General features: G+C 65.2%; 53 protein-coding genes (1 of these 53 only partly in view). 24 read left to right on the top strand and 29 right to left on the bottom strand.

The genetic code is table 11. The annotated features are described in order from the left end of the window. The 4 genes from A3736_RS10705 to A3736_RS10690 all read left to right on the top strand — a co-directional run. A protein-coding gene (locus tag A3736_RS10705; RefSeq protein ID WP_067682797.1) for a YqiJ family protein crosses the window boundary here: on the top strand, positions 1–545 show its 3' portion. The gene continues 100 nt to the left of window position 1, outside the view; 545 of the gene's 645 nt are visible here — the last part of the coding sequence; its start codon lies beyond the left edge, outside the window; its stop codon occupies positions 543–545. Between the two features lie 49 nt (positions 546–594). Then, positions 595–2,352 (top strand): flotillin family protein, encoded by a 1,758-nt coding sequence (locus tag A3736_RS10700; protein ID WP_369815444.1) that lies wholly within the window; start codon positions 595–597, stop codon positions 2,350–2,352. A gap of 117 nt (positions 2,353–2,469) precedes the next feature. Next, positions 2,470–3,753 (top strand): UDP-N-acetylglucosamine 1-carboxyvinyltransferase, encoded by a 1,284-nt coding sequence (murA, locus tag A3736_RS10695; protein WP_067682795.1) that lies wholly within the window; start codon positions 2,470–2,472, stop codon positions 3,751–3,753. 69 nt (positions 3,754–3,822) lie between these two features. Beyond that, positions 3,823–4,050: a hypothetical protein gene (locus A3736_RS10690; RefSeq protein WP_067682793.1), complete on the top strand. Its 228-nt coding sequence runs from the start codon at positions 3,823–3,825 to the stop codon at positions 4,048–4,050. Positions 4,051–4,108: 58 nt separating this feature from the next. Here A3736_RS10690 and A3736_RS10685 read toward each other — a convergent pair whose 3' ends face one another. Further along, positions 4,109–4,891, bottom strand: coding sequence for an alpha/beta hydrolase (locus tag A3736_RS10685; protein ID WP_067682791.1), 783 nt, complete (start codon positions 4,889–4,891; stop codon positions 4,109–4,111). Further along, complete coding sequence (locus tag A3736_RS10680; RefSeq protein WP_067682789.1) at positions 4,888–5,172, bottom strand: ribbon-helix-helix domain-containing protein; 285 nt, start codon at positions 5,170–5,172, stop codon at positions 4,888–4,890. Before A3736_RS10680 ends, A3736_RS10685 begins: the two co-directional genes overlap by 4 nt. A 44-nt stretch (positions 5,173–5,216) precedes the next feature. Between A3736_RS10680 and A3736_RS10675 the strand changes: the two genes are divergently transcribed. After that, a complete protein-coding gene (locus A3736_RS10675) occupies positions 5,217–6,008 on the top strand; it encodes a DUF4019 domain-containing protein (RefSeq protein ID WP_233999353.1) in 792 nt (263 codons plus the stop codon). On the opposite strand, the gene fumC is transcribed toward A3736_RS10675, so the two are convergent. Continuing rightward, entirely contained in the window at positions 6,009–7,406 is a 1,398-nt protein-coding gene (gene fumC / locus A3736_RS10670) for a class II fumarate hydratase (protein WP_067682787.1), read from the bottom strand. A gap of 179 nt (positions 7,407–7,585) precedes the next feature. Here fumC and A3736_RS10665 point away from each other — a divergent pair, with 179 nt between their 5' ends. Next, positions 7,586–8,566: an endonuclease/exonuclease/phosphatase family protein gene (locus tag A3736_RS10665; RefSeq protein ID WP_067682785.1), complete on the top strand. Its 981-nt coding sequence runs from the start codon at positions 7,586–7,588 to the stop codon at positions 8,564–8,566. A 131-nt stretch (positions 8,567–8,697) separates the two neighbouring features. On the opposite strand, the gene phbB is transcribed toward A3736_RS10665, so the two are convergent. Together phbB and A3736_RS10655 are read right to left on the bottom strand one after the other, a co-directional pair. Next, positions 8,698–9,420: an acetoacetyl-CoA reductase gene (phbB, locus tag A3736_RS10660; protein ID WP_067682782.1), complete on the bottom strand. Its 723-nt coding sequence runs from the start codon at positions 9,418–9,420 to the stop codon at positions 8,698–8,700. A gap of 173 nt (positions 9,421–9,593) precedes the next feature. Beyond that, complete coding sequence (locus A3736_RS10655) at positions 9,594–10,376, bottom strand: hypothetical protein (protein WP_082851441.1); 783 nt, start codon at positions 10,374–10,376, stop codon at positions 9,594–9,596. A 435-nt stretch (positions 10,377–10,811) separates the two neighbouring features. Between A3736_RS10655 and A3736_RS10650 the strand changes: the two genes are divergently transcribed. From A3736_RS10650 to A3736_RS10635, 4 genes are read left to right on the top strand one after another with little or no spacing between them, the layout of a single operon-like run. After that, positions 10,812–11,264: a DUF3576 domain-containing protein gene (locus tag A3736_RS10650; protein ID WP_067682779.1), complete on the top strand. Its 453-nt coding sequence runs from the start codon at positions 10,812–10,814 to the stop codon at positions 11,262–11,264. 31 nt (positions 11,265–11,295) lie between these two features. After that, entirely contained in the window at positions 11,296–13,836 is a 2,541-nt protein-coding gene (gene leuS / locus A3736_RS10645) for a leucine--tRNA ligase (RefSeq protein WP_067682776.1), read from the top strand. Continuing rightward, positions 13,836–14,339 carry an LPS assembly lipoprotein LptE gene (gene lptE / locus A3736_RS10640; RefSeq protein WP_067682773.1) on the top strand — a complete coding sequence of 168 codons (504 nt, stop codon included), beginning with the start codon at positions 13,836–13,838 and terminating at the stop codon, positions 14,337–14,339. Before leuS ends, lptE begins: the two co-directional genes overlap by 1 nt. Next, positions 14,336–15,373 carry a DNA polymerase III subunit delta gene (locus tag A3736_RS10635; protein WP_067682770.1) on the top strand — a complete coding sequence of 346 codons (1,038 nt, stop codon included), beginning with the start codon at positions 14,336–14,338 and terminating at the stop codon, positions 15,371–15,373. The genes lptE and A3736_RS10635 overlap by 4 nt, the downstream gene beginning before the upstream one ends. Before the next feature lie 4 nt (positions 15,374–15,377). Here the strand turns inward: A3736_RS10635 and A3736_RS10630 are convergent, their stop codons facing one another. The 3 genes from A3736_RS10630 to A3736_RS10620 are packed head-to-tail and all read right to left on the bottom strand — an operon-like array spanning position 15,378 to position 17,267. Continuing rightward, positions 15,378–15,953, bottom strand: a complete 576-nt coding sequence (locus A3736_RS10630; protein ID WP_067682767.1) for an LptA/OstA family protein — start codon at positions 15,951–15,953, stop codon at positions 15,378–15,380. 2 nt (positions 15,954–15,955) lie between these two features. Then, a complete protein-coding gene (locus A3736_RS10625) occupies positions 15,956–16,636 on the bottom strand; it encodes an LPS export ABC transporter periplasmic protein LptC (protein ID WP_067682764.1) in 681 nt (226 codons plus the stop codon). Positions 16,637–16,643: 7 nt separating this feature from the next. Continuing rightward, positions 16,644–17,267, bottom strand: coding sequence for a ribonuclease D (locus A3736_RS10620; protein WP_067682761.1), 624 nt, complete (start codon positions 17,265–17,267; stop codon positions 16,644–16,646). Between the two features lie 79 nt (positions 17,268–17,346). On the opposite strand from A3736_RS10620, the gene A3736_RS10615 reads away from it, so the two are divergent. After that, complete coding sequence (locus tag A3736_RS10615) at positions 17,347–18,027, top strand: uracil-DNA glycosylase (RefSeq protein ID WP_067682865.1); 681 nt, start codon at positions 17,347–17,349, stop codon at positions 18,025–18,027. Here the strand turns inward: A3736_RS10615 and A3736_RS10610 are convergent, their stop codons facing one another. The 5 genes from A3736_RS10610 to A3736_RS10590 form a co-directional block, all read right to left on the bottom strand. Beyond that, positions 18,028–18,411 carry a hypothetical protein gene (locus tag A3736_RS10610; protein ID WP_067682759.1) on the bottom strand — a complete coding sequence of 128 codons (384 nt, stop codon included), beginning with the start codon at positions 18,409–18,411 and terminating at the stop codon, positions 18,028–18,030. 107 nt (positions 18,412–18,518) lie between these two features. Next, complete coding sequence (locus A3736_RS10605) at positions 18,519–19,955, bottom strand: glutamate synthase subunit beta (RefSeq protein ID WP_067682757.1); 1,437 nt, start codon at positions 19,953–19,955, stop codon at positions 18,519–18,521. Then, a complete protein-coding gene (gene gltB, locus A3736_RS10600; protein ID WP_067682863.1) occupies positions 19,955–24,601 on the bottom strand; it encodes a glutamate synthase large subunit in 4,647 nt (1,548 codons plus the stop codon). Before gltB ends, A3736_RS10605 begins: the two co-directional genes overlap by 1 nt. Before the next feature lie 230 nt (positions 24,602–24,831). Continuing rightward, positions 24,832–25,956, bottom strand: a complete 1,125-nt coding sequence (locus tag A3736_RS10595; RefSeq protein WP_067682754.1) for a hypothetical protein — start codon at positions 25,954–25,956, stop codon at positions 24,832–24,834. Positions 25,957–25,975: 19 nt separating this feature from the next. Then, positions 25,976–27,205: a TIGR04063 family PEP-CTERM/XrtA system glycosyltransferase gene (locus tag A3736_RS10590; protein WP_067682753.1), complete on the bottom strand. Its 1,230-nt coding sequence runs from the start codon at positions 27,203–27,205 to the stop codon at positions 25,976–25,978. Positions 27,206–27,293: 88 nt separating this feature from the next. Between A3736_RS10590 and A3736_RS10585 the strand changes: the two genes are divergently transcribed. The 4 genes from A3736_RS10585 (at position 27,294) to A3736_RS10570 (ending at position 30,720) form a co-directional block, all read left to right on the top strand. Beyond that, the gene (locus A3736_RS10585) at positions 27,294–27,473 is read left to right on the top strand and encodes a hypothetical protein (protein ID WP_067682747.1); all 180 of its coding nucleotides are present in this window, start codon (positions 27,294–27,296) and stop codon (positions 27,471–27,473) included. After that, positions 27,470–28,876: a DUF5935 domain-containing protein gene (locus tag A3736_RS10580; protein ID WP_067682744.1), complete on the top strand. Its 1,407-nt coding sequence runs from the start codon at positions 27,470–27,472 to the stop codon at positions 28,874–28,876. Before A3736_RS10585 ends, A3736_RS10580 begins: the two co-directional genes overlap by 4 nt. Before the next feature lie 97 nt (positions 28,877–28,973). Beyond that, positions 28,974–29,423 carry a MaoC family dehydratase gene (locus A3736_RS10575; protein WP_067682741.1) on the top strand — a complete coding sequence of 150 codons (450 nt, stop codon included), beginning with the start codon at positions 28,974–28,976 and terminating at the stop codon, positions 29,421–29,423. A 118-nt stretch (positions 29,424–29,541) separates the two neighbouring features. Further along, positions 29,542–30,720 (top strand): acetyl-CoA C-acyltransferase, encoded by a 1,179-nt coding sequence (locus A3736_RS10570; protein WP_067682738.1) that lies wholly within the window; start codon positions 29,542–29,544, stop codon positions 30,718–30,720. A gap of 558 nt (positions 30,721–31,278) precedes the next feature. On the opposite strand, the gene A3736_RS10560 is transcribed toward A3736_RS10570, so the two are convergent. Then, positions 31,279–32,499 carry a polyhydroxyalkanoate depolymerase gene (locus A3736_RS10560; RefSeq protein ID WP_067682732.1) on the bottom strand — a complete coding sequence of 407 codons (1,221 nt, stop codon included), beginning with the start codon at positions 32,497–32,499 and terminating at the stop codon, positions 31,279–31,281. A 165-nt stretch (positions 32,500–32,664) separates the two neighbouring features. Here A3736_RS10560 and A3736_RS10555 point away from each other — a divergent pair, with 165 nt between their 5' ends. The 5 genes from A3736_RS10555 (at position 32,665) to A3736_RS10535 (ending at position 38,459) form a co-directional block, all read left to right on the top strand. Next, positions 32,665–34,512 carry an ABC transporter transmembrane domain-containing protein gene (locus A3736_RS10555; RefSeq protein WP_067682729.1) on the top strand — a complete coding sequence of 616 codons (1,848 nt, stop codon included), beginning with the start codon at positions 32,665–32,667 and terminating at the stop codon, positions 34,510–34,512. Positions 34,513–34,670: 158 nt separating this feature from the next. Further along, positions 34,671–36,851 carry a M13 family metallopeptidase gene (locus tag A3736_RS10550; protein WP_067682727.1) on the top strand — a complete coding sequence of 727 codons (2,181 nt, stop codon included), beginning with the start codon at positions 34,671–34,673 and terminating at the stop codon, positions 36,849–36,851. A gap of 77 nt (positions 36,852–36,928) precedes the next feature. Next, positions 36,929–37,738 carry an undecaprenyl-diphosphate phosphatase gene (locus tag A3736_RS10545; protein WP_067682724.1) on the top strand — a complete coding sequence of 270 codons (810 nt, stop codon included), beginning with the start codon at positions 36,929–36,931 and terminating at the stop codon, positions 37,736–37,738. A gap of 148 nt (positions 37,739–37,886) precedes the next feature. Further along, positions 37,887–38,141 carry a GlsB/YeaQ/YmgE family stress response membrane protein gene (locus A3736_RS10540; protein WP_067682722.1) on the top strand — a complete coding sequence of 85 codons (255 nt, stop codon included), beginning with the start codon at positions 37,887–37,889 and terminating at the stop codon, positions 38,139–38,141. A gap of 75 nt (positions 38,142–38,216) precedes the next feature. Continuing rightward, positions 38,217–38,459, top strand: a complete 243-nt coding sequence (locus A3736_RS10535) for a hypothetical protein (RefSeq protein ID WP_067682720.1) — start codon at positions 38,217–38,219, stop codon at positions 38,457–38,459. 323 nt (positions 38,460–38,782) lie between these two features. On the opposite strand, the gene phhA is transcribed toward A3736_RS10535, so the two are convergent. From phhA to A3736_RS10510, 5 genes are read right to left on the bottom strand one after another with little or no spacing between them, the layout of a single operon-like run. Continuing rightward, on the bottom strand, positions 38,783–39,724 hold the full coding sequence (phhA, locus tag A3736_RS10530) for a phenylalanine 4-monooxygenase (RefSeq protein ID WP_067682717.1): 942 nt from the start codon (positions 39,722–39,724) through the stop codon (positions 38,783–38,785). A 44-nt stretch (positions 39,725–39,768) separates the two neighbouring features. After that, on the bottom strand, positions 39,769–40,623 hold the full coding sequence (locus A3736_RS10525; protein WP_067682714.1) for a MaoC family dehydratase N-terminal domain-containing protein: 855 nt from the start codon (positions 40,621–40,623) through the stop codon (positions 39,769–39,771). Positions 40,624–40,637: 14 nt separating this feature from the next. After that, positions 40,638–41,840, bottom strand: coding sequence for an acyl-CoA dehydrogenase family protein (locus A3736_RS10520; protein WP_067682712.1), 1,203 nt, complete (start codon positions 41,838–41,840; stop codon positions 40,638–40,640). Between the two features lie 2 nt (positions 41,841–41,842). Then, the gene (locus tag A3736_RS17130; protein ID WP_067682708.1) at positions 41,843–42,136 is read right to left on the bottom strand and encodes a hypothetical protein; all 294 of its coding nucleotides are present in this window, start codon (positions 42,134–42,136) and stop codon (positions 41,843–41,845) included. A gap of 4 nt (positions 42,137–42,140) precedes the next feature. Then, the gene (locus A3736_RS10510; protein WP_067682861.1) at positions 42,141–42,482 is read right to left on the bottom strand and encodes a hypothetical protein; all 342 of its coding nucleotides are present in this window, start codon (positions 42,480–42,482) and stop codon (positions 42,141–42,143) included. Positions 42,483–42,637: 155 nt separating this feature from the next. Between A3736_RS10510 and recQ the strand changes: the two genes are divergently transcribed. Further along, on the top strand, positions 42,638–44,461 hold the full coding sequence (gene recQ, locus A3736_RS10505; RefSeq protein WP_082851440.1) for a DNA helicase RecQ: 1,824 nt from the start codon (positions 42,638–42,640) through the stop codon (positions 44,459–44,461). A gap of 64 nt (positions 44,462–44,525) precedes the next feature. Next, entirely contained in the window at positions 44,526–45,461 is a 936-nt protein-coding gene (locus tag A3736_RS10500; RefSeq protein WP_067682705.1) for a hypothetical protein, read from the top strand. A 7-nt stretch (positions 45,462–45,468) separates the two neighbouring features. Here the strand turns inward: A3736_RS10500 and ribA are convergent, their stop codons facing one another. Together ribA and xth are read right to left on the bottom strand one after the other, a co-directional pair. Further along, the gene (ribA, locus tag A3736_RS10495; RefSeq protein ID WP_082851439.1) at positions 45,469–46,587 is read right to left on the bottom strand and encodes a GTP cyclohydrolase II; all 1,119 of its coding nucleotides are present in this window, start codon (positions 46,585–46,587) and stop codon (positions 45,469–45,471) included. Beyond that, on the bottom strand, positions 46,536–47,345 hold the full coding sequence (gene xth / locus A3736_RS10490) for an exodeoxyribonuclease III (protein ID WP_067682703.1): 810 nt from the start codon (positions 47,343–47,345) through the stop codon (positions 46,536–46,538). Before xth ends, ribA begins: the two co-directional genes overlap by 52 nt. Before the next feature lie 103 nt (positions 47,346–47,448). Between xth and A3736_RS10485 the strand changes: the two genes are divergently transcribed. Further along, the gene (locus A3736_RS10485) at positions 47,449–48,882 is read left to right on the top strand and encodes an alkaline phosphatase (protein WP_067682700.1); all 1,434 of its coding nucleotides are present in this window, start codon (positions 47,449–47,451) and stop codon (positions 48,880–48,882) included. 218 nt (positions 48,883–49,100) lie between these two features. Here the strand turns inward: A3736_RS10485 and A3736_RS10480 are convergent, their stop codons facing one another. The 5 genes from A3736_RS10480 to pabB form a co-directional block, all read right to left on the bottom strand. Further along, the gene (locus A3736_RS10480) at positions 49,101–49,760 is read right to left on the bottom strand and encodes an outer membrane lipoprotein carrier protein LolA (RefSeq protein WP_067682855.1); all 660 of its coding nucleotides are present in this window, start codon (positions 49,758–49,760) and stop codon (positions 49,101–49,103) included. A gap of 74 nt (positions 49,761–49,834) precedes the next feature. After that, entirely contained in the window at positions 49,835–50,002 is a 168-nt protein-coding gene (gene rpmG, locus A3736_RS10475; protein WP_067682697.1) for a 50S ribosomal protein L33, read from the bottom strand. A gap of 149 nt (positions 50,003–50,151) precedes the next feature. Then, positions 50,152–50,556 (bottom strand): alternative ribosome rescue aminoacyl-tRNA hydrolase ArfB, encoded by a 405-nt coding sequence (gene arfB, locus A3736_RS10470; RefSeq protein WP_067682694.1) that lies wholly within the window; start codon positions 50,554–50,556, stop codon positions 50,152–50,154. Further along, positions 50,556–51,227, bottom strand: coding sequence for an RluA family pseudouridine synthase (locus A3736_RS10465; protein WP_067682691.1), 672 nt, complete (start codon positions 51,225–51,227; stop codon positions 50,556–50,558). Before A3736_RS10465 ends, arfB begins: the two co-directional genes overlap by 1 nt. Further along, entirely contained in the window at positions 51,224–53,065 is a 1,842-nt protein-coding gene (gene pabB, locus A3736_RS10460) for an aminodeoxychorismate synthase component I (protein ID WP_067682853.1), read from the bottom strand. The genes A3736_RS10465 and pabB overlap by 4 nt, the downstream gene beginning before the upstream one ends. Positions 53,066–53,143: 78 nt before the next feature. Here pabB and A3736_RS10455 point away from each other — a divergent pair, with 78 nt between their 5' ends. Then, positions 53,144–54,670, top strand: a complete 1,527-nt coding sequence (locus A3736_RS10455; protein WP_067682688.1) for a helicase HerA-like domain-containing protein — start codon at positions 53,144–53,146, stop codon at positions 54,668–54,670. A gap of 43 nt (positions 54,671–54,713) precedes the next feature. On the opposite strand, the gene A3736_RS10450 is transcribed toward A3736_RS10455, so the two are convergent. The 3 genes from A3736_RS10450 to A3736_RS10440 form a co-directional block, all read right to left on the bottom strand. After that, positions 54,714–55,418 (bottom strand): hypothetical protein, encoded by a 705-nt coding sequence (locus A3736_RS10450; RefSeq protein WP_067682685.1) that lies wholly within the window; start codon positions 55,416–55,418, stop codon positions 54,714–54,716. A gap of 60 nt (positions 55,419–55,478) precedes the next feature. Beyond that, positions 55,479–55,871 (bottom strand): VOC family protein, encoded by a 393-nt coding sequence (locus tag A3736_RS10445; protein WP_067682678.1) that lies wholly within the window; start codon positions 55,869–55,871, stop codon positions 55,479–55,481. A gap of 74 nt (positions 55,872–55,945) precedes the next feature. Further along, on the bottom strand, positions 55,946–56,709 hold a 764-nt coding region (locus A3736_RS10440), incomplete at its 5' end, for a M24 family metallopeptidase (protein ID WP_156502083.1).

Raw genomic sequence — 56,709 nt, 5'->3', positions numbered from 1 at the left:
TGGACGCCGATCTGGATGTCGATCCCGATATCGGGGCGGATGCCGATGCTTCGCTCCAGCCGGGAATGGTGGAAGGGCTGCTCACTCTGCTCGGAATGGGGCGCGTGCCGTTGACGATCTGGCTCGCGCTGTTCCTGCTGATGTTCGCAGGCATCGGTCTCAGCGTGCAGGAATTGGCGACAAGCCTGACCGGCGCGCCGCTGTATTCCTGGCTCGCGGCGCTGATCGCGGGGGCTGCGGCGGTGCCGGTAACGGGCGTGCTCGCCCGCCCGCTGGGCGCGATCCTGCCCAAGGACCACACCACCGTCGTGAGCACGCAAAGCCTGATCGGCCGCCGCGCGACGATCACCGATGGCGTCGCGCGCACCGGTTCGCCCGCGCGGGCCCGCGTGCGCGATGTTCACGGCCAGGCCCATTACGTGATGGTGGAGCCGCACGAGCAATCGAGCGAACTGCATTCGGGGGACGAAGTCCTGCTGGTGCGCCGCGAGAAGGACCAATTCTACGCGACCGCGCTGGCCGAGCGGCGCCTGTCGCCAAACTGATTATGATTAGGGGGTATTGATGGAAGACCTGTTCGGAACGTCCTTGGTAATGCTGGTCGGAGGCGTGATCTTCGCGCTGATCGTGATCACGTTCCTGCTCAAAATGTATCGCCGCGCCTCGAAGGAAATCGCCTTCGTGCGCACCGGCGTGGGCGGCGAGAAAGTGGTGATGAACGGCGGCGCGCTGGTCCTGCCGGTGTTCCACGAAACCATGCCGGTCAACATGAACACGCTGGTCCTCAGCGTGGTGCGCCGCGATGGCGAGGCATTGATCACGCTCGATCGCCTCAGGATCGACGTGAAGGCGGAATTCTACGTTCGCGTGAAGCCCGATAGCGAAGCGATCGCCATGGCCGCGCAGACGCTCGGCCAGCGCACCATGCAGCCGGAAATGCTCAAGGATCTGGTCGAGGGCAAATTCGTCGACGCGCTGCGTTCGGTCGCGGCGGGCATGACGATGAACGAGCTGCACGAACAGCGCGCCGATTTCGTCCAGAAGGTGCAGCAGGTCAGCTCCAACGATCTCGCCATGAACGGGCTGGAACTGGAATCGGTCTCGCTGACCGGGCTCGACCAGACCTCGATCGAACACTTCAACGCCAACAACGCCTTCGACGCCGAAGGTCTCACTAAGCTGACCGAGCAGATCGAGGCGCGCAAGAAGCTGCGCAACGACATCGAGCAGGACACGCGCGTCCAGATGGAGACCAAGAACCTGGAGGCCGCGCAGAAGAGCTTCGAGATCAGCCGCGATACCGAATACGCCCGGCTGGAGCAGGAGCGCGAGGTTGAAGTGCGCCGCGCCGCCCAGTCCTCCGAAATCGCCCGCACCCAGGCCGAGCGCACCCGCGAAGCCGATGCGGCACGGATCGAGGCCAAGAAGCAGGTCGACGCGCAGCAGATCGAGGCCGACCGCCTGGTCGAGGAAGCCCGCATCGACCAGCAGCGCGCGCTAGAAATCGCGCGGCAGGAACAGCAGATCGCGGTCCAGAACAAGAGCCGCGAGGAAAGCCAGGCCAAGGCCGATGCGGACGAGGCGCGCGCCAAGGCCGTCGCTGCTGAAGAGCAGGTCGCCACCAGCCGCGAGACCGAAATCGCCGAGCGTCAGAAGCGCATCGAGCTGATCGAAGCCTCGAAGCAGGCCGAACGCGATGCGATCAAGATCCGCGTCGATGCCGAGGCGGAAAAGGATGCGGCCCAGAACCGCGCCGAGGCCGCGCGCCGCGAAGCCGAGGGCGAGGCCGAGGCCGAAAAGCTGCGCGCGGAAGCCGCGCGTGTGCGCTTCGAAGTCGAAGCTGCGGGCCAGCGCGCCATCAACGAGGCGGCCAACATCCTCTCGATGGAGCAGATCAGCCTGCAGACCAAGCTGGCGCTGCTCAAAGTCCTGCCCGACGTCATCCGCGAAAGCGCCAAGCCGATGGAAGCGATCGATTCGATCAAGATCGTCCAGGTCGACGGGCTGACGAATGGCGGCGGAAAGGGCTCTGCGGGCGCGACCAATGGCGGTGGAAGCGGCAATCTTGCCACCGATGCGGTCAGCGCCGCACTGGCCTATCGGGCGCAGGCGCCGGTGCTCGACGGGCTGATGAAGGAACTGGGCCTAGACGGGTCGAACCTGTCCGGCCTCGTCAAGGGCGCGGCCTTCGACGAGGATGCCGAGCCGGACTCGGCCCCGCAGGCGAGCGGCCACGCCGCGCCAAAGGATGCGAAGGCTCTGGTCGCAAGCCAGCGCGCCAATGGCTCGGATGGGCAAGCCGACAAGGCCGGTAAGTCGGAAGGCGAGGATCGCGAGCCCGCCGACGCCTGACCTCGTCAACAAGGGCAGAGGGGAGCGCGATTTCGGTCGCGCTTCCCGGCCCTTGCTGCCCGCCCCTCTTATCGGCCGCGCCTTGCCTGCGCAGGCGAATGCGGTAAACGCTCCATCATGGACAAGCTCATTATTCGCGGCGGCAATCGCCTTGCCGGCACCATGCCGATTTCCGGCGCCAAGAATTCCGCCCTCACGCTGCTGCCCTGCGCGCTGCTGACCGAAGAGCCGGTGACGCTGCGCAATCTGCCGCGGCTCGCCGATATCGACGGGTTCCAGCATCTGATGACGCAATTCGGCGTCAGCCACACGATCCCCGGCAAACGCCCGGAAGAATTCGGGCGCGTGGTCACGCTGGAAGCCATGCGGATCACGTCGAACGTCGCGCCCTACGAACTGGTCAGGAAGATGCGCGCCTCGATCCTGGTGCTGGGTCCGCTGCTGGGCCGCACGGGCGAGGCGACCGTTTCGCTCCCCGGCGGCTGCGCCATCGGCAATCGCCCGATCGACCTGCATCTGAAGGCGCTGGAAGCGTTCGGCGCGCAGATCGAGCTGGCGGCAGGCTATGTGAAGGCGTCGGCGCCCGATGGGGGCCTGCCGGGCGGCGATTTCGATTTCCCGGTGGTTTCGGTCGGCGCGACGGAGAACGCGCTGATGGCGGCGGTGCTGGCGAACGGGACCAGCCGCCTGTTCAACGCCGCGCGCGAGCCGGAGATCGTGGACCTCTGCAATCTCTTGGTCGCGATGGGCGCGGAGATCGAAGGGATCGGCACGTCCGATCTGACGATCCACGGCGTCAAAAAGCTGAACGGCGCGACCTACAAGGTGATGGCCGACCGGATCGAGGCGGGCTCCTATGCCTGCGCCGCCGCTATCACCGGCGGCGACGTGACGCTGGACGGTGCCAATGCCAGCGAGATGCAGGCGACGCTCCATGCGCTGCGCAATATCGGTGTCGAGGTCGAAGAGGTGAAGGGCGGCATCCGCGTATCGGCGGACGGGCCATTGAAGGCCACGAACCTTTCCACCGCACCCTATCCGGGCCTTGCCACCGACATGCAGGCGCAGCTGATGAGCCTTCTGTGCAAGGCGGAAGGGACCAGCGTCCTCAAGGAAACGATCTTCGAGAACCGCTACATGCACGTTCCCGAACTGACGCGGATGGGCGCGGATATCGAGACCGAGGGCCGCACCGCGATCGTACGCGGCGTCGACCGGTTGACGGGGGCCGAAGTGATGGCGACCGATCTGCGCGCTTCGATGAGCCTGATCATCGCCGCTCTGGCTGCCGAGGGTGAGACGACGGTGCGCCGGATCTATCACCTCGACCGGGGATACGAGCGGCTGGAGGAGAAACTCTCGCTTGTCGGCGCGGATATCGAACGGGTCGGCGACGAATAGCGTTTAAGGTCAGGACCTTTTTGCTCGTTGGCCCGTTATTATGGCGACACGAAACGAAAGGGATTTCCCATGCTTCTCAAGCTCGCAGCACTCGGTGCCGCCGGATACGCCGGCTACAAATATTACGAAAAGAACCGTGCCGACAATAACGGCGTGGCCTTTGCCAGCGGCCAGCCCGACGGCGCATTCCGCGATGCCGGTTCCGCCGCGACCCGCACGCCCGGCGACGCGATGAGCCGGACCGACGAAGCGCTCGACGAAACCTATCCGGCGAGCGACGCGACCGCGAAATACTGACGGTTCGACGTCATTTCGACGAAATATCGGGCGGCGCTGCGGCGTCGCCCTTTTCGTATCAGCTTTCGGGAAGCCCGTTTTCCCATGCCTGCCAGATGCGATCCGCAATCTTCGCCAGATCGACCTGATGGCCTGCGCCGGTCAAGCGCACGAGAGTGGCGTAGGAAGCAGCCTCCGCCAGTTCCTCACCAGCGGCGAGCGCGACGACTCGGTCCTCGGTCCCGTGCAGGAGGAGGACCGGAACGCTGACGCGCCGGATCGCCGCGACATTGTCGTACCGGTCGGGCAGGATTCCGCGCGCGATGCTCGGCGCTTGATCCGCCAGCCGCGCGAACGTCCCGAGCGTCGCCACGCCCGCGACCTCGTGCCGCGCCGCCATTTCCAGCGCCACCGCCCCGCCGAGCGAATGGCCGAACAGATAGATATCGGCACCGGGAGCCAGTTCGCGCGCTTTCGCCATCCAGGCCTCCGCATCGGCGAACAGGCCGTCCTCGGACGGCGCGCCGGGATTGTCGCCATAGCCGCGATAGGAGGCGACGAGCACACCATGCCCGCCTTTCCTGAGCGGCTCTGCCCGCGCGGCGCCGACGAACTGATTGTAGCCGTTGCCGTGGAAGTAGACGACCAGCGTGTCGTTGCCTGCCTTGGCGGGCCAGTAATAGCCTGCGAGATCCAGCCCGTCGGCCGTGCGCGCGTTCACGTCCTGCGGTGCCTCGCCCGTGAATTGCACTGGCGTCTCGGCAAGAGCGGCGGGTTGATAGATGCGGTCGCGGATCGTCCCCGCGCATCCGGACAGTGCGAGCGCGGCACTCGCTAAGAAGACAGCAACCGGAATTCTCATCCTTCGATCTCCCCGATCGCACCGCTGAAATCCGCTTCGCTCGATGAACCGGCGATGATCCGCGCCACCAGCCAGACGCGCAGCGCGCCCGCGAGGCCCGGCGGGGTTTGGGCCTGGATCCGCTCGGCATCGATGCGCGCGACCAGAGCGGCGAGAGCCACGCCTTCATCCTTTGCCGCGCGCTTCAGCAGGTCCCAGAATATCGGCTCGAGGCTGATCGAGGTGCGGTGCCCGTGGATCGCCAACGAGCGTTTGACGGGCGGATGATAGGGAATGTCCATCGCCCCATCCTAACCGGCGGTGGCATGGCGCACATACCAATTTTTTGGGGTGGCGGCGCCTGCCCGCGCGGGCCTATCCCGAACCGATGAGCGAGGATGCGACCGATGCGCTGACGCCGAAGGAGAAGGAGACGCTGCGGCTTATCCTGCGCGGGCACGATGCGAAATCCTCGGCCCGCGCGCTCGACCTTTCGGTGCATACGGTGAACGGGCGGCTCCGCGATGCGCGGCGCAAGCTGGGCGTCACCAGCAGCAAGGAAGCCGCGCGGCTTCTGCTCGCCGACGAAGGCCCCGAATTTCTTGCAGGCGAGAGTTTGGGGGATGCTTCGGCAGGCGGGGCGGGAGCAGGAACCGATGCATCGAACGGCGCCCGCCCCGGACGCCGACGCATAATCGGAGGCCTAGTCGCCATGTCAGCTTTCATCGCTCTTGCCGCCCTTGCCCTCGCCGGGTCCGGGATCACCCATGACCCAACCCCTCCCGACAGCTCTGCTGAGAAGGTCGCCCTCGACCATGCGACCGAAGCCGCGGCGCGCGAATTTCTCGCCGATGTCGATGCCTATGACTGGGAGGCGAGCTACGCGGCGACCGGGTCGCAGTTCCGCAGCCGAAACACGCTCAAGATATGGAGCGATGCGTCCGATCAGGTCCGCGTCCCGCTCGGTGCTGTCTCCTCACGCGAAGCGACGGGCTATCAGGAGGTCTATGCGCCGCCGAACGGCTATCGCGTGGTCACATTCCGGACCGATTTCAGCGGCAAGCCCGACGCGGTCGAGACGGTCACGCTGGAGCACGAAGGCGGCGCGTGGCGTGTGGTCTCCTACATTATCGAGTGATCAGTCGCGATCCGGCCCGAGCATCGTTTTGGGCCGGACAATCCTGTCGTACTCGTCTTCGCTGACCTTGCCGCTGGCGATCGCCGCTTCGCGCAGGGTCTGATCGCTTTCGTGGGCGCTCTTGGCGATCTTGGCTGCCGCATCGTAGCCGATTTCGGGCGCCAGCGCCGTCACCAGCATCAGCGAATTTTCGACTCCGCGCGCGATGTTATCCTCGCGCGGTTCCAGCCCGGCGAGCAGATTGCGGGTGAAGCTGTCGCTCGCATCGGCGAGCAGGCGCACGCTCTGCAGGAACACATGGGCCATCAGCGGGCGATAGGTGTTGAGTTCGAACTGCCCCTGGCTCGCGGCGAAAGACAGCGTCGCCTGATTGCCGTGGACCTGCACGCAGACCTGCGTCAGCGCTTCGGCCTGGGTGGGATTGACCTTGCCCGGCATGATCGAACTGCCCGGCTCGTTGGCGGGCAGGGCCAGCTCGCCAAGACCCGAACGCGGGCCGGAGCCCAACAGGCGGATGTCGTTGGCGATCTTGTAGAGGCTCATCGCCACCGCCTCGATCGCGCCGTGCAGGAACAGCAGCGCGTCCTGCCCCGAAAGCGCGGCGAATTTGTTGGGCGCGGTTTCGAAAGGAAGCTCGGTCAGTTCCGCAATCTCCTGTGCGATCCCTTCCGCAAAGCCCTTCGTCGCGTTGAGGCCGGTGCCCACAGCCGTACCGCCCTGGGCGAGGCGATGGATGCCCGGCAGAGCCAGCTCGATCCGCGCGATTCCGTCTTCGACCAGCGCGGCATAGCCTGAAAATTCCTGGCCCAGAGTCAGAGGCGTCGCGTCCTGTGTGTGGGTGCGTCCGATCTTGACGATATCATCCCACTTGCTCGCCTTCCCGGCGAGGTCGGCATGGAGGGCGCGCAGTGCGGGCAGCAATTTTGCATCGACCATCCGTGCCGCCGCGATGTGGAGCGCGGTGGGGAAGGTGTCGTTGGAGGACTGGCCCATATTGACGTGGTCGTTGGGATGGACCGGCACCTTGTCACCGCGTGTGCCGTCCAGCGCCTCGCTGGCGACATTCGCGATCACCTCGTTGGCGTTCATGTTCGACTGCGTGCCCGATCCGGTCTGCCAGACGGAGAGCGGAAACTCCGCGTCCAGTTCGCCTGCCGCGACGGCCTCCGCCGCATCCTCGATAGCGTTGGCGAGCACGGCATCCAGCACGCCGAGCTTGCGATTGGTCCGCGCCGCCGCCTGTTTGACGATGCCGAGCGCGTGAACGATTTCGGCGGGCATCTTTTCTTCGCCGATCGCGAAGTTCTGAAGGCTGCGCTGCGTCTGCGCGCCCCACAGGCGCTCGGCAGGCACTTCGATTGCGCCCATGCTGTCGGTTTCGGTGCGGGTCTCGGTCATTCGGGCGATCCTTTTCGTCGTGATTCATGACACCAACGACGCGTGCGCCCGGACGGTCCTGAATTCACGGCGATGGACCGTTCGGGCGTGTCTCGTTAGGGAGCCCTAGTCATTAGGGGGACGCAGACATCCGTAAGATCGATACCGGAGCGAAAATCGCCATCGGGTTCGCCGCAATCATGCTGGCGCTCGCGCTGGTATCCTTGTGGCCGACCAATCGCGGGATCGTGCGCATGCTTGACTTCGTGCGCGAGCCTGCGATCTATCTTGCGGCCCTTCTGGGCGTGCTGGCCGCGCTGTTCGCCGGGCGGGGCAAATGGATTGCGGTGGGACTGTTCGCAGCCAGCGCAGTCATCAATCTGGCGCGTATGTGGCCCTATACGGCGCTTGCCTCCACGCAGGTGCCGCTGCCGGACGAGGTGAGCGGGATGAGTTGCGCCGAGGTTCTTTCTTTCAATGTCCTTCAGTCGAACGAGGACTATGCGCGCACCGCCTCGCTGATCGAGCGAACCCGGCCCGATATCCTGTTGCTGATGGAAACGAATGGCGACTGGCTGCGTGCGCTCGAACCGCAGCTGGCGCGCTATGGCTATCGCCTGGCCCGGCCGCTTGAGAACACCTACGGGATGATTTTCGCCACCAATCTGGAGGTCGAGCGGGCGCGGATGGTGGCGAACACCTCCAGCAACACGCCTACGCTCTACGCCACTTTGCGGATGGGAGATGGAGCGCGCTTCGAACTGGTCGGCCTGCATCCACGCCCGCCGCGTCCCGGCGAGAACACCCAGCAGCGCGATGCCAATATCGCCCGCGCCGGCGCGAAGACGCCAGACGGGATCGGCAACGTGCTCGCGATCGGCGATTTCAACGACGTTCCCTGGTCGCGTACGACCGAACGGTTTCGCGAGGAAGGCAACTTCCTCGACCCGCGTGCGGGGCGCGGCAGCTTTGCAAGCTTTCCGGCGGATTACGCCTGGCTGGGATGGCCGCTCGACCAGATCATGGTGAAGGACGGCGTGAAGGTGGAGCGGCTGGAGATCGGCGAGGATGTCGGATCGGATCATTTGCCGCTCATGGCGCGAGTCTGCGTCGATCCGATGGCGCCCGATTCGGACATGCCGGAGCGGGCGGGGGGCGGTCCGGGGACCACGGAGCGATAGGGCGACGGCGAAGCCGCCGCCCTGACGTCAGACCGGCTCGACGGGCCAGGCCCGCCGACCGGCTGGCCGAGCCGATGGCTGGCGCCGGTGGCGCCAGCGGCGAGCAGGGCGGGCCTGCTCGCCTGCCATCGTCAATACATATGCTGGCCGCCGTTTATGCTCATGGTCGATCCGGTGACGAAGCCCGCTTCCTCGCTGCACAGGAAGCTCACGCCGCGCGCGATTTCGCTCGCTTGGCCGAGGCGGCCGACCGGGATCTTGGCGACGATCTTTTCCAGCACCGGTTCGGGCACGGCGGCGACCATGTCTGTGTCGATATAGCCGGGCGCGATCGCGTTGACGGTGATCTTGTAGCGCGCGCCTTCCTGCGCGAGCGCCTTGGTGAAGCCGTGAATGCCGGATTTGGCCGCAGCGTAGTTCACCTGGCCGTATTGTCCGGCCTGGCCGTTGATCGAGCCGATATTAACGATCCGGCCCCAGCCACGCTCCTTCATCCCTTCGAAGGTCGCCTTGGCGAGGTTGAAGCAGCCGCCGAGATTGATGCGCATCACATCCTGCCAGTCCTCGTAGGTCATTTTCAGCAGCGTGCCGTCGCGCGTGATGCCGGCATTGTTGACCACCGCGTCGATCGGGCCGACTTCGCTTTCGATCTGCTTGCAGCCTTCGATCACCGCCTCGTGATCGCCCACGTCGAAGCGATAGGCCTTGATCCCGGTCTCGTCGGTAAAGCGTTGCGCGGCTTCTGAATTGCCTGCGTAATTGGCGACGACGGTGAAGCCGTCCTCGCGAAGATGCTCGCAGATCGCCTTGCCGATGCCGCGCGTTCCGCCCGTTACAATGGCCACTCTTCCCATTCGCGCTCTCCCTTGCTGTACGAGGCCGTCGGCCTTGCATTTCCGTAGCGTCAGGAAGACCTTAGGCGCAGGCGCGCGCACGTCACAACCGGGATTGTCGCGCGGAGCCGGATAAATACGTATTTCGAAAAATTAGCGGCCCAAATCGCGGACCGGACGCAAGAAGCGTCAGGTCAGAAACGCAGCTGCGTCCCGACGTAAACCGCCTGGCTGTCTTCGACACCGTCGGTCAGCGGAGTGAGGCGGTCGCTTTCCTGCGAAAGGCGGACGCCTGCGGTCACGTTGAGATTGCCGACCACCCGATAGGCACCGCCCACATCGACGCTCCGCCCGCTGCGCGATCCCGATGCGCGCGGCACCGGGCCGCTGGGCTGCGCCGATTCGAGCGCAACGCGCGGCTGGAAGCGGTCGGGCTTGTCCTTGCCGCCGGATTCAAGCGAGAACCGCTCGAGATCGGGCATGGTCAGGTCGCGAACGCCGACAGGCAGATCGACCGGCTTCGGCTGAGCGAAGCCCTGATACCCGCGCGCAATGCCGAGATTGTAGCGAGTAGGTTCTACCGCGACGGATCCGATGCCGCTGCCCATACCGATGCCCGCCTCGCTCACGCGCTCCAGCGGCTTGCGCACCGAAATGGCGCGGGCGGTCGCATCGTCGACGCGCACTGCCACGGTCAGAGTGCGATCCTTGCGAGCCGGGCGGGCGGCGGGCGTGAACCGCAAAGCATCGACACCGATGGTGGACGCGACTTCGCGAACCAGACCCGGATCGAGTCGTGCGGGCGTGAAAGGCAGGAATTCGAGCGATTCGTCGGAGAGGGACGCGCTGTGCGCCACAGACGCCTGGCCGACGGCGAGCGCGGCAGCGGCGGGGAGCGCGAGACCGAGTCCTGCGGCCACGAGCACAGCGGGACCGAAACGTCCCTTGCCGGTGCTGCCATGCCGCTTGCTCGTCACGGTTCTTCTCTCCACCCCGATGGCCCCGTTACCCGAATTTGATCCGCCATCGGCGAAATTTCAGGCACCATTGGCTTAGACGCCGGGAGGGCTGAACGGTTCCTTAAAAACCCTTGCCCGGCAATCCTTTGCGACTCGTTGGATAGGAAGCCCCGTCGCACACCGCCAGCCGAATCCTTTAACGGCAGCTACATGGCGCCCAAGGTGTTGCGTGGGTTCAACAGGTCGCAGCGGACCGGTGCCGGAAAACGGATAGGAATTGCGAGTCGTTCGGAAGTTGCCGGGCAGCGAAATTCACAATCGGTTCACGGCGATACGGGTCATGAAAGCATGCCTGCGCTCAACGATGCGTGCGCCCCAAAGCTTGCTCCCCTCGCCACCCCGGCTATAGAGCCCGGGTCTCAAAAGCGTCCGACCGACAGACCAAGGATCAGCATGACCCGTCCCTTCGCCTCTCCCCGCATTCTCGCCCGCGCCGCTCTGCTGCTGGGCACCACCGCGGCGCTCGCCGCCTGCGGCGGACGTGACCGTCCGGTCGCCGATCTCGCCGCGGCGCAGGTCAACACCATCGGGGTGAACAGCTATCTGTGGCGCGCCGCGCTCGAAACGGTGAGCTTCGCGCCGCTGCTCCAGGCGGACAGCGCGGGCGGCGTGATCGTGACCGACTGGTATGCCAATCCGTCCAATCCCGGCGAGCGGGTCAAGATGACCGTCACCATCCTCGACACCGATCTGCGCGCCGATGCGCTGCGCGTCGCCGCCAGCCGCCAGGTCGCACAGGGCAATAGCTGGGTCGATGCGCCGGTTCAGGCCGCCACGGTCCAGAAGCTGGAAGACATCATCCTGACGAAGGCGCGCGAATTCCGCCGCCAGACGATCGCCGGCTGAAACCTCGCACTAGAACTCGCAGGGGCACGCGATGAACGATACGGGCACCGGGCAGGGGCATACGGCGCCCTTCGATCCCGCGCAGGCTGATACCAAGTGGCAGGCCGCATGGGACGAGGCGCAAACCTTCCGCGCCGACAGTAATAGCGACAAGCCGAAGAGCTATGTGCTCGAGATGTTCCCCTATCCCAGCGGGCGCATTCATATCGGCCATGTCCGCAATTACACGATGGGCGACGTGCTCGCGCGCTACAAGAAGGCGACCGGGCACGAAGTGTTGCATCCGATGGGCTGGGACGCGTTCGGTATGCCGGCGGAAAACGCCGCGATGGAAAAGGGCGTCCATCCCGGCGGCTGGACCCGCGACAATATCGAACACATGAAGGCGCAGCTGAAGCGCCTCGGCTTCGCCCTCGACTGGAGTCGTGAGCTGGCGACCTGCGAGCCCGACTATTACGGCCACGAGCAGGCGCTGTTCATCGACCTGTACGAAGCGGGCCTCGTCTATCGTAAGGAGAGCGAGGTCAATTGGGACCCGGTCGATATGACCGTGCTCGCCAACGAACAAGTGATCGACGGCAAGGGCTGGCGCAGCGGCGCGGAAGTCGAGAAACGCAAATTGTCGCAGTGGTTCCTGAAGATCACCGACTTCGCCGAGGAATTGCTCGAAGGGCTGGAGGGTCTCGAAAACTGGCCCGACAAGGTGCGGCTGATGCAGGAAAACTGGATCGGCAAGTCGCAGGGGCTGGAATTCAGTTTCGACCTTTCGGACGGTGGCAGGCTGGCGGTCTATTCGACCCGACCTGATACTATCTTCGGCGCGAGCTTCGTCGCCGTCGCCGCCGATCACCCGGTGGCCCAGGCGCTCGACACTGACGCGGCGCGCGATTTCATCGCTCTGTGCAAGAAGGGCGGGACGACCGCGGCGGAGCTGGAGACGGCGGAAAAGCTCGGCTTCGATACGGGCCTCACCGCGAAACACCCGTTCACCGGCGCGGACCTGCCCGTCTATATCGCGAATTTCGTGCTGATGGGATACGGCACCGGCGCGGTGATGGGCGTGCCCGGCCACGACCAGCGTGACTTCGAATTCGCCACCAAATACGATCTCCCGATCCCGCGCGTCGTCGCGGCGAGTGCCGCCGAGGCCGACAAGACGTTCGAGGGCGAGGCGGAAAGCGGAGAGGGCGTAATCGTCAATTCCGACTTCCTCGACGGAATGAGCGTGGAGGATGCCAAGCGCGAAATCATCTCGCGGATCGAGCAACAGGGTCGCGGCGAGGGCAAGACCGTCTGGCGCCTGCGCGACTGGGGCGTTTCGCGCCAGCGCTATTGGGGGACGCCGATCCCCTTCATCCATTGCGGTGCGTGCGGCGTCGTTCCGGCGCCGAAGTCCAGCCTGCCGATCGTTCTGCCAGAGGATGTCGATTTTCAGACGCCCGGCAATCCGCTCGAACGGCACGAAAGCTGGAAGCATGTCGATTGCCCCGGATGCGGCGGCAAGGCCGTACGCGAGACCGACACGCTCGACACGTTCGTCGATTCGAGCTGGTATTTCCTGCGCTTCGCCAGTCAGCCCACGGATAAGCCGTTCGACCGCGACGAGATCGCCAAATGGCTGCCGGTCGAACAATATATCGGCGGGATCGAGCACGCGATCCTGCACCTGCTCTACGCCCGCTTCTGGACGCGTGCGCTCAATCGCATCGGCTTGATCGACGTGACCGAGCCCTTCGCTTCGCTGTTCACGCAAGGGATGGTGACGCACGAGACGTATGAGCGCGCGGACGAGAAGGGGCGCGTCCTCTATTTCGCGCCCGACGAAGTGGAGCGCCGCACCGACACCGCGATATTGAAGGCCGACGGATCGCCGCTTGCGCTCGGCCGCGTTATCAAGATGTCGAAGTCGAAGAAAAACGTCGTCGATCCCGATACGATCGTCGATCGCTACGGCGCGGATGCGGTGCGCTGGTTCATGCTCAGCGACAGCCCGCCCGAGCGCGATCTGCCATGGTCGGAAGCGGGGATCGAAGGCTGCTCGCGCTTCGTCCACCGCCTGTGGCGCCTGTTCGGTCAGTTCGACGGGGCAGCGAGTGGCGTGGACAAGCCGCTCGACCGCAAGACGCACCAAACGATCGCAGCGGTGGCATCGGACGTCGAATCGCTCGGCTTCAACAAGGCGGTGGCGCGGATCTACGAATTGACCGGCGCGGTGGAGAAGGCCGCACCCTCGGCAAGTCGCAGCGCCGCGATCCGCACGCTGGTGCAATTGGTCGCGCCGATGATGCCGCATCTGGCGGAAGAGGCGTGGGCGGCGCTGGGCGAAAGCGGTCTCGTCGCCGATGCCGCCTGGCCCACGGTCGATCCCGCTCTGCTGGTCGAGGACGAAGTCACCATCGCGGTCCAGCACATGGGCAAATTGCGCGACACGCTGACCGCGCCCAAGGGTGCGTCGAAGGACGATCTCGAAAAGCTGGCGCTGGCGAGCGAGAAGGTCCAGCGCTCGATCGATGGGGCGGCGATCCGCAAAGTGATTGTGGTGCCCGACAGACTGGTGAATATCGTCACCTGATGCGCGCGCTCTTCGCCTCTTTTGCCTTGGTGGCTCTGTCCGCATGTGGCCTCCAGCCGATGTATGCGGGTGGGGGCAATGGCGCGGTGGCAAGGGGCCTGTCGGCGGTGGAGGTCCCCGCGATCCCCGGTCGTGCAGGCTGGCTGGTGCGCAACGAACTGGTCGACAGGTTTGGCGCGGCGAGCGATGCGGCGGCACGCTATCGCCTAGACGTGCGGCTGGACGACCAGCTCGAAGGCCTCGGCATTCTGGGCGACGACACGGTTTCGCGCGAGCGTCGGACTCTGCGGGCGCGTTACCAATTGGTCGATATCGCCAGCGGAGAAATCCTGCTCGACGCGACGGCGGGCAGCGATGCGGGGATCGACGTGGTGTCGAGCGAATATGCCGTGATCGCGGCGGAACAGACCGCGCTCGAAAACCTCTCGCGCGAGGTCGCGGACCGGATCGTCACGCGCGTCGCCCTGCGATTGCGCGAAGGAACCACGCGAGCGGGCGAGTGAAGCTCACTCAGAAGGATTTCGCCGCCAAGGCACCGGGTGCGGCGCGCACCGCCGGTATCTTCTTTTTCTGCGGACAGGACGAGGCGGGCGCTTCGGCGGCGGCCCAGGCCTTGATCGGAATGCTGCCGGAAGCGGGCGAGCGAGTGGAAATGGCGGGCGCGCAATTGCGTGCCGATCCCGCGCTGCTGGGGGACGAGGCGCGTTCCAACTCGCTGTTCGGCGACACCCGCCATATCTATGCGCGCGTTACCGGGGACGAAGCGCATGACGCGCTCAAGCTTCTGACCGAAACGGGCGATATGGGCGCGGGCGAGGCCTGCCCGGTCGTCGTCGTCGCGACTTCCGCCACCGACAAGTCGCGCACCGCCAAGCTGCTGGAAAAGCGCAAGGATGCGGTGGTGGCGATGTTCTATCCCCCCAATCTGGAAAGCGTCACCGATCAGGTCCGCGCGATGGGCGATGCGGCGGGCGTGACTCTGTCGGGCCCGCTGGCCCAGCGGATCGCGCGCGCCGCTGCCCTCGACGTGCGGCTGGCGCAGTCGGAAGTGACCAAGCTCGCTCTCTATCTCGATGCCGCGCCGCAGGCTCCGCGCCAGGCGAGCGCGGAGGATCTCGACGCGATCGGCGCAAGCAGCGAAGAGGACGGGTTCATGCCGCTCGTCAACGCAGTGCTGTCGGGCGAACAGGCGAAACTGGCGGGCGAGCTGAAGCGGATGCGCGAAGTGTCGCTCAATCCCGTCGGCCTGCTACTCGCCTTCGAACGCCGCGCGGCGCAACTCGCCAAGATCGCCGCCCGCCTCGGCCCACGCCAGAATCTCGACGAGCTCAATCGGGGCGAGAAGGCCTCGCTCGGCATCTTCTTCAAGGAAGAACGCGATATCCGCACCCAGCTCGCTTACTGGCGGGGCGCGCGGCTCGACAGGCTGACGACGCGGCTGGTGGAATTGCACCGCGAGCTTCTGGCGAACAGTCAGGCGGCGGAACTGCTGCTGTCGCAGGCGCTGGCAGGAATGGCGCGCCGAGGGCGGCGCTGACGCCTCAATTATCCGGGACCGAGAACGTCCCCGTCACGCGTCCGCCTGAATTGGTCGTGGTGGTCCCATCCGCGCCGCTCACGCTGGAAGAGCCGCTGGCCGATCCGTCGACGCTCGACACGCCGCTTCTCAAGTCGATCACCAGTCTTCCGCCGTTAAGCGTGTCGCTGCCGCGATTGAGGCGGACGTTTCCGGCCATGGTGATGATCCGGCGGTTGAAATCGTAGACTGCGTTGTCGCCCCTTGCGCGCTCATTGCCGCGCGTCACTACCACGCCGCCAGTCGCCATGATCCGCTGGATGCTGAGCGAGCCTGCGTCCGAATAATTCACCAGCGTGCGCGCCGCGGTCAGCCGCAATCCGGCCTGCTCGATCACCACATTGCCCGACAGGACCACGCGGTTCTGCCGATCCTGCAATTCGATCCGGTTGGCGGCATAATCGACCGGCGCGTTGGAATTGTGGCCTGCGATCGCCTGCGCGTTCGTCTGGATGCCCGCCATCAGTGCGATCGTGGCGGCGAAACCGCCCAGCGCCCAGCGGGCGGCAGTCGTGGAGAGCGAAGTGGTCTTGGTCGTCATCGTCACGGCATCCTCAATCGGCCGGGTATCATGCGCAGCCGGGCATTCCCTTGGAGCGCGACGGTGCGCGCGTCGAGATCGGCTTCGAGCTGGTCGGCGGAAAAGGTCCCAGCCGGAATAGCGCCGGACACACCGCCGGTGCCCACCACTGTCTTGCTGGTCAGGCTGATGAGCACGTCGCGCAGCAGCATCGAATAGCCATCCGCCGCCGTCATCCGCACGGCTCCCGGCACGCGCATCGCGGCGGCATCGATATCGTAGGCCCCGCCGGGTGCCAGCAATTGGGCGGGCCCTTCGCTCAGCAGGATGCGCGCGCGCATATCGTCCATCCGCACGATCCCCTCCAGGCTCGATCGCTGCACCGCCTCGCCCGCCGTCAGCGAGAAGGGGCGGCCCGTATCGTCCTGTCCGCGATAAAGCGCATTGTCGACGCGCAGCCGCTCGTCGATCACGGCGACCTTGTTGCGATCGAGCAGGAAGCTGATTTCGCCCCGCGGGCTCAGCGGCGTTACCACCATCAACGCCGCCACCACGCCGACGCCCATGGGCAGAGCCTTGGCAAGGAAGCTGACCAGCCGGTCGTGCCGTCCACCGGGCGCGGCGAACCGCTGGCGGCGGCTGCGTCGCTCGGCCGCCTGTTCGGTTTCGATCCGCCGCTTGCCCGTGGCTTCTATGCTCGCCATCGCACGCCTATGCGGAGGCGTGGCTGAATATGTCGTGATCGGGCCAGCCGGCAAGGTCGAGGCGCGCACGCGCGGGCAGGAAGTCGAAGCAGGCCTGCGCCAGTTCCATGCGTCCTTCGCGCTTCAGCCGCTTTTCCAGCTCGTCCTTCAGCCGGTGGAGATAGCGCACGTCGGACGCGGCGTAATCGCGCTGCGCATCGCTGAGGACAGGGCCGCCCCAGTCCGAGCTCTGCTGATGCTTGGACAGGTTCTCGCCCAGCAATTCCTCGACGAGGTTCTTGAGGCCGTGGCGATCGGTATAGGTCCGCACCAGCTTGCTGGCGATCTTCGTGCAGAACACAGGCGCGGCAGTGACCCCGAGATAATGTTCGATCGCGGCGAGATCGAAGCGCGCGAAGTGGTAGAGCTTCAACCGGTCCGGATCACTCAGCACGGCGGCCAGATTGGGCGCCTCGTATTCGCTGTCGGGATTGAAGCGGACGAGATGCTCGTCCCCGCCGCCATCGCTGATCTGCACCACGCACAGGCGATCGCGCGGGGTTATAAGCCCCATCGTCTCGGTATCGACGGCGATCGGTCCATCCGCAAGCACGCCTGCGGGCAAGTCTTCTTCGTGAAAATATACGGCCATGCCTCGCGCCTTAGGCGCATCGGGGATTGAGGGAAAGAGGCGCTGGATAGGGTGGCGCATGGGGCGTATCGGCAGGGCCATGTCCGATACCGTTCCCGCAAGCTGGCGGCCCGCACTCGATCCCGTTCTGGCGCGCGAGGAGGCGCGCATGCTGGGCGGATGGTTGCGGGCCGAGGAAGAGGCGGGCAAGACCGTCTATCCCCCGCGCGGCATGCGCTTACGCGCGCTCAAGCTGACACCGCTCGACCAAGTCAAAATCGTGATCCTGGGTCAGGATCCCTATCACGGGCCGGGCCAGGCGATGGGGCTGAGTTTTTCCGTGCCCGAAGGCGAGAAAATCCCGCCGAGCCTGCGCAATATCTATAAGGAGCTGGAAAGCGATCTCGGCATCGCGCAGCCCGCGCATGGCGATCTCACCGCATGGGCGAAGCAGGGGGTGCTGCTGCTCAACACCTCGCTGACCGTGGAGGCGGGACAGGCGGGCAGCCATGCGGGGCGCGGCTGGGAAGCAATAACCGACGCCTGTGTGGCGGCAGTCGCGGCGCGCGACGAACCGAGCGTCTTCATCCTGTGGGGCGCGCACGCCCAGAAGAAACTGACGACGATTCCCGACATTGCGGCCTCGCGCCATCTCGTGATCGCGAGCCCTCATCCCAGCCCGCTTTCCGCGCGGCGCGGCTTCTTCGGCTCACACCCCTTCAGCCGCGCGAACGCGTTTCTGGAAGAAAGCGGGCGCGGTGCGGTGGATTGGCGGGTGTAATCAGCTTGTAGCGGGTATCACCATCCCGCTGGCGTCGCGAAGCACCAGCGTGCGACCGGAACCGGGCGTGCCATAGGGACGCGTATACGCCCGCAGCGACACGGCGTCCCCGGCCTGAAGGCGCTTCTCGATACACCCGAAGCGCCAGCTATCGCCGTCGAATGCCACGGCGAAGGCACGGTGCGTCGTGCGCGCAGGGTCGAGCGCTATCCGATCGATATCGGACGGACAGATGCGGAGCGTCTGTTCTTCGGCAGACGTGTTGGCGATCTCGAAATTCCACTCCTCGTAGGAAGGCCGCCTGTAGTCCGCTTCGACCTTGTCGAAAGTGGCGGAGAAGGGCGAGGAGGCAGAAACGGCGGCAGCGGCGAGAAGCGAAAGCATCGTGGTTCTCTTGTTCTACTGCAAATGCAGTACACAATCAAACGCGAATAGGAGTCTATGCGCTCACCACATCGGTTTCGGACATTTTTAAATGGCGATCACGCCAATTACCGCGGCAGCTCCGTCACTCCCATCAGCGCTTCGTCCACCGCGCGGGCGCATTGGCGGCCTTCACGGATGGCCCAGACGACGAGGCTCTGGCCCCGGCGCATATCGCCGCAGGCATAGACGCCGTCTTCGCTGGTGGCGTAGCGATCGGTATCGGCCTTCACATTGCCGCGTTCGCACAATTCCACACCCGCCCGGTCGAGCAGACCGCGCCGCTTGGGGCCGGTAAAGCCCATGGCGAGGAGGATGAGGTCCGCCTTCAGCGTGAATTCGCTTCCCGGTACTTCCTCGAAGGAGCGCCCGTCCCATTCGATCCGCACGCATTCGAGGCCCGTGACATCGCCATTCTCGCCCACCACGCGCTTGGTCAGCACCGCCCAGTCGCGTTCCGCGCCTTCCTCGTGGCTGGACGAGGTGCGCAGCTTCAGCGGCCAGTGCGGCCAGGTCATCGCCTTGTCCTCCTTTTCAGGAGGCTTGGGCATGATTTCGAGCTGGGTAACGCTCGCCGCGCCCTGGCGGTTGGACGTACCGACACAGTCGCTGCCGGTATCGCCGCCGCCGATCACGATGACGTGCTTGCCCTTGGCCGACAGCGTCCCGCGCGGCGCGGCGCGCACTTCGTCGTCGCCCGCATTGCGCTTGTTCTGCTGGGTGAGGAATTCCATCGCCAGGCGCACGCCCGACAATTCCGCGCCGGGAATGTCGAGCCGCCGGGGCTCTTCCGCTCCGCCCGAAAGCACCACCGCGTCGAAATTGTCGCGCAGCGCCTGGAAGCTGACCTCCACGCCCACTTCGGCGCTGGTGCGGAACTGGACGCCTTCGGCCTCCATCTGAACCGCGCGGCGGTTGATGAGGTGCTTCTCCATCTTGAAGTCGGGAATCCCGTAGCGAAGCAATCCGCCGATCCGGTCGCTCTTCTCGAACACCGTCACTGCGTGGCCCGCGCGGGCCAGTTGTTGCGCACAGGCGAGGCCCGCCGGGCCGCTACCCACCACCGCGACCGACTTGCCGGTGTGTTTTTCCGGCACTTGCGGTTCGACCCAGCCTTCCTTCCAGCCGCGATCCACGATGGCGCATTCGATCGACTTGATCGTCACCGGCTCGTCCACGATGTTGAGCGTGCAGGCCGCCTCGCACGGGGCGGGGCAGATGCGGCCGGTGAATTCGGGGAAATTGTTGGTGGAATGGAGGACGGCGAGCGCGTTCTTCCAGTCGTCTTCGTAGACGAGATGGTTCCAGTCCGGGATGATGTTGTTCACGGGACAGCCGTTGTGACAATACGGAATGCCGCAATTCATGCACCGGGCCGCCTGCTTCTTGAGCGCGCCCTCGGAATGCGGAATCGTGAATTCCTTGTAATGCGTCAGCCGCTCCTGCGGATCGGCATAGGTGCGCTCCTCGCGCTCGTATTCGAGGAAGCCGGTTTCCTTGCCCATTATTCCGCCGCCTCCATCGCAGCCTGTTCGCGTTCGTCTTCCAGCGCCTTCAGCGCCCTGGCATAATCGCGCGGCATCACTTTCTTGAACTTGGAAAGCGCCGCGTCCCAATCTTCCAGCAGGCTTTTCGCCAGTCTGGATCCGGTGTGCAATTGATGCCGCTCCACCAGCACGCGCAGCCGCTCCGCATCGTGGTAGAGCGGATCGCCCATCCCGTTATTCTCGACCGAAAGGCCGCGTTGCTGCGGCTCGCCCCAGCTCTTTTCGGCGCCTTCGGCTTCGTCCTTCGACACGGCGAAGACATCGACCTGCGCCGGATTGACGCGCTGTTCGAACGTGCCGTCGGGATCGTAGACATAGGCGATCCCGCCGCTCATACCCGCGCCGAAATTGCGGCCCGTCTTGCCGAGCACGCAGACCACGCCGCCGGTCATATATTCGCACGGATGGTCGCCCGTGCCTTCGACGACTGCGACCGCGCCCGAATTCCGGACTGCGAAGCGCTCACCCGCGACGCCGGCGAAATACGCCTCGCCCGCGATCGCGCCGTAAAGGACGGTGTTGCCGACGATGATGTTCTCGTCTGCCGTGCGGGGCGCGGTTTCGGGCGGACGCACCGCGATGCGGCCCCCCGACAATCCCTTGCCGACATAGTCGTTGGCATCGCCCGTCAGATCGAGCGTGACGCCGTGGGCCAGCCATGCGCCGAAGCTTTGCCCGGCAACGCCGGTAAACGCGATGCGGACGGTTTCGGGCGGCAGGCCCGCATGGCCGTGCGCTTCCGCGATCCGGCCCGACAGCATCGCGCCGGTCGTCCGGTTGACGTTGCGAATCGGTCGTTCGAGCGTGACCGGCGTGCGGTTCTCGATCGCGTCCCGGCAGGCGTCGATCAGATCGTTGTCGAGCGCGGCGCCGAGGCCGTGATCCTGCGTCAGCGTGTGGCGCAAGGGCACGCCCTGGGCGACCTTGGGCTGAGCAAGCAGGCGCGATAGGTCGATCCCGCGCGCCTTCCAGTGGCGATGGACGCGGGCCGTATCCAGCCGGTCCACGCGGCCCACCATCTCCTCGACGGTGCGGAAGCCCATCTCGGCCATGATCGCCCGCAATTCCTCGGCGACGAAGAAGAAGTAATTGATGACGTGTTCGGGCGTGCCGGTGAAGCGCTTGCGCAGTTCCGGATCCTGCGTCGCCACGCCCACCGGGCAGGTGTTGAGGTGGCATTTGCGCATCATGATGCAGCCCGCCGCGATCAGCGGGGCGGTGGCGAAGCCGAACTCGTCCGCGCCCAGCAGCGCCCCGATCGCGACGTCGCGCCCGGTGCGGAGCCCGCCATCGACCTGCACCGCGATGCGGCTGCGCAGATCGTTGAGCATCAGCGTCTGCTGCGTTTCGGCAAGGCCGATTTCCCACGGCGAGCCCGCATGGGTCAGCGAGGTCAGCGGCGAAGCGCCTGTGCCGCCCTCGTAACCCGAGATCGTGACATGGTCGGCCTTGCACTTAGACACGCCCGCCGCGACCGTGCCGACGCCGACTTCGCTGACGAGCTTCACGGAAATGCGCGCCTTGGGCTGGACGTTCTTCAGATCGTGGATCAGCTGGGCCAAATCCTCGATCGAATAGATGTCGTGGTGCGGCGGCGGCGAGATCAGGGCGACGCCGGGCGTGGCATGGCGGACCTTGCCGATCACCTTGTCGACCTTGTGGCCGGGCAATTGCCCGCCTTCGCCGGGTTTGGCACCCTGCGCCATCTTGATCTGGATATCGTCCGAATTGACGAGATATTCGGTGGTGACGCCGAAGCGGCCGCTGGCGACCTGTTTGATCCGGCTGCGCATCGAATCGCCATTGTCCATCGCGGTGAAGCGATCGGGCTCCTCGCCCCCTTCGCCGGTGTTGGAGCGACCGCCGATGCGGTTCATCGCGATGGCGAGCGTGGTGTGCGCCTCGCGGCTGATGGAGCCGTAGCTCATCGCCCCGGTGCTGAAGCGTTTGACGATCTCGGCGGCGGGTTCGACCTCGTCCAGGGGGATCGGCTGGTCCGCCGGTTTCAGCTCCATCAGCCCGCGAATGGTCAGCAGGCGTTCGGACTGTTCGTTGATCGCCTTGGCATAGGCGGCGTAATTGTCGGGCTTGTCGCCCCGCACCGCGTGCTGGAGATTGGCGACGGATTCGGGCGTCCAGGCGTGATCCTCGCCGCGCAGGCGATACTGGTAGATGCCGCCGACATCGAGCATGCCTTCGTAAAGCGGGCTGTCGCCATAGGCCTGGCCGTGGCGCAGCACCGCTTCTTCCGCGATCTCGGCAAGCCCCGCGCCGCCGATCGTGGTGGCGGTGCCGGTGAAGAAATCGTCGACGAAATCCTGCGCGAGGCCGACCGCGTCGAAGATCTGCGCGCCGCAATAGGACTGGTAGGTCGAAATGCCCATCTTGGACATGACCTTCAAAATGCCCTTGCCGACGGCCTTGACGAAATTCGCCTCGACCTTTTTCGCATCGAGCTGCGGCAGCTTGGTGGCGCGCAGATTCTCAAGCGTCTCGAAAGCGACGTAAGGATTGATCGCTTCCGCGCCGTAGCCCGCAAGCGCGCAGAAATGATGCACTTCGCGCGCTTCGCCGGTCTCGACCACCAGGCCGGTCTGCATGCGCAAGCCCTGGCGCACCAGCTGATGGTGCACGGCAGAGGTCGCCAGCAGGGCAGGCATCGGGATCCGGTCCGGCCCCTGTTCGCGGTCCGACAGGATCAGGATCGTGTGGTCCTGCAACACCGCTTCGGTCGCGGCCCAGCACATTTCCTTGATCGCCATGGCGAGGCCGTCGGCCCCGGTGCTGGCATCCCAGGTGGTGTCGATGGTCGCCGTGCGGAAGGCACCGTCCAGCGCGACTTCGACCGAGCGGATCTTGGCCAGATCCTCGTTGGTCAGGATCGGCTGCGCGATTTCGAGGCGCTTGTGCGATCCCGCCTCGCGCCCGAGCAGATTGGGGCGTGGGCCGATCATCGACATCAGGCTCATCACCAATTCCTCGCGGATCGGATCGATCGGCGGATTGGTGACCTGGGCGAAGTTCTGCTTGAAATAATCGTAGAGCAAGCGCGGACGCGCACTCAGCACCGCGATCGGCGTGTCGGTGCCCATCGACCCGACAGGATCCTCGCCATTCGCCGCCATCGGTTCGAGGAAGCGGGAGAGATCCTCCTGCGTGTAGCCGAAGGCCTGCTGGCGTTGGAGCAGCGAGGTTTTCACGCCCGGAATTTCCGACAATTCGGGCTCGATATGCGAGAGGTCTTCCAGCTTGTACTGCGCGCGATCGAGCCATTCCTCGTAAGGATGTTCGGCGGCGAGCTGCGTCTTCAGCTCGTCATCCTCGATGATGCGGCCCTGTTCGAGATCGATCAGCAGCATCTTGCCCGGCTGGAGACGCCATTTGCGGACGATCTCCTCTTCTTCGACCGGGAGCACGCCGCTTTCGCTCGCGAGGATGACGTGCCCGTCCTGCGTCACGCAATAGCGCGCGGGGCGCAACCCGTTGCGGTCGAGCGTGGCGCCGATCTGGCGACCGTCGGTGAAGCAGACGGCGGCGGGCCCGTCCCAGGGCTCCATCAGCGCGGAATGGTATTCGTAAAAGGCGCGGCGGCCCGGCTCCATCAGGTCGTTCTTGGCCCAGGCTTCCGGGATCAGCATCATCATCGCATGGGCGAGGCTGTAGCCGCCCGCCAGCAGGAGTTCGAGCGCGTTGTCGAGGCAGGCCGTGTCCGACTGGCCATGCGGGATCAGCGGCCACATCTTGTCGAGATCGACGCCGAGAAGGTCGCTCTCCATCGTGCGGCGGCGCGCATTCATCCAGTTCACATTGCCGCGAACCGTGTTGATCTCGCCGTTATGAGCGGTGAAGCGATAGGGGTGGGCGAGCCGCCAGCTCGGGAAGGTGTTGGTGGAGAAGCGCTGGTGCACCAGGCCGAAGGCAGAGGTGCAGGCCTCGTCGCGCAGATCGTCGTAGAAGCTGCCAACCTGGTTCGCCAGCAACAGGCCTTTGTAGACGATGGTGCGGCTGGAAAAGCTTGGGATATAGGCCTTTGGAAGATCGGGAAGGCCGTGCTTTTCGGCCAGCTTCGCCAGCGGATTGAGCGTCTGCTTGCGGATCACGATCAGCTTGCGTTCGAACGCGTCCTGATCCGCGCAGGTTTCGCCGCGCGCGACAATGCACTGCCGCATCACCGGCATCGAATCGATGACCGCCTGGCCCAGCCCGTCCAGCGTGGTCGGCACGTCGCGCCAGCCGAGCACGCGCTGGCCTTCCTTGGCGACGAATTTCTCCAATTGCTCGGCGACGAAGCGGGCCGCTTCCTCGTCCTGCGGCAGGAAGCATTGCGCCACCGCGTATTGCCCGGGCATCGGCAGATCGACGCCCTCCTGCTCGGCCCAGCGGCGGAAAAGGGGATCGGGCAATTGCAGCAGGATGCCCGCGCCGTCGCCCAGCAGCGGATCCGCCCCCACGGCGCCGCGATGGTCGAGATTGGCGAGGATTTCCAGCGCGCGCGTGACGATCGAATGGCTTTTCCCGCCCGCGATATGCGCCACCATGCCGACGCCGCAGGCATCGTGTTCGTTACGCGGATCGTAGAGCCCGGCGGCGGGCGGCGGGAACATGTCGGTCGTCATCGCTTGCGTCACTCGCGTCCTTCTTCCCGATCGGGCGCGAAGCGGCGCAGCAGCACGACCTCGCGTCTCGACCGTTCGAGCAGCCCCCAAACGGCAGCGCTGCTTAAATGTCGTGAACCGCCCTTGTGACGTTCAGGAGAAGTTTTTGCAACTGCGAGAGGAGTAGGATTATTTCGCGAGGTAAAAGCTGGACAGCGCGTTTGTTACCTCAGGCGCGATCAGGACGTGCCTTCCACCTGATCCAGCCTGGCGAGCGCGGCGCGAAGCATGGCCTGGGAATCAGTCTCGCCGCTTTCGGACGGAGCCTTCTCGGCATCATCGTACCCGGCTTCGCGCCGCGGGTAAAAACCTGCATCGTCGTCGCGCGATACGGTCTCGTTATCGCCATCCCGGCGCGCTTCCAGCGCAAGTTCGAGCCGAGCGACGAGTTCGGGAAGCGAGAGGACTTCGAGTGGTTCGGCCGGCACTGCGAGCGTGGGGGGCTGAATTTTCTCTTCGGTTTCCTCGTCCGGTTCGGCTTCGTCGTCCGGCCCATCGCCAGCAGCAGTTGGGCCTGCCGAGACGAAGGAGGAGTCGAAGATAGCGCCGCCGTCATTGTCGTCGTGTTCGTCGCGGAAGGATAAAGGCGCGAAGTCCTCCCCGTCCGGGTCTTCCATCGGCTCGATGGAGGGGGCTTCGTCCGAAACGCGCGCCTCGTCGTCCACTTGCCTGAGCCTTGCCAGACCTGCAACGAGGCGGTCGGCCTCGGCCCGCTGCGGATCCTCGTCGAGCGTGCGCGCCGCCGATGCGGCATCGAAGCCGGTGTCTTCGAACGGTTCGTCGTCCTGCGCTTCATGCGCAGTTAGATCGACATAGGGTGCGGCGTCGCGTTCCAGAGCGTCGGCGGGATCGTGCGTATCCGCCGGATCGAGCGCGTCCGCTTCGTCCGTCATCTGCTCGCGCCAGGCCTGCCAGGCGGTGGCATCGTCCGTGGCGGAATCCTCGCTGGCGGCAGCGGCGTCCGGATCGGGCGCATTCCGGCCCGTCGATTGTCGCGCGAGCGTGTCGGCCATTGGAGATCCCTGCTCGGATCGCGTCGCGCGGCGCACCTGCCAGGCGACGAACAAGCCGATCAGCGCGCCAAGAATTGCAGCAGCTACGGTGATCGCCAGCCGCGCGGTATCGCCGAGCGGAGGTTGCGCGGCCGGAACGATGTCAGCGAGGCCAGTCGCGCTCGCGGCATTCTCGAAGATCGATGCGGGCAGCACGAATGTCCCCCCGCCGAGCAGGGCCGCGAACCACAGCGCCACGACGACCGGGAAGGCCGGATGGCTGCTGATGGGGCGGGACGTTGAAGAAGTCATGTAAGGGCGCTCGTTCCTGTCAGGCGGCGCGCCGGGCGCCGTTTTCCGGCGGATCGCCTACCAGACGTTGGTAAACGGCTCGATAATTTTCGACATTGCGCGCCCAGTTGTGCCGCGCCGCAACATGGGCGCGGCCCGCATCGCGCATCGTGTCCCAGCTTTCGCGGCGGTCGATCAGATCGGCCAGAGCATGGGCGCAGGCGGCGGGATCGTCGGGCGCGAACAGCACGCCGGTGCGCCCGTCCGCGATCAGTTCGCGGTGCCCGCCGACATCGCTCGCGGCGACGATCCTTCGCTGCGCCATGGCTTCGAGCGGCTTCAGAGGCGTGACGAGATCGGTGAGGCGCGATTTCTTGCGCGGATAGGCGAGCACGTCAGTAAGCGAATAATACCGCTCGACCTCGGAATGCGGGACGCGCCCGGTGAAGAGAATGGCCTCATGCGCCGGACTGGCCGCGGCCTGGGCGCGCAATCGATCCTCCATCGGCCCGCCGCCGACGAGAAGCAGGCGCGCACCGGGATGGCGTTCGCGCAGGATCGGCATGGCGGCGATCAGATCGTCCAGCCCTTCGTAATCGTAGAAGCTGCCGATGAAGCCGATGACCGGCCCTTCGCCCAGATCGAGCTCGCGGGCCAGCGTCTCGTCGCGCGGGGGCGGTTCGCCGAACAGGTTGAGGTCGACGCCATTGGGCGATAGGGCGATCTTATCCGCATCGTGCCCGCGCGCGACCAGATCGCGGCGCAGCCCTTCGCAGATCGTGAAGACCGCATCCGCGCCTGCGACGACGCGATTCTCGATCGCGCGGGTGAGGCGATATTTCACCGATCCCTCGCGTCCGGTCAGATTGCCGACCGCCGCATCTTCCCAGAAGGCACGGATTTCATAAACGAAGGGCAGGCCGGCGGCACGCGCCGCTCTCAGCCCCGCCATGCCGCACAGGGCAGGCGAATGGGCGTGGAGGATATCGGGCTGCCAATCCGCGATCACGCGCTCGACCCCCTGCCGCAATGTTGAGATCGCGCGCCATTCCCTGATGCCTGGCGGCCCGGATACGGGGCCGGGGACGCGGTGGAATGTGAGCCCGTCATGCTCTGCCGTGCCCGTCTCGCCATCGTGATAGAGCGGCCCGGTAATGCCCCGCACCTCCATCCCCGCCGCCTGCTGCGCCTTCAGGATGGCGCGCGTGCGGAAAGTGTAGCCCGAATGGATGGGCAGCGAATGATCGAGAATGTGCAGGATGCGGGTCATTGCGGTATATCTCTTGCACAACAGGCTTAACGCGGCGTCAACCGCATCCGCGTAACAGCTGCCATCGCATTATCGGGACCGCTTTCGCTTGATCGACTATTTCGCCCTCGCCCTTTGCCACGGACTGCTGCTGATCGCGCTGATCAGGCTGGCGCGGCGCAGCGATGTCGACACCGATGCGGCGCTGGAGGACGAGGCGGAGAAGCTGTCCGCGCGCAAACTGCGCGAGCAGCGCCGCAAGACATTGCGGGCGGACCGCGCGCCGTGATCGATCTCGCGCTCTTCGCTTTCGTGATGGCGTTCCTCGCCCTCGGAATCGCGCGCCCGTTCCTGTGGGTGCTCGCTTATATCTATATCGACATTCTGGCGCCGCAGAAGATCGGCTGGACGCTGACGCCCGCGCTGCCGATCTCCCTCATCGCGTTTTGCGCCGCCTTTGCAGGGTGGTTGCTGACCGATCCCAAAAACGAGACGCGCTTCCATTATCGCCAGGGATTGATGGTGTTCCTGCTGCTCTATTGCTTCGCGACGACTCAGACCGCCGATTTCCCCGTCGAGGCCGCGACCAAGTGGGAATGGGTGTGGAAGGCTCTGGTCTTCGCGATCTTCCTGCCCTTCACCTTGACCACGCGCACCCGGATCGAGGCGGTGATCCTGACCATCGTGCTGACCGTGGGCGCGATCGTCATCAGCGCGGGGATGAAGACCGCGCTGGGAGGGGGCGGGTATGGGAGCCTCTATTTCTTCGTCAACGACAACTCCAACATCTACGAAAGCTCCACGCTAGCCACGGTGGCGATCGGGATGACGCCGCTGATCGCCTGGCTGATGAAATATGGGCGCGTCTTTCCGCCCGATTGGCGCGTGAAGCTGTTCGGCGTGTGCCTGATTTTCGCCTGCCTGCTGATCCCGGTTGGGACGGAGGCGCGCACCGGCCTCCTCTGCATCGCGGTGCTGGGCGTGCTGCTGCTGCGCACAGTGAAGAACCGTATCGCCTATATCGCGGGCGCCGCAGCACTCGGCCTCGTGGCGCTGCCCTTCCTGCCCGCCAGCTATTGGGAGCGGATGTCGACCATTACCGAGCATGGCGGCGACCAGTCCGCTTCGACTCGCGTGGCAGTGTGGGAATGGACGATCGACTATGTGAGCGAAAATCCCTTCGGCGGCGGGTTCGACGCCTATCGGGGCAACAGCTTCAAATACATCATGCCCGAACGCACGGAGGAAGGCAGTTCGGTATCGGTCGAATATGTCGAGGTGGAGGACAAGGGCCGCGCCTACCACTCGTCCTATTTCGAGCTTCTGGGGGAGCAGGGCTATCCCGGCTTCATCGCCTGGATCATGCTGCAATTGACCGGCCTGTGGCAGATGGAGCGTTTGCGCCGCCGCTATCGCACGCGTGACGGCTCGGAAGAGCGATGGATCGGCCCTCTCGCCGCCGGGCTCCAGAACGCGCATATCGTCTACCTCGTCGGCGCGGCGTTCCAGGGGATCGGCTATCAGCCGGTCGTGTTCCTGTTCCTCGGCCTCCAGATCGCGTTGTGGACCTATTGCGCGAAACGCGAATCGCTGGCTTCCGATGATAGCTCAGAGCGCAGCAGGACTCGGCGCAAGAGGCGTGGCGCGCGCACCTCCTCTTCCAAGCCGGTCCGCGAAACTGCCATGCCGTAACGGCACGCGCGGGGCGGTTGCGCCATGCTTTTCCTTGCGCCATGAGACCCGGTGACAGGCGTGATCTTTCGCGCCGCATCATCACAAGGAGAGGCCGATGACCCCGCAGGAAGTGGCAGACAAGACCGGAGAACAACTGGGCACCAGCGAATGGGTCGAGATGACGCAGGAGCGCATCAACCAGTTCGCCGAAGCGACCGGTGACCACCAGTTCATCCACGTCAACGAAGAAGCCGCCAAGATGACGCCGTTCGGCGGCACCATCGCGCATGGCTTCCTGACCCTGTCGATGATCCCCTACCTCACCGCGAACAGCGATGTGCCGCGCGTGGACGGGATCAAGATGGCCGTGAACTACGGCGGCAACAAGACGCGCTTCATCAACCCGGTCCGTTCGGGCAAGCGCATTCGCGGCCATTGGAAGCTGCTCGAAATGACCGAAAAACGCTCCGGACAATGGCAGCAGACGGTCGAGATCACCATCGAGATCGAAGGCGAGGAAAAGCCCGCTTTGATCTGCGAATGGATGACGATGTATTTCGTCTGATCTGAAATATCCCGTCATCCCGGCGAAAGCTGGGATCACTGTCCGCCCGGCAAACGATTAGGTCGGACATTATCGATCAAGATCCCAGCCTGCGCTGGGATGACGAAAGGTTCTTACAATGCGTGACGCAGTAATCGTCTCCACCGCCCGCACCGCCATCGGCCGCGCCTATAAGGGCGGGTTCAACGACACCAAGGGGGCCACGCTCGGCTCCTATTCCCTGAAGCCCGCGATCGAGCGCGCCGGAATCGACGCCGGCGAAGTCGACGACGTGTTGTGGGGCGCCGCTCTCCAGCAGGGTGCGCAGGCCGGCAACCTCGCCCGCCAGGTCGCGCTTCGTGCCGGGTGCCCGATCGGCACCAGCGGCATGACGATCGACCGTCAGTGTTCCAGCGGCCTGATGAGCATCGCCACGGCGGCCAAGCAAATCATCACCGACCGGATGGATGTGGTCGCCGCCGGTGGTCAGGAGAGCATTTCGCTCGTCCAGACCAAAGAAATGCGCGTCATGCCCGATCCCGAACTGATGCAGATGCACGGCGCGATCTACATGCCGATGCTCCAGACCGCCGAAACGGTCGCCCAGCGTTACGGCATCAGCCGCGACCAGCAGGACGAATACGCTCTCCAGTCGCAGCAGCGCGTCGCCGCCGCGCAGGAAGCGGGCAAGTTCGACGACGAGATCGTCCCCGTCTCCACCACCCACAAGGTGCAGGACAAGGAAACGGGCGAGATTTCGGACGTCGCGATCACCATCGACAAGGACGAGGGCAACCGCCCGCAGACCACGCTCGAAGGCCTCAACAGCCTGAAGCCGGTGATGGGCGAAGGCACCACGATCACGGCAGGCAATGCTTCGCAGCTGTCGGACGGCTCCAGCGCCAGCGTGCTGATGGAAGCCAAGGTTGCGGAAAAGAAGGGCCTTACGCCGCTCGGCCGCTATGTCGGCATGGCAGTCGCGGGCACCGAGCCCGACGAGATGGGCATCGGCCCCGTCTTCGCGATCCCCAAGCTGCTCGAACGATTCGACCTCAAGGTCGACGATATCGGCATCTGGGAGCTGAACGAAGCTTTTGCCGTCCAGGTCCTCTACTGCCGCGACAAGCTCGGGATCGATAACGACAAGCTGAACGTCAATGGCGGCTCGATCTCGATCGGCCACCCCTACGGCATGACCGGCGCGCGTTGCACCGGCCACGTGCTGCTCGAAGGCAAGCGCATGGGCGCCAAATACGGCGTCGTCACCATGTGCGTCGGCGGCGGCATGGGCGCAGCGGGCCTGTTCGAGATTTTCTGATCTAGCGGATCAGCGCTACGCAAAAAGGGCGGCTCGGGGTGACCCGGGCCGCCCTTTTAATTTGGTCAGCCAACGGGTTGAAACCTGCCATTGACGATTGGTCCGCGTAGATTAGCGTGCTCACTATGTTTCGATACGGCATTCTAGCGGCGATTGGGATTGCGCTCGGTGGCTGCTCTGACACTTGTTCGAACACGCAGATTAGCAGGGCCGATGCCCCCGATGGCTTGCACAGCGCCATCATTTTCCAGCGGGATTGCGGCGCGACCACCGGGTTCTCGACACAAGTCTCAATAGTCACGAAGGGTGAGCAGCCGTCCGGCAGCGGGAATATCTTCCGGGCCGATGACGGCCATGGAGCAGCCGCAGTTGGTGATTGGGGTGGCCCTTGGGCTGAGCAAAGATGGCTGACGTCTGACCACTTGTTGATTCGCTACGCAGCTAAGTCACGCCTGTTCAAACAGGCGGAACAGAGTTCGGGGGTCAGAATTAGCTATCAGGAAGTCGATCACTGATGTCCTAAATGGGTCGGAAGCAGCTATTTAAGCCGCGACGACCTCACCCATGCTCGGCGATAAACTCCTCCACCACCGGAGCGATCTTTCCGCGCCATTTGCTGCCGTTGAAGATGCCGTAATGCCCGGCACCCTCGGCCATGTAGTAGCGCTTCTTCGACGCGTCCAAATTCGGCGTCAGTTCCAGCGCGGCGCGGGTCTGGCCTAGGCCGGAGATATCGTCGCGCTCGCCTTCGATGGCGAGGAGGGCGGTTTTCGTGATGTCGCCCAGATCGATGCGGCGGCCGCGGTGTTCGTAAGTGCCGTTGGGCAGCGAGTGGGTCTGGAACACCTCGATCACGGTCTGGAGGTAGAATTCCGCCGTCATGTCGCAGACGCTGCGATATTCGTCGTAGAAATCCTTGGTCGCCTGCGCGCTCGCCTCGTCGCCTTCGGTCAGATGCTTGAACATCTCGTAATGGCTTTGCATGTGATTGCCGAGGTTCATGGACATGAAGCTCGCCAGCTGGAGGAAGCCGGGATAGACGCGCCGCCCGCTGCCGCGATACTGCATCGGCACGGTGGCGATGACGTTGTGGCGGAACCACTCGATCGGGCGCTCCATGGCGAGATCGTTGACGGTGGTTGGCGAACAGCGCGTATCGATCGGCCCGCCCATCATGGTGAGCGTCCTGGGCGTGCAGGGGTGATCGTCCCGGTTCATGATCGCGACGGCGGCGAAGACCGGGACGGAAGGCTGGCACACCGCCATCGCATGCGCGTCCGGCCCGATATGTTCGAGGAAGCCGATCACGTAGTCGATATAATCGTCGAGATCGAACTGGCCTTCGGACACGGGCACCGTCTTCGCATCGGCCCAGTCGGTGACATAGACCTCGCAATTCTCGATCATCCGTTCGACCGTGCCGCGCAGCAGGGTGGCGTAATGCCCGCTCATCGGTGCGACCACCAGCAGCTTGGGCGCATCCTCCGGCAATCCTTCGCGGCGGAAGCGCTTCAGGTCGCCGAAGGGGCGGTTGACGACGGTGGCTTCCTCGACCGAGCGGGCCTTCCCATCGACCTTGACCGCCTCGATGTTCCAGGCGGGCTTGCCATAGGTGGCGGTGGCGTGGGCGAACACTTCCAGCGCGCTCGCCGCCATCGGACCCATGCCGAAATAGCCCATCGGCAGCGCCGGATTGTTCAGCATTTCCGAGCCGATGGAGGCCCAGGCGCTGGCGCTCGAGAGCCAGCTGCGTTGCAGTTCGTAGGCTTGGTACAGCATTGCGATTCCCCTGCGAGCGCCTGTTATCGTTCTGGGTGGCGCGTATCTCTTAAAGACGCAACGTGGCGATGGAATGCCTTGTGTGCAACGCACAATGCGCAAAAGGCGGGTTAAGCTATCCTTGGCGAGTGGATTTTCGCCGCGCGCCGCCCTAGGTGGAATGCCATGGACGAACCCCTGCGAGAAATGCCCCGCAAACGCCGTTTCGGTCGCCGTGCGCGCAGGGAAGACAGAGGCGAAACCGCGGGTGAGGCAGGCGAGGCGCGATCGCTCAAGCCGCTGCGCATCGTCTATGCCGCGGTTGCGAACTATCCCGGCTATCTGGCGCTGGCGGGCCTTGCTCTGGTAATCACGGCGGCGGCCACGCTGGCGATCCCTGCCGGGTTCAAGATGGTGATCGATCGCGGTTTCGCGGGCGGCGGGGATACGCAGGATATCGGGCGCTGGTTTCGCTATCTGCTGATGATCGTGGCGGTGCTCGCGGCGGGCACGGCGATGCGGTTCTATTTCGTCAGCTGGCTGGGCGAGCGGGTGGTCGCGGACATCCGCCTGCGGGTCCATCGCAACCTGCTGCGCCTCGCGCCCGCCTTTTACGAGGAGAACTCGCCCAAGGAAATCTCCAGCCGCATGACCAGCGATACCGCGCTGATCGAACAGGTTGTGGGCACCACCGTCTCCGTGGCGCTGCGCAATCTGCTGATGGCGATCGGCGGTACGATCTATCTGTTCTATCTCGTCCCCGGCCTGACCGTCGGGCTCGTCCTCATCATTCCCGCCATCGTGGTGCCGATCACCTATTTCGGACGCCGCCTTCGCAAAGTGAGCCGCACCAGTCAGGATCGGGTGGCCGATATCGGCGCGATGGTGACCGAAGTGCTGTCGGCTATGAAGATCGTACAGGGCTTCAACCAGGAAACGCGCGAGGCGGATCGCTTCCAGGCGGCGGTGGAGCGTACGTTCGGCGTGGCGCGGCGGCGCATCGCGATCCGCGCGGCGATGACCGCGATCGTGATCCTGTTCGTCTTCGGCGGGATCACCCTGCTGGTCTGGCGCGGGGCCACGGCGGTCAGCGAAGGGACGATAACCGGCGGCACCATCGCCGCCTTCGTCCTTACCGCCGGGCTGGTCGCGGGCGCGTTCGGCGCGCTGACCGAGGTATATGGCGATCTGCTGCGCGGTGCGGGCGCGGCGAGCCGGTTGGGCGAATTGCTGGAGGAGACGCCCGACATCGCGCCGCCCGCGCGCCCGCAACCGCTGCCCGTGCCCCCGCGCGGCAGCCTGTCCTTCCGCAACGTCACTTTCCGCTATCCGACCCGGCCCGATGTCGCCGCGCTCAAGGATTTCAGCCTCGAAGTCGAACCTGGCGAAACCGTCGCCATCGTCGGGCCATCCGGAGCGGGCAAATCGACCATCTTCCAGCTGGCCGAGCGATTCTACGATCCGCAGGCGGGCACGGTGCGGATCGACGGGATTGCGCTGACCAGCGCCGACCCCGCCGACATCCGCGACCGCATCGCCATGGTCCCGCAGGACGGGGTGCTGTTCAGCGCCGATGCGCGCGACAATCTGCGTTACGGAAACTGGGCGGCGAGCGACGATCAGATCTGGGACGCGGCGCGCGCGGCCAATGCGGCCGAATTCCTCGAACGATTGCCAAACGGCCTCGACACGTATCTGGGCGAAAACGGTACGCGCCTGTCGGGCGGCCAACAGCAACGGCTCGCCATCGCGCGTGCCTTGCTGCGCGATGCGCCGATCCTGCTCTTGGACGAGGCGACCAGCGCGCTCGATGCGGAAAGCGAACGATTGGTGCAGGACGCGCTGGAGCGCCTGATGAAAGAGCGCACCACGCTCGTCATCGCCCACCGCCTCGCCACCGTGCGCGCGGCGGACCGGATCGTGGTGATGGAAGACGGCGCAATCGTGGAGCAGGGCACGCATGCGCAGCTTTCTGCCGGCGAAGGGCTCTATGCCCGGCTCGCCTCGCTCCAGTTCGGGCTGGAGAGCGCCTGATCGGCGGCGGAACCGGCGGTTCAGGCCGCTTTCAGCCGCGCCATTCTATCAAGCTAGCTTACGTTCCGACGAACGGCGTTGACGGGTCGCACCGGGGGCGCTTCACCCGTCCGGGTGACCTTCGGGACATTTCGTCCGCATTCTTGGGAGTCGCCTATATGATCCGCCATATTCTTTCCGCCGGAGCCAGTGTCCTAGCACTGACCCTTACCGTGCCCGCCGCCGCGCAGGACGCGCATGAGATGGAGGGCGTTCATGAAGCCTTCCACGTTGAAGACGGCGAAGCCTCCAGCGCCGCCGTCGCGACGCCGACCATGAGCTTCGGCACCTGGGGCTTCGATCCGGAAACCCTGTCACCCTCGATCGATCCGGGTGACGACTTCTTCGCCTACGCCAATCAGAAATGGCTCGATGCCAACCCGCTGCCTCCGGAATACAGCCGCTTCGGCGCGTTCAACCTGCTGCGCGAGAAATCGACCAGCGACGTGAAGACTCTCGTCGATGAGCTGGTCTCGCGCGATGCTGCCAGCCTGTCTGCCGACGAGCGCAGAATTGTGGCCGCCTATAACGCCTATAACGACAATGCTGCGATCGATGCCGCCGGCCTTGCCCCGGCGCAGCCCTATCTCGACGCGATCCGCGGGACGGACGATCTGGCTGAATTGGTGACGCTGTGGTCCAAGCCCGGCTATTCCAGCCCGCTCGGCGGCTATGTCTCGGTCGATGCGAAGGAGCCGACGCGCTATTCGGTCTATCTCGGCTCGGGAGGGCTCGGCCTTCCCGACCGCGACTATTACCTCGACACCAGCGAGAAGGGCCAGGATATCCAGGCCAAATATCGCGACTATCTGACCTTCCTGTACGAACAGGCTGGATACCAAAACGCCGCTGCGATGGCGCAGCAGGTCTATGATTTCGAAGACCAGATCGCGCGCACCGTCACCTGGGACCGTGCCACGCGCCGCAATCGGGATCTAACCTACAACGCGCTGACGCCTGCCGAACTGCGCAGCATGGCAGGCGATTTTCCGATCGACGCGATGCTGACCACGTCGGGCTTCGCCGACACGGATCGCTTCATCGTCTCCGACTTGCCGCCGAGCGATGCGCGCGCGCAGGAACTCGGCCTCGACGAAGCGACGCTTGCCAAGATCGGCGGCGGCACGCCCGCGATGATGGCGCTCGTCCAGGCGACTCCGCTGGACGTGTTGCAGGCCTGGACGGTAAAGGGCTTCCTCAATTCGAACGCGGCGGTGCTGCCGAGCGCGCTCGATAACGCGCAGTTCGCCTTTTACGGCACCACATTGAACGGCACGCCCGAACAGCGCCCGCGCTGGAAGCGTTCGATCGACGAGACCGAAGGCCTGCTCGGCGAGCTGGTCGGCGCGTCCTATGTCGAGCGGTATTTCCCGGCCGAGAACAAGGCCGCGATGGTCGATCTGGTCGCGAATCTGCGCAAGGCGGTCGCCCAGAGCATCGACGATATCGAGTGGATGAGCCCGGCGACCAAAAAGGAAGCCATGGCCAAGCTCGATGCCTTCGATCCCAAGATCGGCTATCGTGACGAGCTGGAGACATACGACACGCTGGCGATCGATGCCGACGGCCCGCTCGCCAACCGCATGGCGGCGGCGCAGTGGCAGTATGACGATATGCTGTCCAAGCTCGGCGGGCCGATCGACCGCACCGAATGGGGCATGCTGCCGCAGACGGTGAACGCCTATTACAACCCGACCAAGAACGAGATCGTCTTCCCGGCGGGCATCCTGCAGCAGCCGTTCTTCGGCATCACGGCCGATCCGGCGGTGAATTACGGCGGGATCGGCGGCGTGATCGGGCACGAAATCGGCCATGGTTTCGACGATCAGGGTTCGAAGTCCGACGGCACGGGCATGCTGCGCAATTGGTGGACCGATGCCGATCGCGAAGCCTTCGATGCGCGCGGCAATGCGCTGGTCGAACAGTATAATTCGTTCTGCCCGCTCGACGATGGGGAAACCTGCGTGAACGGGCGCCTGACGCTGGGCGAGAATATCGGCGATCTCGGCGGCCTGGCGCTCGCCTATCGCGCCTACAAGCTGCATCTGAACGGCGAAGAGGACAAGGTGATCGACGGGCTGACCGGCGATCAGCGCTTCTTCCTCGCCTGGGCGCAGGTATGGCGTTCGCAGCAGCGCGAGGATGCGGCCCGCCAGCGCCTGCGCACCGATCCGCACAGCCCGGAGGAATTCCGCGTCAACGGCGTCGTGCGTAACATGGACGCGTGGTACGACGCCTTCAACGTGACTCCGGAAGACGAAATGTATCTGCCGCCCGAACAGCGCATCACGATCTTCTGATCGCGCTGGTCGCATAGAGCGTCCAAGGGGGCGGCAGGTCGCTTGACTTGCCGCCCCCTTTTGTCTTGGGGGCATTAATGTCCACCACCCTAACCGCTATCCTGCTCGGCATCCTCGAAGGTCTGACCGAGTTCCTGCCCGTATCATCGACCGGGCATCTGATTCTGGCGCAGGGGTTTTTCGGTTACGATCCGGCTCAGTGGCGGCAATTCAACATCGTGATCCAGCTTGGCGCGATCCTGGCGGTCGTGGTGAGCTATTGGTCGCTGTTCTGGTCGATGGGCACCGGCCTTCTTCGGGGAGAAGCGCAGTCGGTGCGTTTCGTGCGCAATATTCTCCTGGGATTTCTGCCCGCCGCGGTGATCGGTCTGCTCGCGAAAGATGCAATCGATGTGATGCTGGAAAGTCCGCTGGTGGTGGCAGGAGCGCTGATCGTGGGCGGGATTGCGATCCTGGTACTGGAAAAGATCATTCCCGCCCGCCCCGATCACGGGGTGGCAGCCCTCTCGTGGAAATCCTGCCTCACGATCGGCCTCGTCCAGTGTCTCGCGATGGTGCCCGGTACCAGCCGCTCGGCAGCGACCATTATGGGCGCTCTAGCCATGGGTGTGGGACGCAAGACGGCTGCAGAATTCAGCTTCTTCCTCGCCGTGCCGACCATGCTGGGCGCAGCTACGGTCAAGATCCTCGACGAACCGGCCCTTTTGGCAGGCGAGGCGGCTATCGGATGGAGTGAAATCGCGCTGGGCTTCCTCGCCGCCTTCCTGGTGGCGCTGGCAGTTATCCGCGCTTTCGTCGCATACGTGTCCAAGCACGGCTTCTCGCCCTTTGCATGGTATCGTATCGCGCTTGGGCTGGTTGCAGTGTGGTTTTTCGGGATCGCCTGAACCGGGGGCAAAAATGGCGGTGCGAGGAGTGGTCTTTTCGCCACAGTCCGGAAATGAAAGCGGCTTTGCCGCCAAAATCCTGCCGTAATCGGGAACCGATCCGTTCAGCGGCGCTTGAGCTACCCATAAGCAACTCGGATTACCTGTCATGGGTCTCATCATTCTGGTCGTCGTCGGTGCCGTTCTCGGCTGGCTCGGCTCCATCTTGTTGAGACGCGAAGATCGCGGCGCGATTCTTACGATGGCGGGTGCCGGCATCGTCGGCGCGCTCGTGGCAAGCGCCGTGCTCGGCAATGCCAACCTTCTCGCCGGGATCGGCGCCTACGATCTGTTGTGGGCCGTGATCGGCGCGGTCGTAGCGATCGGTATCGCGGATGTGGCGCGACAGCGCGTCGCCGGGTAGAAAATTATCCTTCGAAGCTTACCAAACGGAGCTCAGGCCGCTAGGCCGATGGCTCCATCAACAAGGGGAAGAGAAATGAAAAAGATTGCTATTGCATCCATCGCCGCGCTCGGTCTGAGCGTCGCCGCCTGCGACAGCCCGCAGGAAAACGCCATGGAAGATCAGGCCGAAACCATGGAAGACAATCGCGACGCGATGGTCAACGACATGGAAGCCTCGGGTGAGATCACCGATGAGCAGGCCGATGCCATGGACGACCAGACCGATGCCATGGAAGAGCAGATGGAAGAAACCGCCGACGATATGGACACCCCGTAAGTCCGGTTTTCCGAAATGACGAGAAAGGCTCCGGAGCGATCCGGAGCCTTTTTTGTTTTGCGTTTTTTGTTCTCCGCACGCCATCCGGCGCGCGATGTCCTCGCGCCTCACGGCGCTGCGGGCGGGCGGTCGCCCTTGCGGACCCTTCGGGTCCGAGCTCCGCGATCAAGCCGACAGATGTGGCCGGGATATTTCTATTCTTGCTGCGGAGTTCAGGCTCGGTCCGCGACTAGCGGACCGCAAGGCCACGCGGCCGCCCCGCAGGTGCCCGACCAAAGGGAGGATCAGCACCGAGGACGAACCGGCGGAGGCCGGTTCGCAAACTAGACAGCCTTCGCGCCGCTCCCTCGTCCGCCTCTCAGCGTGTATTCCAGCGTGCCCTGATGCAGCACGTCGTCCACGTCGATCACGGCGGTGTTGGCGTAAGTGAAGCCGGGATCGAGATTGCGGTACAACCGGTCGAAATCGCGCTCCACCGTCTGGTGGTAGAGATCCTCGAAGCTGTCGATCACGAAATAGGTCGGCTGCAGATCGTCGATCACATAGTCGGTGCGCATGACGCGATCGACGTTGAGCATGATGCGGTTGGGGCTCTCGGCCTCCACCGCGTAAATCACTTCGGTCGGCCCCGAGAGGATGCCCGCCCCATAGGCGCGGATATCGCCGGGCGCTTCCTGCAACAGGCCGAATTCGACCGTATACCAATACAGCGAGCCCAGTGCCTTCAACCGGTTGTGGCGCATCGCCTTCCAGCCGGCCTTGCCGTATTCCTGCATGTAATCGGCGAAGATCGGATCGGTGAGCATCGGGACATGGCCGAACACGTCATGGAAGACGTCGGGTTCCTGAATATAATCGAACGTCTCGCGCGTGCGGATGAAATTGCCCGCAGGGAAGCGCCGATTGGCCAGATGCCAGAAGAAGATGTGGTCGGGGATCAGCATCGGGACCGGCACCACGCTCCACCCCGTCAGCGTGTCCAGTTCCGCGCTCAGATCGCCGAAATCGGGCACGCCGCCCCGACCGAGGTCGAGCTTTTCAAGACCCTGCATGAACGCGCTCGCCGCGCGGCCCGGCAACACCTCCATCTGGCGCGCGAACAGATCGTTCCAGATCGCATCGTCGCCCGAATCGTATTCGGTCTGCTTGGGTTCCAGCCAGTCCTCACCCAGATGCTCGGGCCGCTTCAGCGGCGCGGTAAACACCCCTTCGGGCATTTCGGGAAGCGAGGTGAAATCCTGCGGGGGTTCAGCAAGTGTAGCCATGGCAATCGATGTAAGCGTTCGCACGGCGAATGCCAAATCCTGCGTCAGGCGATCTCGGCACTCGCCTGCGTGATCTGCCGCCCATCCTGGGCGAAGGCCGCCAGTTCAATGGCACCGCCTTGCGCGCGCATGACCAGATGCAGCGGCTCGCCAGCAATGGCTGGGCTGAGCCCACGAAAGCGGAAACTCGCCAATCGGTTCTCGCCGCATAGTTCGGCGGCAAGCTGCAACAGCAGGCTGGCGGTCAGCGGGCCGTGCACCACCAGGCCGCGATACCGCTCGACATCGCGCGCATAGGGCGCGTCGTAATGGATGCGGTGCGTGTTGAAGGTGAGCGCGGAATAGCGGAACAGCAGGCGCGGATCGGGCCGTATTGCGCGGTGCGCGTCCCAATCGCCCGGATCGAAGCTGTCGGAGCCAGATTCGGGCGGCGAAAGCGGCGCGTCGCCCGCCAGCGCTTCGAGGTAGACCAGCGTCTGTGTCTCGCTGACCGCCAGCAGGCCGTCCGCTGAAGTTTCATGCTCGACCTCCACGAATACCATCTGCCCGCGGCTGCCGGATTTATCGGTGATGGAGGCGATGCGGCTCACGCGCTCAACCGTTGCGCCAACCGCCAGCGGCGCATGGAAGCGGATCGCGCTGCCCGCCCACATCCGGCGCGCAAGCGGGATGGGGGGAAGGAAGCTCGCCGGGCTGTCGTCGCGCGCGGGGTGCCCATCCTCGCCCAATTGCGCCGTGCGCGCCTCGGGCGTGCAGAGGCAAAAATGGATCCCCTGCGGCATCGCCTCGTCCAAAGGTGCATCGCGATCGAAGGTGGCACACCAGCGCGCCGCGAGCGCTGTGTCGAGCCGGTCGGACGAACGCTGCTCGCGCCCGATCCAGTCGGAAAAATCCCTCACCGCTCAGCCGCGCATTACAACGCCGCGTATTCGCGCAGCATATGCTTGGCGATCTGCAATTGCAGGATCTGCGTCGTGCCTTCGTAGATGCGGTAGATGCGCGCATCGCGGAAGAAGCGTTCGGCATCGTATTCCGCTAGATAGCCCGCCCCGCCATAGATCTGCACCACCCGATCGACCACGCGGCCGCACATTTCGGATGCGAACACCTTGAAGGCGGCGGCCTGCTTGATCGTGCTTTCGCCCGCATCGGCGCGCGCGGTCACGTCCGCCATCATGCATTCTGCGGCGTAGATCTCCGTCTCGCTTTCGGCGAGCATCTGCTGGATCAGCTGGAAATTCGCGATCGGCTCGCCAAACGCCTTGCGTTCATTGGCGTAGCGAAGCGCGGAATCGAGCGCGCGGCGCGCATAGCCCGTGCTGGCCGCGCCCACCGAGATGCGCCCGTTGTCGAGGCTCATCATCGCGAAGCGGAAACCCTGGCCGGTCTCTCCGCCAAGCAGCGCATCGCCCGGAACATGCACGTCGTCGAGCATCACGTCGGCGATATGCGATCCGGCCTGGCCCATCTTCTTGTCCGGGCTGCCCACGGAAACGCCGGGCGTGTCCATGGGCACGATGAAGGCGCTGACATGTGCGTTCTTGGGCAACGCATCCTTTTCGGTACGCGCCATGATCAGCGCGACATCGGCGTGGGGCGCATTGGTGATGTAGCGTTTCGATCCGTTGAGGATCCAGCCATTCCCGTCGGGATCGGGCTTCGCCGTGGTCGCCATCGCTGCCGAATCGGATCCCGAGCCGGGCTCGGTCAGGCCGAAGCAGGCGATTTCCCCGCCCGCGATGCGCGGCCACCATTCGTTCTGCTGGGCCTCGGTCCCGCCATTCTTCAAGGCGGAATTGAACATCCCGATATTGATCGAGAAGATCGAGCGGAAGGCGGGCGCGGCATAGCTCATCGTCTTCACGATCTTGGCGTATTGCGTCATGTTCAGCCCGGCACCGCCGTGATCTTCGGGCACGGAGAGGCCGAACAGGCCCATGTCCTTCATTTCATCGAGAATATCGTCGGGCACGCGATCGTTCTCGATCACGTCCTTTTCCGCCGGGATCAGCCGTTCGCGCACATAGCGTTCGAGCTGTTCGTGAAACTGGGCGAAAGTGTCCGCATCCATGCCCGGATTGCGGGCGGGGGCGGGTTTGGTGGCCGGTGCGTTCATTCTTATTCTCCCGTATTCTGGCCCGTATTCGGTTCGTTTCCAGCGGTTGCGCCCACCGCATTTTCGCCCGCCGTGCCTTCGCTGGCCGTGCCTTCGCTGGCCGCGCTTTCGCTTGCCAGCTCCTCTTCGGCCAGCACGTCGGCGGGAATGCGGCGCTGCTCTATCATTTCCGCCGCTTCGTCGAGCGCGCGCGCTTCGCCCACCGTCACGCCGCCGGGGCCCGGATCGTTGTCCGACGGGCTGCAGGCGGAGACGAGGACCGTTCCGAGTGCAAGGAGGGCGAGCGCGCCGTGCATCGACTTACTCCTCGTTCATCGCATCCATCGCCGCAGCGGCGGTGGCGGCGGCATCGTCGCCTTCATCCTGCAGGGTCTGCTGACGCGCGGCCTCGGCGGCGGCGGCAGCTTCGGGATCGACGGTCTGAGTTGTGCTGGGGACCACGGGATCGGGCATGGAGGCTTGGGGGTCCTCGACCGGCATGGCATCGACGTTCTCGAGCGCTTCGTTGGCTTCGATCTCGACCGTTTCGGTATCGGTTTCATAAGCCGCATCGTCCGAATCGCTGCAGGCGGCAAGCGCGAGCGGGGCGGCGATGACGGTGGCGACCAGAGCGTATTTGCGGGCGGGCGTGCGGAACTTCATTTCTGTCTCCAAAAAATCGGGCATCGGGCGATGCGCCGCGATACCAGGGCTGTCTGGGGTTAAGCCCTCCCGGCGCAGCGGGGGCAAGGGGAAAATGGCCGAAAAGACCCGCTCGGCCCTTCGCGCGTGCGGCGATCTCTGGCAGGGCGGGGCCGATGGACGACCTTCTCGCCCCGGATCGCCCCAGCACGGATGCGCTGGACAGGAAGCTCGACGAAGCGCGCGCCGAACTGCGCCGCACCTTCGGATTCGACGATTTTCGCGGGAAACAGGCTGCGGTGGTCGAACGCGTGCTGGCGGGCCGATCGACGCTGGCGGTGATGCCCACGGGCGCGGGCAAGTCTTTGACCTATCAATTGCCCGCTACCATGCTGCGGGGCACCTGCGTGGTCGTCAGCCCGCTGATCGCGCTGATGCACGATCAATTGCGCAGCGCGCGCGCCAACGGGATCCGCGCCGCCACGCTCACCAGCGCCGATGCGGACTGGCGCGAGACGCAGGATGCGTTCCGCGCGGGCGATCTGGACCTGCTTTACGTCGCGCCCGAACGCGCCAGCCAGCCGCATTTTCGCGAACTGTTGAGCGCCGCGCCGCTGTGCCTGTTCGCGGTGGACGAGGCGCATTGCGTCAGCGAATGGGGCCACGATTTCCGCCCCGATTATCGCATGCTGCGCCCGATGATGGACGCCTTTCCGGACGTCCCGCGCCTGGCGCTGACCGCCACTGCCGACCGGCAGACTCGCGCGGACGTGATGGCGCAGCTGGGTATCCCGGAAGACGGGCTCGTCCTCGCCGGGTTCGACCGGCCCAATATCCGCTATGCGATCACGCCGCGCGACAATCCGGTGCGCCAGATCGCCGGTATCATGCAGGATCGCCCCGGCCCGGGCATCGTCTATGCGCCCACGCGTCGCAAGGTGGAGGACATCGCCGAAAAGCTCGCCAGCGCGACCGGACGCCCCGTCCTGCCCTATCACGCCGGGCTTCCGGCGGAGGAGCGCGCGGACAATCAGGCGCGCTTCGTCGCGAGCGAGGATATGGTGATCGTCGCCACGATCGCGTTCGGCATGGGGATCGACAAGCCCGACGTGCGCTTCGTCGCCCATGTCGGCGTGCCGAAATCGATCGAGGCCTATTATCAGGAAACCGGCCGCGCGGGGCGTGACGGCGATCCGGCGGGCGCGGTGATGCTGTGGGGCGCGAGCGATTTCGCGACCGCGCGCGCCCGGCTGGAAGAAGTGCCCGAGGATCGCCGCGTGGCCGAACGCCAGCGGTTGGACGCGCTGGCGGGCCTCGTCGAAACCGCGCAATGCCGCCGCGCGATCCTGCTGCGGCATTTCGGCGAGGACCCGCCCGAAAAATGCGGCAATTGCGACAATTGCCTCGACGCGCCCGGCGTCACCGATGCGACCGAACTGGCGCGCAAGCTCCTGTCCGCCGTCTATCGCACCGGACAGAGCTTCGGGATGGGGCATCTGACGAAAGTGCTCACCGGATCGCCCGACGATCGCATCCGCCAGCGCGGGCACGACAACCTTTCCGTGTTCGGGATCGTCTCCGGCGAGGAGGCGGTGCTCCTGAAGCCGGTTGCACGCGCCTTGCAGGCTCATGGCCACCTCGTTGCAAACGATCACGGCGGGCTGGCGCTGGGCACGGGCGCGCGCGAAATCCTCAAGGGAGAGCGCGAGGTCGCGATCGTGGTGCCGCCGAAGCGCCAACGCCGCTCGGGCCGGCGCGGCGGCGATGGCACGCCCAATCCGGTCGGCAATCCCTTGTTCGAAGCGCTGCGGGCCCTGCGCAAGGAACTGGCCGAGGAGGCGGGCGTGCCGCCCTATGTCATTTTCCACGATTCCACCTTGCGCGAAATGGCGCTGGCCCGGCCCGACACGCTTGCGCGGCTCGGCCAGATCGGCGGCGTGGGCGCCAAGAAGCTGGAAGCGTATGGAGAGCGTTTCCTGCGCTGCGTTCTCGCGAACTGATGCGAACTGATACGCCTGCCGAAATTATGGTGCCGGTAAGGGGGAGCGCGCTAGGATCGCGCTTATGAAAACGCGCTCTCTCCTCGTCGCTGCGCTCGCGGCCTCCACCCTCCCGCTCTCCGCCCAGCAAAGCGCGCCTTTTACCGTTGCCGAGACAGGGCGTGGCTATGCCTCGCTACAGGACGCGGTCGATGCGATCGGCGGGGGCGAGGGCACGGTCGTGTTCGCGCCCGGCACCTATAACGAATGTGCAGTCCAGCGCGCCGGCCGGATAACCTACCGCGCATCGCAGCCGGGCAAATCCGCGCTTTCGGGGGTCGCCTGCGAGGGCAAGGGCGCGCTCGTGCTCGGCGGCGACAGTGCGACGGTGATCGGCCTGGTCTTCTCCCACATCGCCGTGCCCGATCGCAACGGGGCAGGCATTCGCCTCGAAAGCGGAGAGCTGGCCGTCACGCAAAGCTGGTTCCGCGACAGCGAGCAGGGCATCCTCACCGCGCACGATCCGGACATCCGCCTGCGCATCGACAAATCGACCTTCACCCGCCTCGGCACCTGCGAGGGCGATGGGGGCTGCGCGCATTCGATCTATACCGGCGAGATCGGCGAGACTGCCGTCACGCGCAGCCGTTTCGAAGCGGGCACGGGCGGGCATTACGTGAAGAGCCGCGCGGCGCGCACGATCGTGGAGGATTCCAGCTTCGACGATGCGAATGGGCGCGGCACCAATTACATGATCGACCTGCCCAATGGCGGCAATGGCCGGATCGTGCGCAACTGGTTCGTCCAGGGGCGCGACAAGGAGAACTGGTCCGCCTTCATCGCGGTGGGCGCGGAAGAAGGGAATTACTTGTCCGACGGGCTGGTCATATCGGACAATGACGCGCGCCTCGTCCCCGACCTGAGGCGCAGCCCGGCCTTCATCGCCGACTGGACGGGCGACCGCCTGTCGATCGCGAACAACGAATTGGGAGCGGGCCTGAAGCCGTTCGAGCGGCGGTAGGCGCGAATTACGGCAGCAGATGCCCCGCCCGGTCGCGCTTGGTCGCGAGGTAGCGGGCGTTGTGCGGATTGTCGGGTAGGGCGTGGGGGACGCGTTCGGTGACCGTCACGCCCTCGGCTTCCAGCGCCGCGACCTTCGCAGGATTGTTGGTCATCAGGCGGATGCTCGGCACACGCAGCAGACCGAGGATGCGCGCGGCGGTCGGGAAATCGCGCGCTTCGTCGGGGAGGCCCAGGCGGGTGTTCGCGTCCACCGTGTCGTGGCCCTGATCCTGCAGGGCATAGGCCCGCAATTTGTTGACGAGGCCGATCCCGCGCCCTTCCTGCCGCATATAGAGCAATACCCCCCAGCCCCGGCCCTTCGCCTCGTCCGCCATCGCATGGAGCGCGGCGTCCAGTTGCGGGCCGCAATCGCATTTGAGGCTGCCGAGGACGTCGCCGGTCAGGCATTCCGAATGCAGGCGCACCAGCGGCGGCGTGTCGGATCGTCGCTGGCCGAGGATCAGCGCGACATGCTCCCGCGTATCGGCGGGGCTGCGAAAGGCGACGATCTCCGCATTCTCGAACGCTTCGACGGGCAGGCGCGCGCGCGAGGCGACGATGAGATTCGCGGGATCGGCATAGGCGCGCGCATCGGCCAGCGTCAGCGCGACCGGCGGCTCTGCCCCTTCGGGCGCGACCAGAAAGGCGGGAAGGATGCCTGCGATCCGCGCCAGGTCCAGCGCGGCGCGGGCCTGGTCCGCCCAATCGTCATGCGGCAGCGCCTTGAACGGCCCCTTCATCGGATGCGCCAGATCGAGCGCGGGATCCGCCACCGCCAGCGCGGCATCACGCGAGAACCGCTCGGCCCCGCGCAGCAGCACCGGCTCGCCGGGAATGGCCGCGTCGCGCTGATTGGCGAGTTTCAGAGTACCGGCGCGGCTGGCGGAAATCAGCAGCGTTTCGGACGCGATCGCATCGTCGTAACAGGTCTCGATCGGCTGCAGGACCGGCCCGCCGTCCAGATGGATCGGCCAGCCATGGCGCAGCGCATCGACGCCCTGCGCCGCGCGACGCGGAGAAGGGGCGGCCTCGCTCAGAGCGCGAATTCCGTGACGAGGGGCACGTGATCGCTCGGCTTTTCCCAATCGCGAGCGTTTTCGTGGACGTGATGGCCCACGCTCTGCGCGGCCAATTCGGGGCTCGCCCACATATGGTCGAGCCGGCGCCCGCGATCGTTCACCTTCCAGTCCTTCGAACGATAGCTCCACCAGCTGTAATAGCGTTCCGGCGCGGCGATATGCTGGCGCCCGATATCGGCCCAGCCATGTGCGTCCATGAAGCGTTGCAGCGTCTCGACCTCTACGGGCGTGTGGCTGACCACCTTCAGCAATTGCTTGTGGCTCCAGACGTCGCTTTCGAGCGGGGCGACGTTGAAATCGCCCACGATCAGCGTGGGGCGGTCGACCGTATCGGCCCAGCGCGTCATCCGCTCGAAGAAGTCGAGCTTCTGGCCGAATTTCACATTCTGCTCGCGATCGGGAATGTCTCCGCCCGCAGGCACGTAGACGTTTTCGACGATCATCCCCTGATGTGCGGGATCGGTCAATTCCACCCCGATATGGCGCGCTTCGCCATTGTCCTGCCAGTCATGCTTGGAAAAATCGCGGATCGGCACTTTCGCCACTGTGGCGACGCCGTGGTAGCCCTTCTGGCCGTGCACGGCGAAATGCTCGTAACCGAGGGCGCGGAACGCTTCGTAGGGGAACTGGTCCTCCTGGCACTTGATCTCCTGCAGGCAGAGCACGTCGGGTGCCTGCTCGGTCAGGAAACGTTCGACGATCGGTATGCGCAGGCGCACCGAGTTGATGTTCCAGGTCGCGACGGAGAGGTTCGGGGAGGCCATGGGGCGCGACTTAGGCATACGCCGCGCGGGGGGCAAGTTTCACCGTTTCGCCACACGCGAATGTCACCTAGGGCGAAGCCATACAGGTGTGAGGAGATTGAGGATGGCGTTTCGCCGCAAAACCGCGCTGGCCGCTTGCGTTTTCACGTTGGCTCTGGGGGCGTGCGCCACCACGCAAGGGTCGACGGCTCCCGTCGCGTCGGCCTCTCCGGTGGCTCCGGCGCAGACGGAGGCCAAGGCAAAGAACGTCATTCTCTTCATCGGTGACGGGATGGGGATTTCCACGATCACCGCCGCGCGCATCTACGCAGGGCAGAAGCTCGGCAAATCGGGCGAGGAGCATGTGCTCCCGTTCGAAAATTTCGAGAATGTCGCGCTGGTAAAGACTTACAACACCAACGCGCAGACCCCCGATAGCGCGGGCACCGCCACGGCGATGCATTCGGGCGTGAAGACCAAGATCGGCATGCTCGGCATGGGGCCGGAAGCCATCACCGGCGATTGCGCCAGCGGGCGGGGGCATGAACTGCCGCTGCTGGGCGAAGAAGTGAAGCGGCGGGGACTCGCACTCGGGATCGTCAGCACCGCGCGGATCACCCATGCGACGCCCGCTTCGGTCTATGCCCGCAGCGTCGATCGCAATTGGGAAGCCGATATCGGCATTCCCGAAGGCCAACGCGGCCAGATGTGCCGCGATATCGCGCTGCAATTGGTCGAGAGCGATTTCGATCTGGCGCTGGGCGGCGGGCGCGCAGCGTTCTTCGGCGCGGACGGAAGCGGCCAGCGCATGGCGGCAGATGGCGACCTGCCGCGCGACTGGGCGGCGCGCACCGGCGGCAGCTATGTGCGCACGGCGGACGAACTGGCCGCCGCGCCCGCGAACCGCCCCGTGCTCGGCCTCTTTTCGCCAAGCCACATGACCTACATGGTCGATCGCAAGCCGGATACGACCGAGCCGACCCTGACCGATCTGACCGCCACGGCGATCGCACGGCTCCGGTCCGATCCGCAGGGGTATTACCTGATGGTCGAAGGCGGGCGAATCGATCACGGCCACCATGCGGGCCAGGCGGGCTATGCGCTTGAAGAGGCGGTCGAATTCGCGCGTGCGATCCAATACGCGATCGACAACACCGATCCGGAAGAAACGCTGATCATGGTGACTGCCGATCACAGCCACGTCTTCACCATTGCGGGCTATCCCCGGCGCGGGAACGACATCCTCGGCCTCGTCCACCCGCCCGAAGGCGGCGGGGAGGATGGCGATACGGGCGATGGCCCCTCGCTGGCATCGGACGGCAAGCCCTACACCACGCTCGGCTACGCGAACGGTCCCGGTGCGGTGAAGGGCGAGCGTGGCGTTCCCGAAACGGGCGTGATGGCCCGCCAGCAGGCGCTCGTGCCGATGGGATCGGAAACCCATGGCGGCGAGGATGTCGCCCTCTACGCCCAGGGCCCCGGTGCCGAGCGCGCACGCGGCGTGATCGAACAGAACCGGATCTACGACATCATCCGCAAAGCGTTTGGCTGGGAATAATCCAACAAAAAACCCTCGTGCCGGGGGCATTGGCACGAGGGTTCCTTCTTGCGTTCGTCACGCTTGGACAGAACGGACATCTGTGAAGATCTGGGCAACAGGGGGGAACCCGTCTTCATCCGTCCTGTGAATTAAGTTTTAGGCCTGTCGGGCTTGCTGAAGGATGAACATTCGCCATCCGGTGGACGCACCGGAAGGCCGGTCCATCGCCCATCCGTTTACCGGGGCCGACGGGACGATTTGCGCGGGTCGGAAAAGGTGAATGCGCTGTCCGCCACCGACATGCCGTAGCGGTGATTGCTCAGCCGAACGGTGGTGCGGTTGTTCTGTGCATCGAGCGCAACCCAGTGCGTCAGCTTCAAGCCGCCGGGCGAGGCCGCGTCGCGCTGGAAGATCAGCGTGATGACGCCGAATTCAGGGCGTTTGGGATCGCGCACTTCGACGCTGACGACACCCGAATGGCTGGTCGGAACCAGTTTGCCGTACCGCTTCACGTCGCGACTGGGATCGAGCAGGGCGCCCAGCGGCGAACTGCTGATCGGCCAGCGTTCGACCTGTTTGACGTCGTAATCGACCAGATAGAGGCTCTTGCCGTTCGAGACGACGAGCATCGGCGCGCTCTTGCCGTAATCGAAGCGGATCTTGCCGGGCCGCTTCAGCGTCAGCTGGCCCGCCATGGTCTGGCCGGACCGGTCGGTCTGCGTGAAATTCGCCTTCATGGTCGATATGCCGCGCAGGGCGGCCACCGCCTTGTCGAGATCGCCGGCAGCCGCGACTGCGGGGGCCGGAGCGGCGATCATGGCGAGAGGAACCGCGGCGCCGACGGCAAGCGTCAGGGCGGCGGCAAGCTGTTTCGTTTTCGAATGCACTTGGGTCATGCTCCGTTGATAGGGTCGGAGCATTGAACCACCACTGAACTGGAGGCGTTCCCCCCGTTCATCGAAATACGCGCTTACTTGATCTTCGCTTCCTTGAACTCGACGTGCTTGCGCGCGACGGGATCGTATTTGCGGAAGGTCATCTTTTCCGTGATGTTGCGCGGGTTCTTCTTCGTCACGTAGTAGAAGCCCGTATCGGCGGTCGAGACGAGCTTGATCTTGACGGTGGCAGGCTTCGCCATGGCGTGTTCCTAAAACTTTCGATGGGGCCGTTCGGATTTTCCGACAGGCCAAAAACAAAGGGCGACGCCGCAACGCCGCCGGTCAGGCCGGGGCCATTGGGTGATTCCCAGGGAAAAGTCAAGCGGGCGGGTGCGAACCGGCGGTCCTGCTACCAATCCACCTTGCCCCGGTTTGCCTTGACCGCGCCGCGTTCCTTCTTGGCTTTCAGGCGTTTCACCTTGCCTACCCGGTTGACCCGGCTCTTGGCGCGGCGCTTGGGCGGCGTCAGCGCCTCGCGCAGCAGCATGGTCAGCCTCTCTCGCGCGGCTTCGCGGTTCTGGTCCTGCGTGCGGTATTCGTTGGCGGTGAGGACGATTTCGCCGTTCTTGGTCAGCTTGCTGCCCGCGATGTCCTTCAGCCGCTCGAAGGCGTCCGGCGGCAGGCCGATTCGGAACACGTCGACTCGCAATTGCACCGCCGTCGCCACCTTGTTGACGTTTTGCCCGCCGGGGCCGGAGGAGGCGATGAACTTCTCCTCGGCAATCTCCAGCGCGCGGTCGGCGATCTTGCCCATTACGATCCGCTGTCGGCAAATCCGAGCGCAGCGAAATCCGCCGGAAGCGGCGCGACTGCTTCGATCGGAGTCTTGCCTTCGCGCAAGACCGTCAGCCCGGCTGCGTGGAGCATGGTGCGCGGCGCCGCGCCCTTGGTCGCACCGTTCCCATAGACCGGATCGCCGAGCAGCGGCAGGCCCAGACCTGCCTCGCAGTGAATACGGATCTGGTGCGTGCGCCCGGTTTCCGGCCGGAATTCGATCAGAGCGCGCCCGTCCTGCACGGTGAGCACCCGCCAGAGCGTGACCGACGGCTTGCCCTTTTTCGCCGCGATCATCCGCCAGCCCTTTTCCGCGCTGCTGATCTTGGACAGCGACAGCTCGATCGTGCCCTCCTCGCCTTGCGGGATTCCGGCAAGCACGCCGAGATAGCGCTTCTGGACCAGCCTATCTTCGAAAGCGCGGGCGAAGCGCTTGTGCGCCTTGGGATTGCGCGCGAGCAGTAGGCAGCCGCTGGTGTCGGTATCGAGCCGGTGGACCGGCAGCGGCAGGCGCTGGAAGCCGAGCTTTAGCCCGTCGAGATGATCGTCGAGGCTTTTGCCGCCGCGCCGGGGGCGCTCGATCGGAAGCCCGGAGGGCTTGTCGATGACGAGCGCTTCGCCGTCTTCGTAGAGGATTCGTATCTGTGTCATTCGGTCAATTCCGCTCGCCATAATCCGCGCACCGCATTGCCGAGCCAGAACCCGCCTGCGAGGTCCGCCACTGTCAGTTCGGTTTCCTTCGCCCGGCTTTGTTCGATCAGCGAGCGCCGCAACACGCCGGGCAGCAGGCCGAGCGAGAGCGGCGGGGTCAGCAGGATGCCGTCCCGCTCCACGAAGAGGTTGGCGATAGAGCCTTCGGTCACTTGCCCATCGTCGCGCAGGAACAGCGCTTCGTCCGCGCCCATGTCGAGCGCGACGACGCGGGCGTCTTCGTAAAAGCCGCGATCGGATGTCTTGTGGCGCAGCCGCCAGTCGCCCGGATCGACGGGCAGGGGCAGCAGAATGCAGCGCGCCGGATGGTCCGGCTGATGCGGCACCGGGCCCGCCTCCAGCGCGATCGCTCCACCGCGCGCGATCCTGAGACGCACCTTGTGCGGCGCGTCGAGATCGAAGGTGAGCGCCTGGATCTGGTTTCTCGCCTCGTGCCGGTCGAAGGACAGGCCCAGTACGCGCGCGCTTTCCTTCGCGCGTTCGAGATGAAGTTCGAGCAGCGCAACGCCCCTGTCGGGGGTGAACAGCATGGTTTCGAGAAGGTCGAAATTCGGCGCGGTCAGCTCGGACGAAGAGGCGCGGGCGAATCCGCCTTTCAGCACCGCCTCGCGCCATTCGACCTGGCTGTCGCTATCCGCCACGATCGCGCCGCCCACACCCAGCACTGCCTTGCCGCGCCCGTTCTCGATCTCGGTCAGGCGCAGCGTCCGGATCGCGACGTTGAAGGCCGCGTTTCCGTCTGCATCGATCCGCCCGATCGCGCCGCAATAGGGTCCGCGCGCATCGCGCTCGACCGCGTCGATCAATTCCATCGCGCGGATTTTCGGCGCGCCGGTGATCGATCCGCAGGGGAAGAGCGCGCGCACGAGATCCATCGCCCCCTTTTCCGGGGCAAGCCGAGCGCGCACCGTGCTCACCATCTGGTGCACGGTGGGATAGGTTTCGATGGCGAAGGCCTTGTCCACGCGCACGCTGCCCGGCTCCGCCACCCGTGCGAGGTCGTTCCGCAACAGGTCGACGATCATCAGATTCTCGGCCTTGTCCTTTTCGGACTCCGCCAGCTCCTCGCGCATTGCGGCATCTTTGTCCGCGTCGGCCCCGCGCGGGCGCGTGCCCTTCATCGGCTTGGTCCGGGCCTCCGCGTCCTTCAGAGCAACGAAGAGCTCGGGCGAGAGGCTGAGCAGCCAGTGCGCGCCGTCGAATACCAGCCCGCCATACGCCGCTTGCGCCGCCGGGCGCAGCGCGGCGTAAAGCGCCAGGGGATCGCCGGTGAACCCGCCCGCCAAGGGGAAGGTGAGGTTGGCCTGATAGATATCGCCCGCCCGGATCGCGTCCTGCAGGTCGGCGAAGGCCTGTTCGTAGGCGCCCGGAGAAATCTGCGGGTCGAGCGGACCGATGCCGGCGCGGCCTGCATCGCCTTCGTCATCGGCGCGCTCGGCCAGAAAACCGGCGACCTCGCCCGCCGGGATACGGCGCGGATCGTCGAACAGGCCGAGCCAGACGAGCGGTCCGGCGCCTCCGCTGCGCGCGGCGGCAAGTGGCGCCAGGCGCGGTTCGAGCGCAAGGCCCGCTTCGTACGCGATATAGCCCGCCAGCGATTTTCCGGTAGCGATCCGCGCGGCATCCGCCTCCACCAACGCATTTTCGACCATGTCGGGTGTGCGCGCGACGAAGACCCGGTGGGGGCTTTCGTAAAGCAGCGCGTCTGCCACGGGATCGGCTTGCACGCCCCCTCTCGTCATGGAGTCGAGCAGGACCATGGGTGGGCGCGCAGTCATCGCGCTGTCCTTTAGCAAGGTGCGCTGTCCTGTCGAGACGCTTGACCCGCGCGCGGCGCGCGGCGAAACCTTCGTGTCATGGACGATATCTTCCTCGGACTGGGCGGCGATGGATCGCGCCAGGTGCTGCGCCTCGACCGCGCCAATCGCCACGGCCTGATCGCGGGTGCCACCGGCACGGGCAAGACCGTGACGTTGCAGGGCCTTGCCGAAAGCTTCTCGGCGCGCGGCGTGCCGGTGTTTCTCGCGGATGTGAAGGGCGATCTATCGGGCATCGCGATGGCGGGCAGTCCTTCGTTCAAGCACGCCGACAAGCTGGAGGCGCGCGCGGAGGAGCTGGGGATCGGCCCGCTCGCTTATCGCGACAATGCGGCGGTCTTCTGGGACCTGTTCGGGGAACAGGGTTTCCCGATCCGCACCACGGTCAGCGAGATGGGGCCGTTATTGCTCGCGCGCCTGCTCGATCTGAACGACACCCAGGAAGGCGTGTTGCAGATCGTCTTCCGCCATGCCGACGAACAGGGGCTGCTGCTGCTCGACCTCGGCGATCTCCAGGCGATGCTGGCGCATACGGCGGAAAACGCGAAGGATCTGTCGGCGCGCTACGGGAACGTCACAAAGGCCAGCGTCGGCGCGATCCAGCGCCAGCTCTTGAGTTTCGAGGCGCAGGGGGCGGATCAGTTCTTCGGCGAACCGGCGCTGGAGATCGCGGATTTCCTGTCGGTGGACGAACAGGGGCGCGGCACGATCAACGTGCTCTCCGCCGACAAATTGATGCGCAGCCCGAAGCTCTACGCCACTTTCCTGTTCTGGCTGCTCGCCGAGCTGTTCGAGGCGCTGCCGGAGGTGGGCGACCCGGAAAAGCCGGTGCTGGTGTTTTTCTTCGACGAGGCGCACCTCCTGTTTGACGACGCCCCGCCCGCGCTGGAGGATGCGATCGAACAGGTCGTGCGGCTGATCCGGTCGAAGGGGGTGGGCGTCTATTTCGTGACGCAGAACCCGATCGACATCCCCGAAAAGATCGCGGGCCAGCTCGGCAATCGCGTCCAGCACGCTTTGAGGGCTTTCACTCCGCGTGATAAGCGCGCGATCCGGGCGGCGGCGGAGACGTTCCGCATCAATCCCGATCTCGACGTGGAAAGCGCGATCACCGAATTGAAAGTGGGCGAGGCGCTGGTCTCGACACTCGACGCGGATGGCGCGCCCACCGTGGTCCAGCGCACGCTGATCGCGCCGCCCCATTCGAGGCTCGCGCCGGTCACGGCGAAGGAGCGCGCGATCGTCAATTCGGTGAGCCCGCTCGACGGAAAATATGACGAGGCGGTCGACCGCGAGAGCGCGGAGGAGGTGCTGGCGCAAAAGGCCGCCGATGCCGCCGCGACGGCGGCAGAGGTGGAAGAGAAGGGACGCAAGGAGGTCGCGAAGCGGGAGCGCAAGTCGACCTCGCTCTGGGGCAGGGCAGGCAAGGCCGCGGCGACTGCGGCGGCGGGCTCGCTCTCCTCGGTCGTGGTGGCGAGCGTGCTGGGCAAGAAATCCAGCGCCGACCCGATCCGCGCCGGCGCGACCGCCTTCGTGCGCAACATCATCGGCGGCTTGATGCGCTAGAGCGGACGGGCTTTCAAACCCGCCCGTTTACGCGACGACACGATTATCCCTGCGAGCGGCGCTGGCGCATGGTCTCGCGCATCGCGTCGCGCGCGGCCTTGCGTTCGGCGGCGGTCACATTCCCGTCGCCATCGGCATCCATCCGGGCGAAGCGCTGCTGCAAGGCGGCGTCGAACTCGGCGCGAGTCACGGCGCGGTTTCCGTCGGCATCGGCGCCGCGCATCATGCCGCGTGCCATCTTCCGGCCGCGCATGGCGGTCCTGCGCTCGGGACGCGCGCGGGTTTCGGCACTGGTCCGATCCGCGCGCTTCGCCCGCGCGGCGGTCCATTCGTCCTGCGAGAGGCCGCCGCTAGCATCGGTGTCGAGCGCGGCGAAGCGATCGGTCTTGCGCGTATCCTGCCGCGCGGCGCGGCGTTCCCGGCGCTGTTCCGCGCGCGCCTCGCGAGCGGTCTGGATTTCGGCGCGCGAGAGCTCGCCATCGCCGTTCGCATCCAGTTTCGCGAACCGATCGGCCTGGCGCGCCGCGCGGTCGGCTTGGTCGAGGACGCCATCGCCGTTCGCGTCCATGCGCGCGAACATCCGCGCCCCACGTTCCTGCATGGCGGCAAGCGTGATCGTGCGCTGGCCGCTCTCGACAGACCGCGCCTGAGGTTGAGGCTGCGCCTGAGTCTGGGCTTGGGCCAGTGCGACCCCGCCACCGGCCAGCGCCAGCGCGGAGAGAGACAGGGTGAGGATCGAATGCTTCATCGGACAAGCTCCTGCGATCGGCGCCCAATCGGCACCTGCAATGCGCAAAAGCTATGCCGCCTAAGCTTTCGCCATGGTGAAGGCGTTCAGCTTGTTGCCGTCGGGATCGCGGAAATAGCTGGCGTAGAACACCATCCCGTTCTCGTCCGCATCCCCGCGCGGGCCCGGGGCGCCTTCGTCACTGCCGCCGTTTTCGAGCGCGATTTGGTGCAGGCGATGGACCTGCGCCGTGTCCTTGGCTTCCAGCGCCACCATCATGCCATTGCCGACCGTCGCCGCTTCGCCATCGAAGGGTTTCGTCGCGGCAATCCCCGGCGCGCCGTCCATTTCGCCCCAGGCGATGAAGGTCGGAAACTCCATCATCCGCCCGACGCCCATTTCCTTGGCGATGGCGTCATAGAATGCCGCCGCGCGCTCCAGATCGTTGGTGCCGACAGTCACGTAACCCAGCATAGTGCTTCTCCCTCAAAGCGACTCGCGACCGCCTTTGAGAACATTGCAGGAACACACGCGCAGGGCAAGCCTGATCAGAGCGGCGCGGTTTCGGCCCCTAGCCAGGCGAGGTCATCCCCGTCCAGTTGCGGCGCCAGCAGCGCGCGGACCTTGGCGTGGTATCCGTCGACCCAATTCCGCTCCCGCTCCGTGAGCATGTCCGTGTCGATCAGTCGTCGGTCGAGCGGCACGAAAGTCAGCGTCTCGAAACCCAGCCAGTCGCCCTCGGCACCCTCGATCTCGACCGGGACGGTCAGGATCAGATTCTCGATGCGGATGCCGAATTCGCCCGGCTTGTAATAGCCCGGCTCGTTCGAAAGGATCATCCCTGCTGCAAGCGGGGTTCCGGTGCCTGGGAAGGCGCCGCCCGATTTCGAGATGCGCTGCGGCCCTTCGTGCACGGCGAGGAAGCTGCCGACGCCGTGTCCGGTGCCGTGGCCGTAATCGACGCCCGCCTGCCACAGGTGCATGCGCGCGAGCGTGTCGAGCTGGCCGCCATTCGTCCCCACCGGGAAACGCGCCAGTTCGAGCTCGATATAGCCCTTGAGGACGCGGGTGTTGCGGTCGATCATTTCCGGCGTCGGCTTGGCCGAACCGTCCGGCGTTCCGATCCAGACCGTGCGCGTGATGTCGGTCGTCCCGTCTCGATACTGGCCGCCGGAATCGCACAGGAAGATGCTGGCGGGCGGGATGGTGATGTTGCTTTCCTCATCCACTTTGTAATGCGGCAGCGCGGCGTGGCCCGCGGCGGCGCTGATCGTGTCGAAGCTCGTATCCTTGAGGAGCGCCGACCCGATCC

It is taken from the genome of Erythrobacter sp. HI0063, from assembly GCF_001635685.1.
Taxonomy (GTDB): Bacteria; Pseudomonadota; Alphaproteobacteria; order Sphingomonadales; family Sphingomonadaceae; genus Qipengyuania.
This window is presented reverse-complemented; position numbering and strand designations above follow the sequence as displayed.

Excerpts from the sequence above, each read along its gene's own strand:
- A3736_RS10700 (WP_369815444.1), top strand. The coding sequence starts at position 595 with ATGCTGGTCGGAGGCGTGATCTTCGCGCTGATCGTGATCACGTTCCTG.
- murA (WP_067682795.1), top strand. The coding sequence starts at position 2,470 with ATGGACAAGCTCATTATTCGCGGCGGCAATCGCCTTGCCGGCACCATG.
- A3736_RS10690 (WP_067682793.1), top strand. The coding sequence starts at position 3,823 with ATGCTTCTCAAGCTCGCAGCACTCGGTGCCGCCGGATACGCCGGCTAC.
- A3736_RS10685 (WP_067682791.1), bottom strand. The coding sequence starts at position 4,891 with ATGAGAATTCCGGTTGCTGTCTTCTTAGCGAGTGCCGCGCTCGCACTG.
- A3736_RS10680 (WP_067682789.1), bottom strand. The coding sequence starts at position 5,172 with ATGGACATTCCCTATCATCCGCCCGTCAAACGCTCGTTGGCGATCCAC.
- fumC (WP_067682787.1), bottom strand. The coding sequence starts at position 7,406 with ATGACCGAGACCCGCACCGAAACCGACAGCATGGGCGCAATCGAAGTG.
- A3736_RS10665 (WP_067682785.1), top strand. The coding sequence starts at position 7,586 with ATGCTGGCGCTCGCGCTGGTATCCTTGTGGCCGACCAATCGCGGGATC.
- phbB (WP_067682782.1), bottom strand. The coding sequence starts at position 9,420 with ATGGGAAGAGTGGCCATTGTAACGGGCGGAACGCGCGGCATCGGCAAG.
- A3736_RS10650 (WP_067682779.1), top strand. The coding sequence starts at position 10,812 with ATGACCCGTCCCTTCGCCTCTCCCCGCATTCTCGCCCGCGCCGCTCTG.
- leuS (WP_067682776.1), top strand. The coding sequence starts at position 11,296 with ATGAACGATACGGGCACCGGGCAGGGGCATACGGCGCCCTTCGATCCC.
- lptE (WP_067682773.1), top strand. The coding sequence starts at position 13,836 with ATGCGCGCGCTCTTCGCCTCTTTTGCCTTGGTGGCTCTGTCCGCATGT.
- A3736_RS10630 (WP_067682767.1), bottom strand. The coding sequence starts at position 15,953 with ATGACGACCAAGACCACTTCGCTCTCCACGACTGCCGCCCGCTGGGCG.
- A3736_RS10625 (WP_067682764.1), bottom strand. The coding sequence starts at position 16,636 with ATGGCGAGCATAGAAGCCACGGGCAAGCGGCGGATCGAAACCGAACAG.
- A3736_RS10620 (WP_067682761.1), bottom strand. The coding sequence starts at position 17,267 with ATGGCCGTATATTTTCACGAAGAAGACTTGCCCGCAGGCGTGCTTGCG.
- A3736_RS10615 (WP_067682865.1), top strand. The coding sequence starts at position 17,347 with ATGTCCGATACCGTTCCCGCAAGCTGGCGGCCCGCACTCGATCCCGTT.
- A3736_RS10610 (WP_067682759.1), bottom strand. The coding sequence starts at position 18,411 with ATGCTTTCGCTTCTCGCCGCTGCCGCCGTTTCTGCCTCCTCGCCCTTC.
- A3736_RS10605 (WP_067682757.1), bottom strand. The coding sequence starts at position 19,955 with ATGGGCAAGGAAACCGGCTTCCTCGAATACGAGCGCGAGGAGCGCACC.
- gltB (WP_067682863.1), bottom strand. The coding sequence starts at position 24,601 with ATGTTCCCGCCGCCCGCCGCCGGGCTCTACGATCCGCGTAACGAACAC.
- A3736_RS10595 (WP_067682754.1), bottom strand. The coding sequence starts at position 25,956 with ATGACTTCTTCAACGTCCCGCCCCATCAGCAGCCATCCGGCCTTCCCG.
- A3736_RS10590 (WP_067682753.1), bottom strand. The coding sequence starts at position 27,205 with ATGACCCGCATCCTGCACATTCTCGATCATTCGCTGCCCATCCATTCG.
- A3736_RS10575 (WP_067682741.1), top strand. The coding sequence starts at position 28,974 with ATGACCCCGCAGGAAGTGGCAGACAAGACCGGAGAACAACTGGGCACC.
- A3736_RS10570 (WP_067682738.1), top strand. The coding sequence starts at position 29,542 with ATGCGTGACGCAGTAATCGTCTCCACCGCCCGCACCGCCATCGGCCGC.
- A3736_RS10560 (WP_067682732.1), bottom strand. The coding sequence starts at position 32,499 with ATGCTGTACCAAGCCTACGAACTGCAACGCAGCTGGCTCTCGAGCGCC.
- A3736_RS10555 (WP_067682729.1), top strand. The coding sequence starts at position 32,665 with ATGGACGAACCCCTGCGAGAAATGCCCCGCAAACGCCGTTTCGGTCGC.
- A3736_RS10550 (WP_067682727.1), top strand. The coding sequence starts at position 34,671 with ATGATCCGCCATATTCTTTCCGCCGGAGCCAGTGTCCTAGCACTGACC.
- A3736_RS10545 (WP_067682724.1), top strand. The coding sequence starts at position 36,929 with ATGTCCACCACCCTAACCGCTATCCTGCTCGGCATCCTCGAAGGTCTG.
- A3736_RS10540 (WP_067682722.1), top strand. The coding sequence starts at position 37,887 with ATGGGTCTCATCATTCTGGTCGTCGTCGGTGCCGTTCTCGGCTGGCTC.
- A3736_RS10535 (WP_067682720.1), top strand. The coding sequence starts at position 38,217 with ATGAAAAAGATTGCTATTGCATCCATCGCCGCGCTCGGTCTGAGCGTC.
- phhA (WP_067682717.1), bottom strand. The coding sequence starts at position 39,724 with ATGGCTACACTTGCTGAACCCCCGCAGGATTTCACCTCGCTTCCCGAA.
- A3736_RS10520 (WP_067682712.1), bottom strand. The coding sequence starts at position 41,840 with ATGAACGCACCGGCCACCAAACCCGCCCCCGCCCGCAATCCGGGCATG.
- A3736_RS17130 (WP_067682708.1), bottom strand. The coding sequence starts at position 42,136 with ATGCACGGCGCGCTCGCCCTCCTTGCACTCGGAACGGTCCTCGTCTCC.
- A3736_RS10510 (WP_067682861.1), bottom strand. The coding sequence starts at position 42,482 with ATGAAGTTCCGCACGCCCGCCCGCAAATACGCTCTGGTCGCCACCGTC.
- recQ (WP_082851440.1), top strand. The coding sequence starts at position 42,638 with ATGGACGACCTTCTCGCCCCGGATCGCCCCAGCACGGATGCGCTGGAC.
- A3736_RS10500 (WP_067682705.1), top strand. The coding sequence starts at position 44,526 with ATGAAAACGCGCTCTCTCCTCGTCGCTGCGCTCGCGGCCTCCACCCTC.
- xth (WP_067682703.1), bottom strand. The coding sequence starts at position 47,345 with ATGGCCTCCCCGAACCTCTCCGTCGCGACCTGGAACATCAACTCGGTG.
- A3736_RS10485 (WP_067682700.1), top strand. The coding sequence starts at position 47,449 with ATGGCGTTTCGCCGCAAAACCGCGCTGGCCGCTTGCGTTTTCACGTTG.
- A3736_RS10480 (WP_067682855.1), bottom strand. The coding sequence starts at position 49,760 with ATGACCCAAGTGCATTCGAAAACGAAACAGCTTGCCGCCGCCCTGACG.
- rpmG (WP_067682697.1), bottom strand. The coding sequence starts at position 50,002 with ATGGCGAAGCCTGCCACCGTCAAGATCAAGCTCGTCTCGACCGCCGAT.
- arfB (WP_067682694.1), bottom strand. The coding sequence starts at position 50,556 with ATGGGCAAGATCGCCGACCGCGCGCTGGAGATTGCCGAGGAGAAGTTC.
- A3736_RS10465 (WP_067682691.1), bottom strand. The coding sequence starts at position 51,227 with ATGACACAGATACGAATCCTCTACGAAGACGGCGAAGCGCTCGTCATC.
- pabB (WP_067682853.1), bottom strand. The coding sequence starts at position 53,065 with ATGACTGCGCGCCCACCCATGGTCCTGCTCGACTCCATGACGAGAGGG.
- A3736_RS10455 (WP_067682688.1), top strand. The coding sequence starts at position 53,144 with ATGGACGATATCTTCCTCGGACTGGGCGGCGATGGATCGCGCCAGGTG.
- A3736_RS10450 (WP_067682685.1), bottom strand. The coding sequence starts at position 55,418 with ATGAAGCATTCGATCCTCACCCTGTCTCTCTCCGCGCTGGCGCTGGCC.
- A3736_RS10445 (WP_067682678.1), bottom strand. The coding sequence starts at position 55,871 with ATGCTGGGTTACGTGACTGTCGGCACCAACGATCTGGAGCGCGCGGCG.